The organism is Arthrobacter tecti (assembly GCF_054511355.1).
Window position 1 is genome coordinate 57,287 of record NZ_JBTNCT010000006.1, and the last position, 57,167, is coordinate 114,453.

Genomic DNA, 57,167 nt, shown 5'->3' on the forward strand with positions numbered 1-57,167 from the left:
CTGATTGTCCTCGACGAACCCACCAACGGCTTCGATCCGCAGGGCACCCGCGAAGTCCGCCACCTCATCCGCTCCCTCACCGAAGAGGGAACCACCGTCTTCGTCTCGAGCCACCTGCTCGCCGAGGTTGAACAGATCTGCTCACACGCTGCAGTCCTCAGCGCCGGAAGCCTCGTCGCCCAGGGCAGCCTCGACGACCTCCGCCGAACAGGTGAGCCCCGCGCCCGCGTCCTCACCCCCGATACCCGGGAGGCGTGCGCAGTGTTGCGTGGGCTTGGCTTGAAGCCCGACGACGACGGCGCCACCCCAACTACGCTGGCCGTCACCGCTCCGCTCCCCGCCGGTATGGCGCCCGATCGGATCGTGCGGGCTTTGGTCGAAGCAGACGTCCGGGTCAACGGATTCACGCTTGAGCATCCGGGCCTTGAGGACCTGTTCGTTGCGCTCACCGGGGAGGGATTCGACGTTGTCCAGTGAGAACGCACCCAACGAGTCCCCACGCGGACAAACCGCGCCGGCCCGCCAGGGATCCGGCTGGCGATTTATGGGCTCGGAACTCTCGGTGCTGTTCAGGCGCAGGCGCACCTGGGCACTCCTTGCCGCTCTCGCCGCGATCCCGGTCCTCATTGCAGTGGCGGTACGGCTGTCGTCCGGCCCGTCAAGAGGACGAGGTCCGGCGTTCCTGGACCAGGTCAGCCAGAACGGGTTGTTCGTCGCCGTGGTCGGGACAATCGTGGCCATTCCGCTGTTCCTGCCCTTGACCGTCGGCGTGGTTGCCGGTGACACGATCGCAGGCGAAGCCAGCACGGGCACGCTCCGGTACCTGTTGATGGCACCCGTGGCACGCGGCCGCCTCCTCGCAGTGAAGTACATTGCCGCCGTCGTCTTCTGCCTTGCAGCAACGTTGACGGTTGCCCTGGCCGGCGTCCTGATGGGCGCGCTGTTGTTTCCTGTGGGGCCGGTGACGCTGCTCTCTGGGACAACAATCGGCGTGCCGGAGGCGCTCCTGCGCGTTGCGCTGGTGTCGCTCTACGTAACCCTTTCGCTGACCGGACTCGCCGCCGTCGGGCTCTTCCTGTCCACTATGACCGACGTGCCGGTGGGGGCAATGGCTGCAACCGTGGTGGCCGCCGTCGTCAGTCAGGTGTTGGGACAACTTCCACAGCTGGAGTGGCTCCACCCATGGCTTCTCAGCCAATACTGGCTCGGTTTCGCGGACCTGCTGCGGGACCCGATCGTGTGGGACTCCTTCCTGGCCAACGGAGTGCTTCAGACCGGCTATGTACTGGTGTTCGGGGCCTTTGCGTACGGCAGGTTCTCGACGAAGGACGTGCTGGCATAACGCTGGATGTCGCCCGATCATACGCCACATCAACGCCTGATGAACGCTCAGTAATGATCGAAATATGTCTAGACAGATCAGGATCTCGCAAGTAACTTGAATCACACTGCCCCTTCGGCCAACGATGACGAATTCTAGATCCGGGCACGCCCGGTAGTCCCGGTTGGCCGTTTCCGTTCTTCAAGCGAAAGTGACTCAATGACAACCGACAAAGGAATTGGGCGCCGCGGGTTTATTGGCGTCAGCCTCGCCACCGCCGGCGCAACTGCCGCATCCGTAAGCTCAGCACAAGCAGCGCCCATCCGTGCCGCAATACTCGAGTTCCTGGACCCCTGGACGAAGGCAACCGGCCTGCGGCCGTTGCTCACCGAAGCAGGCGCCACAGTCGTCAACCTCGATCCCGCGAAACCTGCAACGGCGCAGGGCGTGGATCTGATCGTCTTCGGCACGTTCACCAACAACGCGCCAACCTACCTGGACTACGTCGCGGCCAACGAAGCCTCCCTGCAGGAGTTCGTCTCGCTGGGCGGCGTTGTGCTCGATCTGGCGCAGTCGGACCAGTTCGGCGCCGAAACCGCCTACCTGCCGGAACCCCTCAGTGCCGTACGGGCCAACCCCGATCACGATGCCATCTACTCGCTCGCGCCCGAGCACCCGTTGGTCAAGAACCTGCGCACGGACAGCGGGCGCGTGTTCACCGGCCGGTCCAGCGCCTTCCCCGTGAGCTACGAGACTCTTATCAGTTGGAAGTCCATGCGGGTACTACTCTCCTGCACATCTGGTGGCAGCCCGCAGCCCCCTGCCATGGTGGAGGGTGCCCACGGCAAGGGACGGTTCCTCGTCACCAGTCTGGCCATTGACAAGTGCTATGACTCGGCCGGAGCGGCAATGCAGCCGGACGTCGCACTCCAGGACAGCAAGACGTTCTTCGCGGCCCTCACCGAATACGTCGTCTCCGTGAAGGCGGGAACGGCTCCCGCCGTAGTGCCGACTCCCGTTCCCAAGGAACCCGCCGCAGGGCCGATGGTCGGCGACGTCTCCGTGCGCACCGCCCGCATCTGGGTGCGCCCGGGCCGCGACCACCACAACCTCGTGAATTGGGAATGTACGGTACGCGGGTACGGCCGGTCACAGCGGACGGTCAAGGCGACCCTCAGCTCGGCCAACGATTTCAGCATGATCTTCGACGTCAAACATCTGCAGCCGGACACGCGCCACACCTTCTCGATTGTCCCCGTCGATGATCCTGAATTCGAACCGTTGATCGGCTCTTTCACCACGTCACCGACCGACAGCATGCGGAAAAAGATCGTGATGGGCATGGGGTCGTGTGCGCCGTCGGCATCCGACGCCGTGTGGGACCGCATCGTTTCCGAGGGCTGCGACAGCTTTGTCATGATGGGCGATACCCCATACATCGACTCCACCAACCTCCAGTTCGCCCGACAGCGTCACCGAGAGTTCCTCCAGGTTCCGGAGTTGAAGCGGCTGGTGCGCTCCATGCCCGTATGGGGAACATGGGATGACCACGACTTCGGCGGCAACGACGTCCACGGCGACCTCGCCGGCAAGCGCAACAGCCGCACCGCCTTTGTGGATTACCGCGCCAACACCACCTACGGCCACACGGCCGACGGCGTCACCCAGACCGAGCGCGGCGACGGCGAAGGCATCTACTCATCCTTCCGCCGCGGGCCGATCGAAGGTTTCATGCTGGATCCCCGTTGGTTCAGCCGCACTGAACCGAGCTGGGCGGACCCCACGAAGACAACCTGCCTGGGCAACGTGCAGTGGGAGTGGTTCAAGAAGGAACTGCTGGAGAGCACGGCAACGTTCAAGCTGATCTTCAGCGGAATGATCTGGGACGACAAGCAGAACTCGGAAAGCGATGACTGGGGAACCTACTCCTACGAACGTGAAGCCATCTTCGACTTCATCAAGGAGAACAAGATCCCCGGAGTGATCCTGATGAGCGGCGACATCCACGTCTCACGCGCACTCAATTACGGTCCGCGCGTGGGCTACGATCTGTGGCAGTTCATTGTGAGCCCGCTGCACGACCGCACCATCCCCAGCCTGAACGTGCCGCACCCGGCCCTGGTGCATAGCGCCGTGGAACCCAACGTGTTCATGAAGATGGTTGCGGACACCACCGTGGAGCCTGCAACGCTCACTGCGACGTGGATCAACCGGGCCGGCGAGCGCATCTTCGAGGTGGCGACTGACTCGAAGAAGCTGGGCCACCGCTCCTAACCACACCGGAATCGACTCTCCCCAAATGGGGCTTTTCAGGGCATTTCAAAGCCCCGGAAGGCCCATTTGGGGAGAGTCGATAGTGTCAGACCAGCATGCCATCCAGCGCGGAAACTGCGACGTCGTGGGAGGTATGGTCGTAGCGGAAGGTGACCACACCGCCGTCGTGCCTTAGCTCGTGGTTAGCCCCATCCCGAACGCCGAACGCTCCGTAGTTCTCCGCCCAGGACCGATTCAGCGCCACCTTGTACAGATAAAAGCCCGCAGGGAGTTCAACCGTCAACTCCCACTGCTGCGACACCGGACTATAGGCCATCTGCGTCTCGGACGCCGACGGATCCCAATCCTTGCTGCCTAACAGCTGCCCGAAGTCCCCCGCGACGGCAACGGCCGACAACGCTGCGGCCACCCGCGCTCCCTCGGCTGTGATCGCCCAGCCTCCGCGGCCCTTGACGATCAGGCCGTCCTTCACCAACTTTGCGGTTGCCGCCGAGAGCCGTTTGATACCGCGGGACACCCCGCCGCTCAACGGTTCACTTTCCCATTCACTCAGGGGCACGCGCACGACGGCGGCGGCCAGGACCTGCGGGCCGCTCACGACGGCGCCGGGCCGCTCAGCGAGCTCCTCCAGTACTGCCTTCAAACGGCCGGCGGTGTTGTCTTGGTTGTTCTGCGGATTCATGGTGAAACCTCCCGGTAGGCTGCGACACCAGAATTCTGACAGCGGAAGCGGCCGATCCCGTGAAGCGGCGCGACGACGTCGTGCAATGTGTCGGACCGTTACTCGGGATTTCTCATCCGCTCCTCATAATCCTGGACTACGCTGACCCGGGACGCAGCTCAGGGAGGGTGTACGTTGCAGCAGGAAATTACCGATTCGCCACCAGCGGGCGCCGTACCGGATTCGAGCTGGGAGCGCATCCGCTTCGGCCGGACCGCACTGCTGCTTGGCATTCCCGTGGTGGTGCTGAGCCTGGCAAGCGGCTTGCTCTTCCTCGCCCTCGAGAAGTCCACGGCCGAGACATTCGACGACATCCACTTCTGGTTCTACTTCTTCGACGTCGGCCGTGAAATCAACGTCCCGACCTGGTTCAGTTCGGGACTCTGGATTGTCGCCGGCGTCATAGCTGGGTTTTTCTCCCGCCGCGCCACAGCGCACCGGCGCTCCTGGCTGCTGTTCGCCGTCGTCTGCGTGATCTTTTCGATCGACGAGATGCTTGAACTGCACGAACGCCTCGATGTCATCGGCTACGAATTGGCGGCTTTCCTTCCGTTCGACCTCGGTTTCGTGTGGGTTATTCCGGGCGGGCTGATCGCGCTGGTCATCGTGCTCGCGCTGACGCGGCTGGTGTTCTCCCTGCCGAAGGGTGTGCGTAACGGGCTGATCCTGGCGGGCGTGGTGTTCGTGGTTGGTGGCATGGGGGTCGAGACACTCGCCGGCCTGACCGTCGCGGCCAACGGCCTCACTCCGCAGTTCTTCGTCCTCACGCTCATTGAGGAGACCTGCGAGATGGCCGGGATTGTGCTGTGCGTTGCCGCCCTGGCGCACCTCGTCGAGTACAAGAAGCACGACGGCGGGACCGTGTACCGCCTGGCGTCACGGCACTAACACGGCGACCGCGCCCGCACAATCCCCCGCGAAGAAATTGACCGCCTTGTGACCTAAATTACAAGGTGCTATTGCACATATCACGCTCCACCGCCTACGGTGACCGCATGACGTTTCCTAAACGTAGTCCCCACCGGTCCCTCGGAGGCCTTCGGCTCTCCGGTACAGTTCTGGCCACAGCACTCGCACTGACTGTCGCCCCTATCACCGCATCGGCCATCGAAGCCCACGCACCTGCTGTCGACTCGCTTCCCCCGGCAGTCACCACCCCACCCGTCACCGGAGGGTCCGGGTGCACACTCGCACCGCCCGCCAACGAACTCTCCGAAGCGCCGGTCAGCTGCATCAAAGCGGATGTGGTCCTGGACAAGGTGCCCACCGCCGGCGAAACCACTGACGTAACGGTCACGATCGAATCCGAAATCGCGATCGAAGAAGCCCAGCTTCAGATTCGCCTGCCGCAGGGTCTGAGCATCGTCTCTGACGGCTTCTCCGCCCCGGCCGAACGTGGACTCGACACCGTCGCCACGCAGAACTTCGCCCTCAATGAAGACGGCCGCACGGTGACCTTCACGGTCAAGGCCGAAGAAGCCGGTGCGTTCCAGGTGCAGGCGGACGTGATTGATGTGAAGGCGCCTGCGGACGAGCGCTTTGCACACTCCACCGAGGAGATCACCGTGGGGAAGACCGCGGACACCTCGAAGAAGGGCGTCTCGGGAACCAAGTCCCAGGGCCACAACAAGGAAGGCGATGTCGTTGCCAAGCGCAATGCCGTCATCCCGCAGAAGGACGGCACCGCCAAGGTCGACGTCAAGGCGGCAGCCGGTGAAGTCTGCGCAACCGGAAACCTCACCTATCACACGTTCGACGGCGCCTGGCACCCCGGCAAGCGCTTCTCAGTAAGCCTTATGGCACAGAAGACTGCGGATGCTCCGGCGACCACCCTCGCCACTGGCCTCACCGGCGCCGAAGACGGTACCTACGAACTGTGCGGCGCGGCCTCCGGCGCTCCGCTGGCTGCTATGTGGGTTCAGTTCTCCACCCAGAACGCATCGTGGGAGATCGTCGACATGACCGGCGAGAACCCGTATGTCGTGGCCTCCACCACACTGACGAACGTTCCCACCGGAACCACTCAGGCGATCGGAACCACCTCCCCGAGTGCGCTCCATATGCCTGCTTTCGACGCATACGACGTGCACAACAAGATCTACGACGTCCGCGGATCCGGAACCGACTGCTGGACCGCTGAGGAAGACACAAACTGCTCCAAGATCAAAGCCCGCTGGGCACCAGGGAACACCAACGGCGGCTACTACAGCACCGATCCGCAGGTTCGCTCAGTCTTCCTCACCGATGCCATGCCTGACGCACGGCACCCCGTAGTGCACGAGGCCGGTCACAACTTCCAGCACCTGATCTACAACTGGTACTGGCCGTCGGGTGACTGCCCCTCCCCACACTCACTGCACCGCGTTACCGGTCCGGTGTGCGCGTGGACCGAAGGGTTCCCCAACGCTATCGCCGGTTATGTCATGGGTGACGAGCGCTACTACTACAACACCGACACCTGGATCGACCTGACTCAACCAGGATTCCAGGACAACACCATCGAACCCGCCCGCCCCAACATGGATAATGGCGATTCCGTCGAGGGTCGCGTTGCCGGGGCGATGATCGAACTCTGGAAAGAACTTGACGGCGGGCCGGAGTCTACGTTCCGCAATATGGATCAGTACGTCTCTGACACCTTCGACGAGTGGTTCAACGTGGACCGCCCGAAGTCCGGTCTGGATTCCGGGAAGAAAGCCAGGGACATTCTTTACAACCATTCCATCGATTACCGCGACGTGAAGCGCAAGGAGCTCGTTACAAACGGCAGCCTTGAGGATCAGGGCGCTGGCTGGGCGATTGAAGGCGGCGTCGTCGGCAGTTGGGGAAGTTTCCCGGCATTTGATGGCCGGTCCTACGCGTGGATGGGCGGCAACGGAGTTCCAAACGTGGATTCGCTGAGCCAGACCGTCACGATTCCAAAGCGTGGCACCAGCCTGCTGCACTTCATGATGAGGATTCAGACCACCGAACCTCGTACCGAGAAGGCGGACAAGCTTGAGCTGCAGGTGATTGCCGGAGGCGTCACCAACACGGTCTACACCTGGTGGAACTCAGATTTCGCCAGCGCCTACTCGGACAGGGTGCTCGACCTGAGCCAGTTCGCCGGCCAGGAGGTTGAGTTGCGCCTCGTCAGCACGGAGGATGACGGTCAGCAGACAAACTTTGTCCTGGACAGCATCTCGCTGTACAACACCAAGTAATTCCAGCAGGACGCCCCTTCCCGTTGCACGGGGAGGGGCGTTTTGGTTTATAACGTTTCCGCAAAACGGAAAACAAATTTCACGAAACCTATGGTCTGAGTCACAAAGCACTGCTACTCTCGAAGCCTGAAGCCAACGGCGGGCTCTCCGGAAGGTGAGCTATCTACCAGGTGGACCTGCAAATTACTACATACCTGTAAATCAGCAGCAGTCTGGTCGTGAAACACCGCACTACCGTTTGGCGCCTGTAGCTCGAACGGCTGCTGCCCCCACTTTGGGAGTACCTTCCTTGACTACCACCACCAAAGAAGAGCAGTTCCTCGCACAGGCTATTTCCCTGGCAACTGAAAACGTCCACAATTCGGGTGGGCCGTTCGGCGCCCTGATTGTCGCTCCGGACGGCCGCTCCTTCGACGGCGTAAACCGCGTCACCGCCAACAATGATCCGACGGCGCACGCCGAGGTCATGGCGATCCGTAACGCCTGCGCTTCCCTGGAGACTTTCGACCTCTCCGGCTGCACGCTCTACACGAGCTGCGAACCCTGTCCCCTCTGCCTTTCCGCTGCGCTATGGGCGCGGGTTGGTTCTGTTGTCTTCGCTGCGGACCGGCACGACGCCGCGCAAGCAGGCTTCGACGACGCCGTGTTCTACAACTTCTTCGCCACCCCTGTGGAGGAGCGGGCAATGCCGGTCCGCCAGTACGTGCTGACGGCCGCCGCACCCACAACCTCCACCGCCCCCTTCGATGCGTGGAGCACCCTCACCGCGCGCGTGGATTACTAAAGGAAACGCACATGTCTACCCTCACGCAGACCGGCGGCCAGCCCGATGGGCCGGCATCACCGCCGCGTAGAGATAAATCCCAGCAGCTCAGTGCGCTGGACAAGTTCTTCAAGATCACCGAGCGTGGTTCGACCCGGGGGCGCGAACTCCGCGGCGGGCTCGTCACGTTCTTCACCATGGCGTACATCGTTATCCTCAACCCGCTGATCCTGGGCGGGTTCAGTCCGGACGCTGCGGCGCTCGACGTCGAAGGCGGATGGCTGCAGGCCTCGCAGGTTGCAGCCGTCACCGGCCTGACCGCCGGCGTCATGACCATCATCTTCGGCCTGGTGGCGAACCTGCCTTTCGGCTTCGCTGCCGGACTGGGCATCAACTCGTTCCTCGCGGTGTCAGTCGTAGGCGACGTGACCTGGCCCGAGGCCATGGGGCTGGTGGTCATCAACGGCCTGCTCATTGTCTTCCTCGCTGTGACCGGCGCCCGAACCGCCATCTTCAATGCCGTCCCACGCCAGCTAAAGGCCGCGATCACCGTCGGCATCGGACTGTTCATCGCCTTTATCGGATTCGTTGACTCCGGCTTTGTCACCGCCACCGCGGGCGGCCCTCCCGTTCAGATGGGCGACGGCGGTTCCATCACCACTGTGCCGACGCTCGTGTTCATCATCGGCCTGATCACCATGGGCATCCTCATGGCGCGCAGGGTGCAGGGTGGGCTACTGATCGGGATTGTGGTGACAACCATCATCGCGATCGTCATCGAGCTTTCGCTGAAGCTCGGCCCGGGCGGCCCGAACAACCCGACCGGCTGGCACCTGAACGCACCGGTCATCCCGAGCAACATTGTCTCGCTCCCGGATTTCAGCCTGGTGGGGGCATTCGATCTCTTCGGAGCCTTTGACCGCATCGGCGCCCTGGCTGCGACCATGCTGGTCTTCACCCTGGTGTTCACGAACTTCTTCGACGCGATGGGGACAATGACGGGGCTGGCCAAGCAGGCGAGCCTCGCCGACAAGCGTGGAAACTTCCCGCGGCTGAAGTCCGCACTGATCATCGAAGGTGCCGGAGCTGTGGCGGGAGGCGCGACGTCGGCGTCCTCCAACACTGTCTTCATCGACTCCGCGGCCGGCATCGGTGAGGGTGCCCGTACCGGGCTCGCGTCAGTGGTGACGGGCTCGCTCTTCCTCTTGGCGATGTTTTTCACTCCGCTCACCGCAGTGGTACCGCTTGAGGTGGCGGCGGCTGCCCTCGTCGTCGTCGGTGCCATGATGGTTGCGCAGATCCGGGAGATCAACTTCCGTAACTTCTCGGTGGCGCTGCCGGTGTTCCTCACGATCGTGACCATGCCGCTGACCTACTCGATCGCTAACGGCATCGGGGCCGGGTTCATCAGCTGGGTCATCATCCGGGCATCCTCGGGCAAGGCACGCAAGATCCACCCGCTGCTGTGGGTGGTTGCGGCCGGCTTCCTGGTCTACTTCGCCCGCGGGCCGATCACCATCTGGATGGGCGGCTGACCGCTTCACCCCTGCTTGGCATCGAGTCAGCAGAAATGGCTAGGTTTCCTTTCGATTCCTAGCCATTTCTGCTGACTCGATGTGTGTGCGGAGGATGACCAGTTGCCGGGTAGTCCGGGTCATGGCGACGTAACGGTCCACGGCGCCCTCGACGCCCTCACCGAAACGCTCCGGGTCAATCAGGACCACGAGATCGAACTCGAGCCCCTTCGAGAGCTCCGGCGTCAGGGCCTGAACACGGTCCCGCGCCGAGAAGGTCGACGAGCCGATAACGCACGCAACGCCCACCGGATGGGCTGCGAGCCACTCCTCAAGAACAGCGCCCAACTCCGCGACATGACCCTGCAACACCGCAATGCCGCTGGAGCGCACGGAAGTTGGCACGTTGGCGTCCGGCACCGCAGCCCGGATCACGGGTTCGGCCTCCGCCATCACCTCCGCCGGCGTGCGGTAATTGACGGTCAACGATGAGACCGCAACCTCCCCGAGCCCCACCCGCCCGAGCCGTTCCTGCCACGACTCCGTGAACCCGTGCCGGGCCTGCGCCCTGTCCCCTACGATCGTGAAGCTCCGCGACGGACACCGGGCCAGGAGCATCTGCCACTGGGCGTCGGTCAATTCCTGCGCCTCATCCACTACGACATGCGCAAACGGCCCGGCCAACCCATCCTGATCCACGCCAGGCAGCGCCGCCTCATCCACCAGGTTCTTCTGCAGGTCAGGGTGACGCAGCATGGTGACCAGCCCCTCGCCGTCGTCGGCCTGAATGAGGTCCTCCACAACCCGGGTGAGGTGCGCCTGCTCGGCGGCAGCAGCCTTCTCATAACGACGACGGCGCCGGGCCGCCTCCGCATCCCCCAGCCTCCGCCGTGCCGCGTCAAGGAGCGGCAGGTCAGACACCGTCCAGGCGGCGGGATCCTTCCGCTGCAGTTGCCGAACCTCATCGCGGTTCAACCAGGGCGCGCACAGGCGCAGGTACGCCGGCACGGACCACAGATCGCCAACGAGGTCAGTCGCCTCGATCATGGGCCAGGCCCTGTTCAGGGTCGACCGCAAGTCCCGGTTCCGCGCCAGTGCGGTGCGGAGGGTGTCGGCGGGGACGCCGTCGTCGTGCTTGTCCGTCAGGATGGCGAGAAGCGCCTCGGCGACCTGTTCGCGCGCCTCGTTGTGCGGGGTGCCGGCCTCCACGGCGCTGAACGCCTCGGCCCAGTCGGCGGCGCTGAGTTCCAGATCAGACCACGGCGTCTCAACCGTCATGGCTTCGGTCGGCGGCTCCTCGTAGAACCTCACCGCGGCCTCAACCGCTTCCACCATCCTCGCGGAGGACTTCAGGCGCGCGACATCGGATTTTGGCTCTGGTACCGCCGTTCGCCCTTCCGGAATGAGGTCGCTCAGGGTGCAGGTTTGCACACCTTCCTCCCCCAGGCTGGGCAGGACGTCTGCAACATAGGCGAGGTACGGCTGATGCGGGCCGACGAACAGCACATTGCTTCCGCTGTGGGCGCCACGATGCCCGAGGCGCGGATCCGAGTACAGCAGGTACGCGGTCCGGTGCAGTGCGACGACGGTCTTGCCCGTGCCCGGACCGCCGTCGACCACCAGCGGGCCCCGGGAACCGGCACGGATGATGGCATCCTGGTCTGACTGGATAGTGCCGAGGACATCCCGCATGCGGGAAGATCGGCTTCCGGCGAGGCTGGCGATGAAGGCGGACTGGTCGTCGAGGGCGGCGCTGTTTTCGAACCCTTCCGGCGTGAAGACCTCGTCCCAGTAGTCGGTGATGCGGCCACGAGTCCAGCGGTAGCGGCGGCGGCTGGCGAGCCCCATCGGGTATCCGTGCGTCGCGCCGAAGAACGGCTCGGCCGCCGGGGAGCGCCAGTCGATCAACAAGCGCTGCCCGTCACTGTCGGTGAGGCCGAGGCGCCCGAGGTAGACGGGCTCGTCGTCGTCCGCTGCCACCATGCGCCCGAGGCACAGGTCCAGGCCGAACCTTCGCAGCGTCCGCAGCCGGGCGCTCAGCCGGTGAATCTCCTGATCCCGTTCAAGCGCGGCCTGACCCTTGTGGCCCGGAGCCTTGCGCTCGGCGTTGAGGCGTTCGGACAAGTCGGCGAGGGTTCGTTCGAGGGAATCGGCGATGAGGGCGAAGTGCTGTTCGTCGTCGTCAATCAGGGCAGGTGCCTTCTTGGCGGCGAGGTTATCTGGGAGTTCGAAGGCACTGGTGGCGAGGGGTTTCATGGCGTGGGCTCCGATCGGATGGTGGACCGATCGACAATTCTGCGCCACGAGGGGGGCCTTGCCACAAGCCCCCACCTGAGCTATAGATTGAGAATGGAGGGGAAACATTCCCCTCCATTCTCGTGTCTGGCTCAGCGCCGAGGCTCAGCCTCCGGTCAGCTTCCGCAACAGGTCCGCCGCTGCGCTCACCGCAATGACCGCCGGTGCCTTCCCGACGACGTCGGGCAACCCTATCGGGCACTGGATGCCTTCGATCTCGGGCTCCGAGTAACCCTCCGCCAGCAGCTTCTGCCGGAACCGGGACCACTTGGCCGAGGATCCGATCAGCCCCACCGAACCAAGATCCCCGCGGCGCAGGGCCGCGTCGCAGAGCAGAAAGTCCTCGGAGTGGTCGTGGCTCATGATGAAGACATGCGCGCCGGCGGGCAGTTCGCGCAGGAACGAGTCCGGCACCGGCGTGTGCACAGCCTGCACGTCAGCGACACCCGCACTCACCTCGGCCAGCCGGTCCGGCACAAGCTGCTCACCCCGGCTGTCCACCAGGAACAGGCGCAGCGGCAGCCTGGACAGGATCCGTCCGAGTTCCAACCCGACATGCCCGACGCCGAACACCGCCACGGAGGGCATCGAGAGGAATGGTTCGAGCAGCACCCGCACCTTTCCTCCACAACACTGCCTGCCATGCTGCGTCACTGCGTGCTCGCTCAGCGAGAACTCGGCGTTCTCCGCCGCGGCATTCCCGGCGGCCATCATCTCCCGCGCCCGGTCCACGACGGTCGCCTCAAGGTTGCCGCCACCGACGCTCCCCCAGGTAGCGTCGGTGCCGACCACCATCTTGGCTCCGGCCTCCCGCGGCGCATGACCGCGCACCTCGGACACCGTGGCCAGAACACCCGGCAGGCCCTCCGACCTCAGGTGCTGCAGGGCCTCCAGCCAGTCCATGTCAACGCACTGAAGTGGTGACGGGGGCGCGCCGCGCGCTGTCCTGCTGCGCGTCGTCGTCGTCCTTGGGAAGATCCGACGGCGCGTCACTGACAGATGCCCGCTCGATCGCCCAGAACACGGCTTCCGGCGTGGCCGGGCTGCCGAGTTCCACGGCGCGGTCGCCCGGCCCGAAGGCAGCAACCGCTTCACGGAGGGCTTCCCGAACACTGAACGCCAGCATCAACGGGGGTTCACCGACGGCCTTGGACCCGTAGACAACGCCGCTCTCAGTGGCCCGCTCGAACAGGTGCACGTTGAACTCTTCCGGCATTTCGGAGAAACTCGGCAGCTTGTAGGTGCTGGCGGACTGGGTGGTCAGACGGCCGCGGTTGGCGCCGTCGGACACGTCCCAGCGCAGCTCTTCCAGCGTGAGCCAGCCAGCGCCCTGCACGAAGCCGCCTTCAATCTGTCCGACGTCGATCAGGGGCGAAAGGGTGTCGCCGACATCGTGCACGATGTCCGCCCGGAGCTGCCGGTACGCGCCGGTGAAGCGGTCAACCTCAACCTCCGTGAGAGCGGCGCCGTAGCTGAAGTACTTGAACGGTTCGCCCTGCATGCGGGAGCTGTCCCAGTGCAGGCCCTCCGTCCGGTAGTACCCGGCAGCCCAGAGGGAGACGCGCTGGAAGTACGCGTCGCGGGCCAGCTGTTCGAAGGTCAGCTCGGAATCATGAAAGCCGATCCCGGTGACCTTGCCCGCGTCGAAACGCACGTCGTCGGGGTGGATGTTCAGTTTCCGGGCCGCCACTTCTGCCAACCGGGAGCTGATCTGTTCGCATGCGTTCTTGATGGCGCCGCCGTTGAGGTCAGCACCGGAGCTGGCCGCCGTTGCAGAGGTGTTGGGCACCTTGTCGGTCCGCGTTGGGGCCAGCCGGACGAATGACAGCGGAACCCCGAGCGCGGTCGCCGCAACCTGGCGCATCTTCGTGTGCAGGCCCTGACCCATTTCGGTTCCGCCGTGGTTGATGAGCACGGAGCCGTCCTTATAGACGTGCACCAGAGCACCGGCCTGGTTGAACGCCGTCAAGTTGAACGAGATGCCGAACTTGACCGGGGTCATGCCGAGCGCGCGCTTCTGGTTCGGGTGCGATGCGTTGAACCGGGCGATCTCCTCCCGCCTCCGCGCGATGTCCGAGTGGTCCTCCAGCGACTGCCAGATCGCCGCCAACCTCTCGGCATGCCGCACGGGCTGGCCGTACGGTGTGCTCTGGCCGGGTTCGTAAAAATTACGACGCCGGAGCTCGCTCGGATCCAGCCCCAGCAACGGCGCGCAACGGCCGAGCAGGTCCTCGATCACGAGCATCCCCTGGGGGCCACCGAAACCGCGGAACGCAGTCTGCGAAGTCTTGTTGGTTTTCGCGATGCGCCCATGGACCCGGATGTTCGGGATGAAGTACGCGTTGTCGATGTGGCACAAAGCGCGCTGCAGCACCGGCTCCGAGAGGTCGAGGCTCCAGCCGCCGTCGCTGGTGAGGGTGGCAGTGAGTGCCTGGAGGCGGCCGTCGTCGTCGAACCCTACTTCCCACTTCGCGTGGAACGGGTGGCGCTTGCCGGACATGGTGATGTCCTGTGTGCGGTTCAGGCGCAGGCGGACCGGGCGGCCCGTGAGGGTTGCCCCGAGGGCCGCAATCGCAGCGAAGCCGTGCGGCTGCATCTCCTTGCCGCCGAACCCGCCGCCCATCCGCAGGCACTGCACCGTCACTTCATGGCTGTGCAGGCCAAGGACGTGCGCCACGATTTCCTGGGTCTCGGAGGGGTGCTGGGTGCTGCACTGGACGAACACCTGCCCGCCCTCGTCGATGTGCGCGAAGGATGCGTGCGTCTCAAGGTAGAAGTGCTCCTGGCCGCCGAACTCGAACTCGCCGCTGAACCGGTGCGCAGCATTTTGAAGCGCCGCATCCGGCTCTCCGCGCTCGACGGTGGGCTGGTTGCCCTGGAAGCTCTCAGCGTTGATCGCTTCGGCCACTGTCAGCAGCGACGGCAGCGGCTCGTATTCGACCTCGACCGCCTCGGCACCCAGCCGGGCGGCCTCCAGGGACTCACCCAGAACCCAGCACACTGCATGGCCGTAGAACATGACCTCGTCAGGGAAGAGCGGTTCGTCGTGCTTGATGCCGGCGTCATTGACACCTGGAACATCCGCAGACGTCAGCACCCTCACCACACCGGGAACCTCCAGCGCGGGTTCGGTGCGCAGGCTCAAAATCCGTGCGCGGGCATGCGTCGCCTGAAGTGGCCAGGCATGGAGGACGTTCTGGCTGCGGACAATGAGGTCGTCGGTGTAGAGGGCGGTTCCGGTCACGTGGGCGGACGCGCTCTCGTGGGAGACCGAAACGCCGACCACAGGGTTCACGGGACGTTCTGCGAGGGATTTCACTTGGCCACCTCCAGTGCCGGTGCGTTCTCTGCGTGGAACCGCAGCAAGGCTTGTCTCAGCATGGCCGAGCGGTAAAGCGCGCTGGCCCGCATGTCATCGATTGGTGTTCCTTCGCCGGCCATGACCACTGCGGCCGCGGCGGCGGTGTCGGGCGTCCACGGTTGTCCCACGAGCGCCGCTTCAGCCTTCAATGCCCGGATTGGCGTCGCCGCGACACCGCCGAGCCCGATCCTGACGGAACTCACGACGCCGGCGCTCAGCTGCATTGCGATGCCCACCGACACGCTGGAGATATCATCGAAGCGCCGCTTGGCAATCTTGTAGAACGCTGTGCTCTCGGCAAGCGGCAGCGGGATCCTCATGGCTTTGAGTAACTCGTTGGGCTTTCGGACGGACTGCCGGTAGCCGGTGTAGTACTCCGACAGCGGGACTTCGCGCTCTCCTTCCACTGAGGCCAGGACAACTCTCGTGTCCAGCGCGAGGAAGACCGGCGCGGAGTCACCGATGGGTGAACCGGTGGACAGGTTCCCGCCGAAGGTTGCGGCGTTGCGGATCAGGCGGGATGCAAACTGCGGGAAGAGGTGGCTGAGCAGGGGAACGCGGCCCGCGAGCGCACGCTCCACTTCCGACAGGGTGAGGGCGGCGCCGATCTCGATGGAGTCCGCGCTCTGGCGAAGCGTCCTGAGCTCTTCGAGCCGGTCGATGGCGATTGTCGTCGTCGGGCGCGAGTGCCGGAGGTTCACTTCGACGCCGAGGTCGGTTGCACCGGCAACCAGCTTGGTGTCCGGGTTGTCCTGGAGCGCCTGCAGTACCTCTGTGAGGGTTTCCGGGCGGCTGAACTGTTCCGTCTTGGTGTGCTGCGGTGCGGGTGCCGGACGATTCTGCCGGTCCAGCAGCGGATCGGCGTCCGGCGGCGTCTCAAGTGCGTAGGCGGCATCGCGGATTGGCCGGTAGCCGGTGCAGCGGCAGAGGTTTCCGCTGAGGGCATGAAGGTCGAAGCCATTGGGGCCGCACTCGTGGTCTGTGGCGTGGTCTTCGCCTACGGCGTCGGTGCCGGTTTCCTTGTCACTGTCAGCCGGCGTCCGCTCAGGGCGGTAGTACTCGGCGGCCATTGAGCAGATGAATCCGGGGGTGCAGTAGCCGCACTGTGAGCCGCCGCGTTCCGCCATCTCACGCTGGACGGGGTGCAACTCTTCGGGCGTGCACGCGTTGGAGACGTTTCCGAGTCCCTCGGCCGTGATGATTTCCTGCCCGTCGAAGGCGAGGGCGGGTGGTAGGCAGGCGTTCACAGAGGTCCAGCGGCTGCGATCCGGTCCGTCCGGCCTGGCGACGAGGACGGCGCATGCGCCGCATTCCCCTTCGGCGCAGCCTTCCTTTGAACCGGTGAGTCCTTCGTCCCGCAGCCAGTCGAGTAGCCGAGTGTGCGGGTTTGTCCCACTGCAGTCACGGACTTCGCCGTTGACGGTTACCCTGATTCCTTCCATTTTTTCACGCTCCCGTACGAACCGGACCGACGCGCCAACCGAACTGCCTGAACTTGCGTCAGACTATTCGTTACGTAGTTTCGGTGTGATTAAGCGTACACCCATTTGATGGAAACTTGTTTCCACGATGTGGAGATAGTTATGGCGAAGCGAAAGACCCCCGATAACTGCCCGGTAACCGTGCGGGTTGCCTGCTATCTGTGGTTGGTGGCGGCTGTTGCCGTGCCTGTTGCTTTGACGTCTGCAATTGTCTGGGCAACGTTCTCTGGCGCTGCTGATACGCAGCTCGGCGTACTCATTCTGCTCGCTTTCGTCGTAGTGATCCTGAGCATGGTCGCGATCGGTTTCATTCTTTCAATGCGCGACGGCGACGATACGTCTCGGATCTACATCGCTTCCAGTACAGCGATCAGCCTGGGCAGCTTCATCGATACGCCGTTACCGATTGCGCTCGGGATAGTCGGGTACTTCCTTCTTGCTTCCGCGCTGATGTTCGTGCCGCCGTCGCAGGCTTACTTCCGTCGGAACGCCGAAGTCAAGGTGAGCCAGGATGATGGGCACTCGCAGGATTAGAAACCTCTCTCAGAATCGAGGGAGCTATATGCCTTTGGCGAGAACGCCTGCTCTGCTGCAGTCATTGGGCGGGTAATGCCTGCAGTGCAGGCATTCGCCGGGAACAGACCTGTCCAACTCCGGCGTTCAACTTCCAGGTCCGGCGACACGAAGCGCATGCCAGCATGGCCGAGCCCGTTGGCACCCTCAGGAGAGCAGTTCTAGGCTGACTTGATGGAGAGCTTCCCTTACGGCCTCGTCGTCTTCGTCATTTGCCTGGTCGTCGGGCTCGTGTTCAACATCCGAGCTCTCCCAGGACTAAGCGGAAAAGACACAGAGCTCGCGCGTGGAAGGAAGCTGATGTTCATGGCTTCCTTCTTCTACATGGCAGGCACCTTAGTCGGCATTTCGGTCATGTTCAGGTGAGTCCGGGGAAAACGGGCCTGGCTGGCGTGAACCCGTAGACGCGCACGGCCGCTCTGGATAGGCTTCACGCTAGGTCTCCTGAGCAGATGGGTCATGCCACATGGCTGATTACAGGGACCGCCGGTCATGACTAAACCGAACATCCTTACCGTTGATGACGATCCGCAGGTTTCAGCGGCCGTTGCCCGTGATCTCCGCAGCAGGTACGGACCCGAGTTCCGGATCCTCCGCGCCTCCTCAGGCGCCGAGGCACTGGATGTCCTGGACAAGCTCGCTCTGCGGGACCAGGCGGTTGCGTTGATCGCCGCGGACCAGCGGATGCCCCGAATGACCGGGATCGAACTGCTGGAGCGCGCACGGCCGCAGGCGCCCGGTGCGAAATTCCTCCTCCTCACTGCCTACGCGGATACGGACGTCGCCATCCGGGCGATCAACGACATTGGGCTCGACTATTATCTGCTCAAACCGCGGGATCCACCCGCCGAGCGACTGTATCCAGTAGTCGATGACCTGCTCGACGACTGGCGAAGGGCGAACCCGGATCACACCTCGGACCTGCGCGTGGTCGGCGCCAGATGGTCCGACCGCAGCCACGAAATCAAGAGCTTCCTTGCCCGCAACTACGTTCCCTACCGCTGGTACGACATCGAGCGCGACGCCGAAGCTTCACGCTTGCGGGACCTTGCGGGAGCAGCCCCGGAAGACATGCCCATAGTGCTGCTTCCCGACGGCGCAGTACTCAAGTCGCCTTCGACGCTCGAACTTGCATCCGCTCTGGGTTTGCGGACCCGTGCCGAACAGCCGCTCTACGACGTCTGCATCGTCGGGGGCGGACCGGCCGGCCTGGCCGCCGCCGTCTACGCGGCATCGGAAGGACTCAGCACCGTCATCGTCGAGCGCGAGGCACCCGGCGGCCAGGCGGGCCAAAGCGCCGCCATCGAGAACTACCTCGGGTTCCCGAAAGGTCTGAGCGGCTCCGACCTGACTCAGCGGGCAATGGCGCAGGTCTCCCGGTTCGGGGCGGAAGTAGTGCTGGCGAACGACGTCGTCGGCTTTGAGTCCCGCGGTCAGGTACGGGCCGTACTCTTCGGGTCGAAAGACATCGAGGCGCGGGCACTCATCATTGCCACAGGGGTGTCCTACCGGCGCCTCGAAGCGGAAGGGATGGAGGCGCTCAGCGGCCGCGGCGTCTACTACGGCGCGAATGCAAGCGAAGCCAGTCAGTGCGAGGGTGAGGATGTGTACGTTGTCGGCGCCGCGAACTCCGCCGGGCAGGCCGCGCTGAATCTCGCACGTTTCGCGAAGCGTGTGGTGCTCGTGGTCCGGTCCGGCACCCTCGAGGCAACAATGTCCCACTACCTCATTCAGCGCATCACCTCATCGCCGGCGATCGAGGTCCGCTACCGCAGTGAGGTTGTGGCGGTTCATGGGAACGGCCATCTTGAATCCCTAACCATTGCGGACAGGGACACCGGCGGCACCGAAGAAGTCCCCTCCAGTTGGCTCTACATCTTCATCGGTGCGTCTCCGCGAACAAGCTGGCTTGGCGACGACGTCGTTCGGGATGAAAGAGGGTTCGTCGTCACGGGACACGACCTGCTGAATCCGGGCTACCCTGCGCGTTGGCCGCTGACCCGTGCGCCGTTTGCACTGGAGACCAGCGTCCCTGGCGTCTTCGCTGCCGGGGACGTCCGGCTGGACTCGATGAAGCGGGTGGCCTCGGCAGTAGGCGAAGGCGCCATGTCCGTCTACCTGGTGCACCGCTATTTGGGAACCGTCTAATGGAGCCGCGCGAGCTGCGGGAGATCGACCTCTTCACCGGGCTCAGTGACGAACAACTGGCCGAACTCATCGAAGCAGGCGACGAGGTTCCCTTGAAACCCGCCGTCAACCTCTTCGAGGAAGGCGAACCGGCGGACTACTGGTGGGTACTCATCGCCGGTAGCCTCCAGCTGGTCCGGCAGGTGGGACGCGAGGATAGCGTCGTCGGGACCATGGATGTGCCGGGGCGTTGGGCTGGAGGCTTCCGCGCCTGGGATCCGGCCAGCGTGTACCTCGCCACCGGCCGGGGAAGGACGACGGGCCGGGTGCTGCGGGTCCCCGCCGCAGCCCTGCGAGAGCTGTTCGGGAAGTGGTTTCCGTTCGGCGTGCATTTCATCGAAGGCCTGTACGGGACGGCCCGGCGCATCGAATCCACCGTGCGGCAGCGGGAGGCCCTGGCAACGCTCGGCACACTTTCGGCGGGTCTCGCCCACGAGATCAATAATCCCGCAGCCGCAGCAAGCCGGGCCGTCGACGCCCTCGAGGACGCATCAGGATCTCTGCTCGCCTCCGTGGGCCGCCTCACCCGCACCGGCATCACTCCGGTCCAGTTTGCTGATCTGGAAGCCCTACGGCAGGAAATAACGACGACGACGGCCGTTCCTGACGCCCTCACGCTCGCCGATCAGGAGGATCTCCTCATTGACTGGCTGTCGGAGCGGCAGGTCGAGCGTGACTGGCTCATCGGTCCAACGCTGGCCGCAGCGGGTGTCGGCCTGGACTGGTGCAGCCGGGCCGAGGCCTTGTTCGAAGGGCCGGCGTTGGACCCTGCATTGGAGTGGGTAGCCGCCACCGTGTCGATGGAAAGGTTGCTCGCTGAGGTGCGGGAGTCCACCAGGAGGGTCTCGGAACTTGTTGCGGCCGTGAAGTCCTACTCCCAGATGGACCGGGGATCCCGCCAGACCATCGACGTGGTTGAGGGACTCGAAAGCACGCTGGTGATGCTTGGGCACAAGCTTCGCGGCGGCGTGGAAATCGTGCGGGAGTACAGTGACGACGTTCCCCGCATCGACGCCTACCCGGGCGAACTGAATCAGGTATGGACCAACCTGATCGACAACGCTGTGGACGCGATGGACGGCGTCGGCACCCTGCGCGTGGCCACCCGAGCCGAGGGGGCGGAAGTGAGGGTCGAAATAGGTGACACCGGACCGGGGTTAGCGCCCCCGGTGGCGAAGCGGGCCTTCGAGGCGTTTTATACAACCAAGGACGTCGGCAAGGGAACCGGGTTGGGACTCGACATTGCCCGGCGAATTGTTGTCGAAAGGCACGGTGGGACCATCGACTTCGAATCCGTCCCAGGCAACACTGTTTTCCGTGTGCGACTCCCGCTCGTCCAGTCCTGAGGCGGGGCGCGCGTCACTTGCGCGACAAGCGCGACCTGGGGAGGTACTCTGCCGCCGCCCTATTTAACCCGCGGCCGAGCAGTTTCTCAGGCGGGGGACCTGTGTCTCTCAGAAAATCGGCTGCAGCGCTCTCAATGCATGCAATGCCTGCAGCGCAGGCGTTCGCTCAAACAGCTATGGGACCACCCGAAGCCTCATCGAGGGGCAAGTAGGCTGAAACGGTGACTACTGCCGATGTGAGCCGTGCATACGCACAGCGCGCGGATGAGTACGTTGCCGCCGTCGGGCACATCGGGGCGGTCCATCCCGCTGATCTGGAACTTGTCCGCGAATGGGCAGCCGGCCTGAAAGGCGAACTGGTCGACGCCGGATGCGGTCCTGGACACTGGACGAGCTTCCTTCAGGATCATGGCGCGTCGGTTGAGGGTGTCGACCTGGTACCGACTTTCATCTCGCGGGCGAAAGCGCGCTACCCGTGCGTTCCGTTCAGGGTAGGCACGCTCGATGACCTACAAGTTCCCGACGCGTCACTTGGCGGCATCCTTGCCTGGTACTCGATCATCCACATGAGTTCTCCGGAAGTAGACGCAGCACTACGCGAATTCGCGCGATGCGCGCGGCTGGGCGGTGGACTGCTCCTGGGTTTCTTCGAAGGGCCGCAGCTGGAGAGCTTTCCCCACGCGGTCGTCCCGGCGTACTTCTGGCCTGCCGAGGCGTTATCCTGTCGCCTGAGTGCCGCCGGATTTGAGACTGTCGAAATTCATTCGCGGGTAGATCCTGGGCACCGCCCACACGGAGCAATTGTTGCCCGACGTACGCATTACCCGACAGAAGGATGAAAACGCCCATGCCAGTTGACCGCTACGACGCCGCGCCTGCCAAAACCCCATACAAATTGGGACTGCATCACGTTCAACTCGCAATACCGGCGGGGAGTGAGGACGAGTGCCGGGCGTTTTACATCAACGTCCTCGGACTCGCCGAAGTGCAGAAGCCGCCGGCGCTCGCCGCACGAGGCGGCCTGTGGGTTCGGGGCGACGACCTTGAAATTCATCTCGGCGTCGAGGAAGACTTCACGCCGCAGAAGAAGGCCCATCCGGGCATCCTTGTCCAGAACCTTGATGACCTGGCCGCGAGAGTAGAAGCTCACGGTCTGATGCCCACGTGGGACCGCGACTTCCCCGGGATGCGACGCTTCTACCTGAACGACAACAACGGCAACCGGTTGGAGTTCCTCTCGCCGCGGTGAGTGTCCTGCGAGGGGGTACGCCTCGAGCGTTTAGTGAAGCCGCAACTACGTCCGCAGCGGGAAGCGCTCCGCCTCCTGGACGGTGAGCAAGTCAAGCAGAAATTCCTGTTGACCATGCAGGTCCCACTCAGCCCCCTCAGTCAGGTGCCAGGTGCCCCATTCAAGCCGCATGTACTTCAGGGCTGCCGGCCACAGATCAGTCTCATCCGCGGTAAGAGGGGGCGCCTCCGCCACGTAGCCGGCCAGGAATGCCTTCCATTCTTCGCTCGAGAATAGGCGGCCGGGGTTATTCTTCGCCTCGCTGGCGAACAGCAGGACGGAGAGCGCAAGGTCCAGCAGCCTTGGTGCTACTTCACCGTTCTCGAAATCAATGAAAGTTGGAACCTGGCTCTGGTCAGCGTAGATAAGGTTCGATGCACGGTAGTCCAGGCTCACTGCGCAGCTGGGAAGCCCTGCGTCCCGAATGGCCGGAAGTGTTTCGGAGTGAAACGCTTCCAGCCCTCCGACCCAACGCGAAGCGGCCTCGGCAGCGCCGAGTGGATAATCCCCGCTCTCCAACGAGTGGGCGTGCTCCCTGCAGACCTTCTGAATCGTCTCCACGTCCTCGCTCACCGATTCCGCGCTGAACTCCGGCCACTCGAACCGGGGTAAGCCGGCGTCGTCGAAAGTGAACGACTCGCGATGGATCATCCCCAGACCACGCCCTGCTGCCATGATGGATCCCGTAGTGTCCGGCCAGGCGCACCCTTCAATCCAGGGGTACGCCATCCAGGCTGCTTCGGCGGCGTACACCGGCAGCTCCGTTGCAGCCAGTGTCAGCGGCCAAACGCACGGAACGCCGACATTGTGCAGGTGCGTCTGCCACCTCCCCAGAGCGGTCGCCTGACCCGGATCAGACAAGGTGGGTTTGACGACGGCGTCAACTTTCCTTCCGTCGGCGGTCGTAAGCCGCGCTCGGTAGACAGGACCCCATTCGTAGATCGAGGCGGGATTGAACTCGACGACGTCGCGCTCCAAACCTGCGCGGACCGCTTCCGCTCGGCTAGTGTCCTGATCACCGCTCACTAATGGCTTCACCTTTCAGCTACGTTCTGTGCATCGCAGGCTATCAGAGTGGTTGAACAATCCCAATCACTAAAGTTGTGAGGAAGTCGCTCAGCGCGTACCCGGAGCAGGAAGCGCTCCGTACAGTTCCAATGCCGCTCCGCCGACCTGGACGGCCGCCGTCGTCGTCGTTCTGCTTACAACATCGCACACGATCAGTGTGATGTTGTCCCGGCTGTCGTATTGCCCGGCCAGGGCAATGAGGACCTCGGCGGTTGCGTCGGGTTCCAGCCCGGCCGAAAGCGTCTCTTCCACCAGTTCAATCGGCACGTAGTCCGTCAACCCGTCGCTGCACAGAAGCCAACGGTCGCCGTTCAGTGCATCATGGCGGGACAACCCCACGGAGGAGGTAGGACTGCTGTTGTCACCGGAGAGCACCTTCAGAACCACTGACCGCATCGGGTGCCTGCGCGAGTCCGCGGCGGTGATCTTCTGGGCATCAAGAAGGTCCTGGACGTATGAATCATCCCGGGAAACCTGGCGGAGTTGCGTCCCGCGCAGCAGGTACGCCCGTGAGTCACCGATATGCGCCAGGAGCAGGCCGTCGTCGCCACGGAACAGTGCCGACAAGGTGGTCGACATGCCTGTCAGCGCCTCGTCATGCCTCACCCGCCGGGATACCCCGAAGTTCGCCGTCGCGATCGTCTCCCGAACCTGGTTCTCATTGAGGGCGCCGCCGCGCATCGACTGGATGACCGCGGCCAGATTCTGGATCACCATCGCCGACGCGACCTCGCCGCCGGCATGCCCGCCCACACCATCCGCTACGGCGATCGCGGACTCTGACGCAAGAAAGGAGTCCTCGTTATTGTCCCGGTGTGCTCCTTGCCAGGATCGGCCAGCCGCTTGAAATGCGAGTGTCATTGGTACTCCGTTCTGTGAACCCCAACCCGGACCATCTGGAGACCGAGCCTACTAAAGGCTTGGGCTGACAGATTTCTCAGAAGGATTCGAGCGAGCGGGATTCTCCGGTCGCCAGCGTAACCAGATTCACGCCGGCATACCGACCGCTGAGCGGCAGATGGGCCTTGGCTACGTCGATCGCGTGTCCGATTGCACCAGTCGGAACATCCAGCGCAAGGGTGCAATGCGGCGTGAGGCGGCCCGGCAGGTAATACTCCCAGAGTCCGTCGACTACAGCCGTCGGAAATGACCGAAATACACTCTGGTGGTACTCCAGGAAGTCCATCGACGGGCGGACTGACAGGAAGACGACACCGCCGGGTCCCGCGAAGGTAGCAACGGCGTCGAAATCTACGCGGCGAGGCGGCCGGAATCCAGCGAGAGCTGCAGAATCAAGCTCATTCAGATGCGGCCCAACGGCCAGGCTAACGTGAGGCACATGACGGCGATGCGACCGCGTTTCGAGCGAGCTAAGCTCTTGTTCGTTCAGTTCGCGCCAGATGCTTCGGACACCAGCATCGAGTTCCGGATCGAAAAAGAGCTCGAGCGAGTACATCAACCCAGTGTGCCATGGGCACACCGATGACTTTCCGACACGTCCCGCGTCTACTCAGGGGTAGCGATCAACCTGAAAGGCGCATTCGACATGACCGATATCTGGCCCACCGTGCACGCAGAACGCATCGCGCTTGCAGACGATCTCGAACTGCTGACACCCGAGCAGTGGACCACGCCGTCGTTGTGTCCCGGCTGGGACGTTCACGACGTCGTCGCGCACCTGGTTGCCACCGCCAAGACCACACCCTGGATCTTCATCAAGCACTTCGCGGCGGCCGGTTTCGACTTCGACAAGGCGAACGCCAACGAAGTAGCGGATGAGCGAAAGGGAAGCCAGGCAGAGACGCTCGCCGCATTTCGCGCCGTACAGTTCCGCACCTCATCTCCGCCGGCACCCAAGGACACACGGCTCGTCGAGGCGTTCGTGCATGGTGAAGACATCCGCCGGCCCCTTGGTATCGTGCGCGACTACCCGGTTGCCGCCGTCGTTCGTGCCCTTGCGCTGCAAGCGCGCACCAGCGTTGCGATGGGCGGCGGGAAAGACCTGATCGCCGGTCTCACAGTCACCGCGACCGATGCTGAGTTCACCTCCGGTACCGGGCCAACCGTTGAGGGGTCGGCGATCTCACTGTTGATGGCGGTATCGGGCCGCAGGACCGCTTTGGCCGATCTCAACGGTCCGGGGAAGGCCGTTCTGGAAGCTCGCTATCCAGCGAGCGCAGGCGACTGAGCCGCAACGGTTCGAAGGACGCCATCAAGGCGCTGCGAGGTCTCCCGGTACTCGGCGGTTTCCGGGTTCAAAGCGCCGTGAGCCCTGGGAACAGCGAACTCGACGGGACTGACATCAGCGCCGATCCGTTCCAGAACGCTGCGCAGGTGCGCGGCAGAGCGACGCCCGCCACCCGGTGTGGGTGATGCGCTGATCACAAGGACCGGCTTCAGCGTAAGGGCACTGCTGCGGTGCGGCCTGGACACCCACTCGACAGCATTCATGAGTACGCCGGGTGTTGTGCCGTTGTATTCGGGAGTTGCTATGACCAACATGTCGCTTTGGGCTGTCAGCTGCCGCAGGTTTTCAACGGCATCCGGTATTTCGCGCGCTTCGTCGTCCGCGTTGTAATAGGGCAGCGCAGCCAGGTTCGCCACCACCTCGACGTCATGCTCCGGGAGGGCGGTTGCGACCATGCGGATCAGCGCACTGTTGAACGAATCCGCCCTGGTGGAACCCGAGATACCCAAGATCTTCATCCTGTGCTCCTTCCTTGATATAGTTAGTTGACTAACTATATCAATTAAAGTTAGGTGACTAACTAATAGATGTCAAGGGTTCCAATGACTGAAGACGAAGTGCGATCACTCAATGCGGCCATCCGAACCATTGGAATGCGGCATCGCGCCTTGGCGGGTGCCGCGCTGGCTCGCATCGGTCTGGCGGTTGGGCAGGAGACGGTGATTATGGAGCTAGCCCGTCATGGCCCGCGCAGTCAGGCCCAGCTTGCCGTCGCCGCGGGATGTGAGCCCCCCACGATGACCGCGGCGGTTCGCCGGATGGAAGCCAATGGCATCATTCGGCGGGAACCATCCGCAGAGGATCGCCGCGCCGTCGTCGTAAATCTCACTGAGCAGGGAAGGGAAGTAGCCGAGCAACTCTCGTCGGTTTGGCGTGACATCGCCGAAGAAACCACCGCCGGGTTGGCCAGAACAGAGGTCTCCGATCTTATCGATGCGCTCGGTGACCTCGCCCAGAGCCTGAAGGGCCGCCCCGTACCCGCGGAATAGTTGGGCCTCAGCGCTCCTGCAGGGCCAGCCGTCCGGCAAGGGCAACATACGTTGCGGCGAATGTGCGTCGCATCCACGTCACTACTCTCGGCCGGGTGATCACGTACTTCCTCATCGCGGCTGCGAACAATCCATAGGCCGCGAAAATCACCAGAGTGACGCCCATGAACACGAGGCTGAGACCGGCCATATGAAGCCAGGCGTCAGGTTCGGCCGGGCGGACAAACTGCGGGAGGAACGCAAAAAAGAAGACCGTAAGCTTCGGGTTCAGCACGTTGATCAGGATCGCTGAGCGGATGACGTTCCAGTCGGACGCAGGTGCCGAACGCGCATCCACCTCAAGAGAGCTTTTGTCGCACCAGGTCTGCCAGGCGAGATAGAGCAGGTAGGCCACGCCAAGGTATTTGATGGTCTGGAACGCGATGGCGCTGGCATTAAGGAGCGCAGCGAGCCCGGTGATCGCAGCAACCATATGCGGAACGACGCCGAGAGTGCAGCCGAACGCCGCGACCAGGCTTGCCCGGGTTCCGCGGGCCATGCCGGCGGCAATCGTGTACAGGGCTCCCGTGCCCGGCGTCGCCACAATGACGAGCGTTGTCAGTAGAAATGCGATGCTCACTCGCGGTCCTCGTTTCGGATGTGCGCGTTGTACTCGAGGGCCACGCCGACCCAGAAGGAGAGCCCCTCCCCTGTGGCCGTCGCTTCCGGACCCACCGAAATCCAGCCATCACCCATCGGCCGATCGGCACCCATAACAGCTGGCCGCGCGCCGCTGAGAGCAAGTAATTCGGCACTGCGGCGAGGATCTACGCGAACCAGCAAGTCGCCGTCGCGCCTTACGCTCACCACCATCTTCCCGTTCACCATGAAGGAGAGCCCGCCGAACATCTTCTTCTCGCGCACCACGCCCTGAGTTGCCAACGCATCGCGGATACGATCCGCCAATTCCCAATCAGGCACGGCAATCTCCATCTCTCCAGAAGGTGCACGCTACATCCCCGAAGCCACGCGGGGAAGACTTCCAGCCAAGGGAGGCACCCTGCGCTGAATCGCGCCTGTGTGGTCCAAGCCCGATGACCAAGTTCTAAACCGCTGCGTTACACGGAAATAACGATCCCCGTTTCTAGATAGTAATCCGGCCCAAAAGCCGATCCACCCTTGATCCCCGCGAGTCAGGGGATCAGGCGTCTGCGCCGATACAGACGACGTCCAGCAGTCTGCATAACGAGAAAATATCGCTCATTGAAGGAGAAAAGTAAGCGTGCTTACGGTGAGTGGGAACGGCGCAGCAGTACATCAATCTGGTTGAAAGCGCCGCCAACCAACCCATCGAAGGAGGAATGCGAGATGACTACGCACACGCATATGAGCCGGACCCGGAAACTTGCCATGGCCGGCATCCTGCCGATCGCCGCGCTGAGCCTTGCCGGGTGCAACAGCACTTCCGGAACTGAGACGGGAGCCGACGTCGAAGACATAGCCGAGGAAGATGACGCCGTAGATGCGGAATCGGGACCCTACGACGGCGTTTACGACACCGACTTCTACGAGAACTATGACAGCTACGTCAACGAGGAAGTGACCTTGTCGGCGGATGTGAACGAGATTGTGTCCGACACATCCTTCACCATCGCGGGCACCGATGACACGACGGTGGAAGCCCTCCTGGTGGTCGCTCAGGGTGAGATGGAGGAAGTAACTCCAGGACTGACTGTTTCCGTAACGGGTACGGTCTATGAGTCATTCGATCTCCCGACGGTTGAGGAGGAGACCGGCTTGGATCTCGAGGACGAAGCATTTGCTGACTGGGACGGTGAGAACTACATCGTTGCCCAGAATGTCGACACTTCTGTGGACGCCGACAGCTAGGCCAGGCTCCCGACCGGACGGCCTTCCACGGCTGGTAGCCCAAAGCCGGGCATAGTGATCTCCCGGAATCACTGTGCCCGGCCGGGTCAGCGGCGGCGGGCTTGCGGGAAGAGAACCCTCGCAAGAGTAACTTTGGACCTATGAGCATCGAGGTGAGGCCAGCAACCGAGTTCGACGACGTCGCCACCACGCTCGGCCCGAAGAATCCGGACTCGTCCGTGTGCTGGTGCCTCAGCCATCGGTTGGACGCCAAGACCAACCGCTCCCTAACCGGACGCGAACGCGGCGAGTTCGTGCGGGAACTGTGTGGCCGCGAGGCCGCGCCGGGTGTGTTGGCATACGACGACGGCGTCGTCGTCGGCTGGGCAGCAGTGGCACCACGTGCGGAAATTCAGTTCGCGCGGTCCCGGAAAATCCCGCACGTGGATGATCAAGCGGTGTGGTCCGTGTGGTGCGTTCGCGTACGTCCGGGTCACCGTGGCAAAGGGATTTCCCACGCGCTTCTTGAAGGAGCGGTGGAGTACGCGCGGTCCGAGGGTGCGCCGGCGATCGAGGGTTACCCCGTGGACAACCAAGGCAAGAGGGTTGACCTCACGATGGCCTACGTGGGAACCCGCACGCTGTTTGAACAAGCAGGTTTCACGAAGGCCGCCGATACGGATTCGGTTTCCGGCGGCTTCCCGCGAGTGGTGATGCGACTGGCGCTGCGATAGCGAGGTGCATCGTCAGCGCACTTCCGGCGGAGATGGAGCAGCGCATGACGGATCCCGAATTCGTCCGCGCCACGGAGTACATCTCGCGGGCGCAGTTGATGGCGGACGCAGAGCCAAGCTGAGTACTGAGCGAGCCCTTCAAACCACAATGCGTGTGATCCGCATCCCATCCGGAATAGTTGCCCCGGCAACAATCGTTTCCGAGTGAAACGCTTGTAGTGAAAGGACTTCCCTATGCTCTTCTCCCCGATGACCCTTGGTGAACTGGAATTGCCCAACCGACTGGTGATGGCTCCGCTCACAAGGTGCCGCTCCGGCGAGGACGGCGTGCCCGGCCCGATCGTCGTCGAGCATTACCGCCAACGCGCCACACTGGGGCTCATCGTTAGTGAAGGCACCTATCCCAGCCATGCCGGGCAGGGCTTTCCCGGACAGCCCGGCCTCGCGACTGATGAGCAGATCGAGGGCTGGTCCAGGGTCACCGAAGCCGTCCACGCTGAGGGCGGCCGGATCTTCGCCCAGGTGATGCATGCCGGCCGGGTCACGCATGAGGACACCAACGGCGGTCATACCGTGGTCGGTCCCAGCGCCATCGCGATCGACGGCATGACCCGCACCTACAAGGGCAAACAACCGTATCCGGTCCCTCACGCACTCACCACGGACGAACTCCCCGGCGTGCTTCAGGAGTTTGTGCAGGGCTCGCTCAAAGCGATCGAGGCCGGGTTCGACGGCGTTGAGCTGCACGCTGCCAACGGTTACCTGCTGCACGAATTCCTCTCCCCGGCTGCCAACCAGCGCGACGACGAGTACGGCGGCTCACCTGCGAACCGTGCCCGCTTCGTGATTGAAGTGACCGAAGCCGTCGTTGCCGCGATCGGTGCCGAACGAGTGGGGATCAGGATCTCGCCCGAGCACAACGTCCAGGGAGCCACCGAACTCGATCACGAAGACTCCCGACAGACCTACGCGTTGCTCGCCGAGGCCCTGTCGCCCCTTAGCCTCGCCTACCTGAGCGTGCTCCACCGTGAGCCTGCCGGTGAACTCGTGCAGGAACTGCGCCGGCGCTTCAACGGCACGTTTCTCCTGAACACCGGTTTCAGCGTAATGACCACCCGGGATGAGGCGATCTCACTGGTCGCGGATGGGCTGGCGGACGCCGTCGTCGTCGGTCGCCCGGCGATTGCCAACCCGGATCTGGCGCGCCGCTGGAAGGAAGGCCTGCCGGTCAATGAACCGAACCAGGCCACCTTCTACAGTTCCGGCGCCGAGGGCTACACGGATTACCCCGCCTACCAGCCGTCCTAGCGACGGAGCGATGTCGGGTTTCTTGCGGACTGCAACGTCGGCACTTAGGGAATTCCGACGGCAGGCTGTACGTTATTCCCCGTACTCGATCTCTGAAGAAGTGAGGCTTTGAAAAGTGGCAGCTGATTACGACGAACTTCGCTCGGACGTGAAGGAGTCGCAGGAGCAATCCCTGCAGGCATTGCAGTCGGCCAGCGCGCCGACTGCCAAGAGCGTTGTGAGGGAACTGGATGAGACCGAGGGTCTCGACGCCGAGGGGCCCGGCGGTGAAATCGTCGCGGAGGAACTCGTTGTTCACGTCGTTCCGCAGGGCAACGACGAATTCATGTGCAACTCCTGCTTCCTGGTACGTCACCGTTCCCAGATCGCCAGGACGAAAGACGAGCTCTCCTACTGCGTGGACTGCGAAGGCTGACACTGCTCGAACGCGCTAAACGAGGAAACTGAACACCAGCGTCGCGATGCAGATCACCAGCATTCCAGTCGCGTTGACGAACAGGTTGCGGCCAAAATCCCGAGCGCTCGGGCCACACCGGGTCCGGCAGCGCTGTCATCTCAACCACCGCGGTACCGCAGTGACCAGTTGCGCAAGGTCGGTGCCCGGTGCCGTGAGCCGGTCCACGGCGCGGAAGACGAACTGCTGCATGGCGGCCGCAGCGGCAGACGGACCGACGTCATTGCGTCGCGCCAGATTAACGGTCCGCGTCAGGGAGGGCTTCACCAGACGTGCGCTGCGCAAGCCGGGCCGATCGATAACCACCATCGCAGGCACCACCGCCACGCCCAGCCCGCGTTCGACAAAGCGCAGCACAGCGTCCATTTCCGCTCCCTCCACCGCGATCAAAGGTTCGAGGCCACTGGCGGAGAACGCTGCATCGGTGGCCACACGAAGATCGTAGCTGCGGTTGAATGCCACTTGAGGAATCTGGGCCAAATCCCGCAGCGAAATCTCCTCCACCGCCCGGGAACCGGCGGAGAATACGACCACCAGTTCCTCGGAAAGCAGCGGGATCAGCTCGGTGCCCGGTACAGCCGAGCCCTCTCCGCGGGTGACAACCAGGGCCAGATCCAATGCGCCTTCATTGAGAGCGTCCATCAAAAAGCGGGAACCGGCCTCCATTACGTGCAACGCCACTGAAGGATGCGCGGCGCGGAAGGCAGCCAGCACTTCGGTAACCAGCGAGACGCAGAGGGTAGGCGGGGCGCCCAGCCGAACACGGCCACGGTGCAGCCCCGCCAGTTCATCCATCTGCTCGCGGACGGTCCGGGCGTCGCCGAGCATCCGCCGGGCGAGAGGGAGCAGCAACTCACCGGCATCGGTCAGCGCCGCCCCGGAGGGCCCGCGATGGAATAGCTCAGTACCCAGATCCGCCTCGAGCGCGGCGATCTGGCGGCTCAGGGACGGTTGAGCGAGATAGAGCTCCTCCGCGGCGCGAGTGAAATGCCCCACTCGTGCCACCGCTTCGAAGGAGCGCAGTTGGTCTAGTTTCACTGTCATAGCATAAACGCATCAGGTCAACTCAACCAATGCATTGGATACATTGAGCGCAAGTCCATAACGTGGGGAACATGAACCTTCCCGAACGGCTTCTGTCCACCTCCGTACTGGTCATCGGCACGGGCGGTGCCGGGCTACGCGCCTCCATAGAACTCGCCGAACGCGGGGTCCAGGTGCTCGCGGTCGGCAAGCGCCGAAAGCATGATGCCCACACCACCCTGGCGGCCGGAGGGATCAATGCCGCCCTCGGCACCATGGACCCGGAGGACAGTTGGCAGCAGCACGCGGCAGACACTCTGCGCGAGTCCTACTTCCTGGCGGACCCAGCAATCGTCGAGACCGTGGCACGCAACGCGGCCCGCGGCATCGAGGACCTGGAGAAGTGGGGGATGCCGTTCGCGCGGGAGGAGGACGGGCGCATCTCACAGCGCTTCTTCGGCGCTCACAAGCATCGCCGCACTGCCTATGCCGGTGACTACACAGGCCTGGAGATCCAGCGCACCCTGATGCGCCGGGCAGCTGAGTTGAACGTGCCGGTCATCGACACTGTCTACATCACCCGCTTGCTCGTCTCCGACGGCACGGTCTTTGGCGCTTACGGGTTCGACATCGTGGACGGCACTCCCGTGCGAATCCATGCCGATGCGGTCATTCTGGCCGCAGGCGGGCACACGCGCATCTGGCGCCATACCTCCTCCAGGCGCGATGAGAACACGGGCGACTCCTTCCGGCTGGCCGCCTTGGCAGGGGCGCGCATCCGCGACGCTGAATTGGTCCAGTTTCACCCTTCAGGGCTTCTGGAGCCCGACGACGCCGCCGGCACCCTGGTCTCCGAGGCGGCCCGCGGAGAGGGCGGCATCCTCACCAACGCGCTCGGCGAGCGCTTCATGGAACGCTACGATCCCGAGCGTATGGAGCTTTCCACCCGGGACCGGGTTGCCCTGGCCGCATTCACCGAGGCTGCCGAGGGCCGGGGGACTGAAAAGGGCGGGGTCTATCTGGACGTTTCCCACCTGCCGCGCGAGACCATTCTCGAGAAACTGCCGCGGGTGTACCGCACCCTGATCGACCTGCAAATGCTGGATATCACCACCACGAAGATGGAGATCGCCCCCACCGCCCACTACTCGATGGGCGGGGTCCGGGTTGCGCCGGAGGACCACGGAACGGGGGTGGACGGGCTTTATGCCATCGGCGAGGCATCCTCCGGCCTGCACGGCGCCAATCGTCTGGGTGGCAACTCACTGATTGAGCTGCTCGTCTACGGGCGGATCACCGGTGAGCACGTCGCCGGATACGTGTTGTCACGCACCAGTGTGCGGCGGGATCCCGCCGCCGTCGGGCTGGCCCGGAATGAGATGCAGTCCTTGCTGAGCGGAAACGGAACCGAGTCTGTGCGGCGCCTGCAACGCGAGTTGCGCAACGTGATGACTCAGCACGCCGGCGTGGTGCGCACCGAGGAAGGCCTGCAGGAGGGATTGAGCAAGCTCTCCATGCTGGAGGAACGCGCCCGGAACGTCACCGCCCATCCGGACATTGCCGGGTTCGATGACCTGGCGCACGCCTACGACCTCCTCGGATCCCTGCTGGCCGCACGAGCCACCCTGGAGTGTGCCCTCGAGCGTCGCGAGACCCGCGGCGCTCACAACCGTGCGGACTTCCCGGCGATGGACCCCTCCCTCAAGGGGAATTTTGTCTGGTCCCCAGCGGACGGAGTCAGCTTCGAGGCGTTACCCCCGGCGCCCGGCTCCTTCCGGGCGCTAGCCGAGGCTGACGCCGATGACTCGGTGGCCGGCAAGCTCGTCGAATAGTGGCTATTGAATATCATTCGCATTAAGTTATCCTCGAAGTTGTCAGCGTCATCGGGCGCATCAGTCACGACAACAGGAAGAGGTATCTGATGAAGAACACATCCGCACGCAAGGCAGCCTTCAGCAAGGTGGGAATCCGCGCCGCAGGAGTCGCACTGCACTCCTCCAACCACCCCACCGTGGTTGCACTCCGCGCCTGGAAGTAACCAGCCGCTCAATCCGACGGTCAAAAGCTGTCTGAGGTGTGGAGCCCACCATCATGGGCTCCACACCCGAGCGGCACAACCAGAAAGCTCCCGTGACAACCGCCACCACCACCCGCGCCGTGCGCACCCACACCTTCGCCGCAGGAACCGCCGTGTACGGCGACGCGCCCGAAAATTCACTTGCCGACGCCACCGCGACCTTCGTCAATGCCGACGAGGAATTCGCCGAAATCTGCCTCGCCGGCCACGACCTGTCCCTGCTCCTCCAAGGCATCCAGGACGGCGCGCTCGAGCCCGAGAGGCTTGCCGACGTCGTCATCGCCCTCACCGAAAACGGTTACCTGACCAGCGAAACCCATACGCTTCCACCCTTCTCCACGATCGCAATCCTCGGCGACGGTCAACTGGCAGAACACCTGGCCGAACTGCTGAGCGCCAGCCCCTGCGGCTGGGACGTCCAGCGAAACCAGGCGAATGCCTCCCTCACCATCGCCGCAGCCGACAACTTTGCCGACAGCTGGCTCACCGACGTCGACAATCAAACCCAGCGGCAGAACAGCGCCCTGCTCACCGCCTTCTGCGAGCAGGGAACCGTCGCGTTCGGACCCCTGAGACTCGCGCGCCAGAGCTCGCCCGGTTACACCGACCTGCGCTTCCGCCGCCTTACCGCGCACGTCGCCCCCGAGGCGCTGGCCGGCCTGTGGAACGCGTACGACGACGACGCGCGTCTCCTCGGCGCCGGCCCACCCGCCGTCCGTCCCGCCATGATCGCCCTCGCCTCACACATCATCGCCGAAGCGTTGGCGACGCCGGAGGGCAGGGACAGGCTGGTGGGAACCCAGCACGTGGTGCACCGGGACCTGCAGATCACCCGGCACCCCGTCCTCATTCAGCCGCAGGCGATGGCCCAATGAGCGAAACCGTGCTGCCGAACTTCGACCTGCTGGTCGATCCCCGCACCGGCATCCTCACTGAACTCGAAACCTACGGAAATCCGCCGGAGTGGCCGCATGCAATCACCATGGTCTCGGGGCATGTGGCAAATCCGTCGGTTCTGATGGAATGGCCGGCGGACCGCATGTCCACCGGAACCTCGTTCACCGGATTGCACACCGCCATGGCCTCCGCCGTGGGGGAAGCGGTGGAACGGTACTGCGGAAACCTGGTGCCGGACATCCTCACGCGCTCCAGCTGGAATGAGCTGAACGCAGCGCGAAGCACCGCACTCGACCCGCAGGCCGTGCTGCTTTATTCGGACGCCCAGTACGCGGACCCTGGGTTCCCGTTCACGCCGATGACCCGGGATTTGAACCAACTGTGGACCGAGGGCACGGACATCCCCACAGGCGAAGCCATCCTGGTTCCCGGTGCCCTCGCATGGGCTAACTTCTTCACCGGCCCGCGCGCTGACGACACGCGGACCAACCATCTCATCTACGCGGGAATCGCAGCAGGATCCTCCCTCAGGCATGCCACGTTAAGCGCCATGGAAGAGGTGATCGAGCGCGACGCCGTCGAAATCTGGTGGCGCGCGGGAGCACCCGCCACCGAAATCAACGTGCCGTCAAGCCACCCGCTGCGCATTGCACTTGCTTCGGGGCTGGAGCTCGACGGCCTGACCAGCCCCATCAGCTACACCATCCTGGGTATCCCCAACCGGTACGGGGTTCCGGTTGTCGCCGTCGTGCTCCGTGACAGCGAACTGGACCTCGTCACTCTGGGCACGGCCGCACGGCCGGATGTTGAAAGCGCGATTCTCAAGGCCGCCGGTGAAGCGCTCAGTCTCCGCTCCTACGCGAAAGGTCTTCTGGACCCCGACGGCGGTCCCTGGCGGGCCATCGAACTGGGCCTTGTGGACGGAAGTCCCATGAAACCGTTCCGTAGCGACCGGGCCTACGCCCGGAGCTACCGTTCGGACTATGGCGACATCGTGGACCTCACCTGCCAGACCCAGTTCTACCTGGATCCAGCCACCCGCCCGCTGACCGAGCACCTGTTCCACGCCTCCCGCGAGGTGGAACTGGGCGATGTGCCCGCCGTCGTCGGCGACCCCTACACGCACTACAGCAACGCGCTGAAAGGCCTCGGACTCGCACCGATCCGCGTCGATCTCACGACGGCCGACATCGCGAACGCCGGCATGGCAGTGGTCCGCGTCGTCGCGCCGGGGACCTACTCGAACGCGCCGGCGGCCTGCCCCTACCTCGCCGGGGAGAGGTGGCGGACGGAGCCGGTGGAGCTCGGCTTCGCAGCCGAACCGCTCACGGACTCCACCGCGAACTTCGCTCCCCTTCCGCACACATGAGCCCGAATCCCGTTCTGGTCCGGCCCGGGGGTACGGTCAGCTGGGACGCGCTCGCCGACTTCCGCACCGGAATTGTTGGCGCGCCGCAGCCCGGACCAGGCGCACAGGCTGAATTCGGCGTTCACAGGTACCACCTCTGCTTCCGTGGAATAGTAGCCGCGGGCGCAAGCCTCGGCAGCGACGAGGAAGCTCGAATGCGTTGCCTGGCGGAAGCCGTCGAGCGGCACCCCGATCTGCGGCCCGCCCGGCAACAGGCCACTCCCCCGCCGGCGAGCGTCTTCCTCCATGACTCCCGGTTCGCTTGCCCGGCGACGGCGGCGGCTCCCCTTGGCCTCGACGGCGTGAGCCCGGTGGCACAACTGGAATCGCTCGACGACGTAACCTCGGCCCGCTGCGGCGTCTGGGTTCCGGCCGATGCCCTTACCCTCTACGGCCCGGGCTGGTTTCCGCACGGATCCGTTGGCCTCGCTGCTGGCGCGGACACTGCCGACGCGGTGCGCGCGGGCGGGTTCGAGCTGATTGAGCGGACCAACGTTGCGCATGCCTGGCGGCAGCGGCTCCGCCTGCACGAGGTTCCGCTGCCCGGTTACCTTCGTGTGCACGTGGAACAGAACGTCACCGCGCGGCTCTTCGCTGTCCCCGGGGGCGTTAGGGCTCCGGTCATGATGCTCGCCCTCAGGAACCCGGAGCGCGGGCTGCTCGGGATCGGCGCGGCATGCCGAAGCACGTGGCAGGCGGCCGCCCGCAAAGCCTGGGAAGAAGCTGCCGTTTCACTCGCGCAGTCAGCCGAGCTGGCCGATCCGGATACAGCACCGGAGATCACGGAAGCCGCGGGATTGCAGCCCTACCGGATTAGCCGTGACTATCTCGGAGCATACGGTCCCGGCCTCGAAGCCGCAGTTGATCACGCATCCACGCTTCAGCTGTACCTCGACCCCGCAGTACAGCAGGGCTTCCTCACGTGGCTGGACGAAGCCGCACCCTGCGACGCAATAAGCCCCGATCGCGCGGAACCGGCAACCTGCCCTGACCCCATCGCGGCCCTGCACACGGCCGGTCGGCCGGTGTACGCGGGCGCCCTCCATCACCCGGACGCCGCTGCTGTGGGCCTCTCGGTAGCGCGGGTGCTCTGCCCGGGTCTGGAGTCCCCGCAACCGGGCGCGCTGCTGAACCTCGGATTGCCGGAAGGTGCCGCCACCCGATTTCCGGTGCCGCTCGCATGAAAGGCGCAACGGCTCGCCAGAAAACGGGAACCAGCCGCAAGGAACTGCTACGGATTGCGCTGCCACTGATCGGCAGCGGGCTGGTCACGATGTTCGTCGCCAGCAACGACGCCGTGCTGCTCGGCGGCTTCTCTGCAATGACGGTGGCCGCCGCCGTCGTCTCGTCCTCGATCTTCGGGGTTGCGATCCTTTTCATCTCCGGGATGGGCATCCCCACGCAGGTGCTGGTTGCCCGGCATCTGGGTGCCGGTGAGGAGCGTGAGGCGGTGGCTGCGGCATCGGCAGGGTTCGCCGTCGCGCTCTGGATCGCTGTGCCGCTTGGCGCACTGCTGGCGCTCTCTGCTCCGCTGGCTACCCAGTGGCTCGGCGGATCGTCGGCGGATACCGAACTGGCATCCCTTCTGCTTCGCATCACCTCCTGCGCACTGCCGCTTGCCGCCGCGAGCGCGGTCCTCCGCGGCTTCGCGTCCGGCTCGGGGACCACGCGCGTGGTGCTGGCCGCCTCCCTCGCGAGCGCCGCCGTCGACGTCGTAGCCTCCATTCTCCTCAGCCAATGGATCGGCCCGCACGGCGTGGCCGTCGGAACCTATCTCGGCCTGGCCACCGGCACATCCGTGCTTCTGGGTTGGAATTCGGCCCGGCGCCTGCGCAACGAAGCCGCGGTGCGGGTGCGCGCCGTCGTCGTACGTGCCGGCGCTCTGCACCGGACGGTGCTTCAACTCGGCTGGCCCGAAGCGGTGCTCGGGGCCTGCAGTGCGGGAGCGGCGGTGGTGGTGACGTTCCTGCTCTCGGAATCGGGGGGCGCGGCGCTGAGTGCCGTCCGGTATCTGGAACTGGGAACCGGCTATGTGTGGGTGATCCTGGTTGGCCTCGGCTCGGCCGCTACCACGCTGATGGCGCGCAGCCTGGGGGCGGAAGACCTCCCCGCCATGCGGTGCGCGCTCAGGAACAGCATCCAGCTCTGCCTGGGCACCGCGGTGCTGCTGCTCGTGATCGGCGGACTGTGCCTGCCGCTGCTGATGCACTCGATAGCGCCGCCCGAAACGGCCCGCCTCGCAAACGCTTACGTGTGGCTCGCTTTCGCGCAGGCCGTCCCGATGGCCCTCGTGGTCTGCAACAACTCGGTGCTGCGATCCTTCAAGGACACACGGACCCCCCTGCGGGCCAGCCTGACCGCTGAGTACGCGGTCTTCCTGCCCCTCGGTTGGCTGCTGACGCGGGTCTGGGACCTCTCGCTGACCGGAATCTTCGTGTCCCACCTGGTGTTCTGGTCGGTTTTCCTGACCATCGGCCTCGCTTCAACCCGGAAGCACCTGCTCACAGCACGAGGAGCCGTTCCTGCCCCGCTACCCTGAGCCACTCGACGTCAACCCGGAACGCCGGCCGCACATTCTCGGGAACCAGCACGGTACGCGGATCGCCGGAGACCACAACACCGCCGTCGTTCATCAACACAATGTGGCCGCACCACCGTGCGGCCAGTGTCAGGTCGTGCAACGCCACCAGCACTGTGTGGCCCTCGGACGCGAGCCTATCCAGGAGTGCTAACAGCTCCAGTTGGTGATGGATGTCCAGGTGATTGGTGGGCTCGTCCATCACCAGGACCGGCGTCTGCTGCGCAAGGGCCCGCGCCACCTGGACGCGCTGCCGCTCCCCGCCGGAGAGGGTCGCAATGTCGCGCTCGGCCATTCCGGACACTTCCGCGGCTTCCATGGCACGCACGACGGCGGCGCGGTCCTCCGCGGTGAAACGGCCGAAATCGCCAAGCCGCGCCAGTCTTCCCAGGCTCACGACCTCACGCACCGTCGGCCCAGCGGCCTGCACCGGTTCCTGCACGACGGCGGAAACCTGCGCCGCTGCCTGCCTGCGGCTGAGGCGCAGGAGGTCTTCTTCACCGAGCCTGAGCTGGCCCGTGTCCGGTGCAACAGCCCGGATGACGCTCCTCAGGACGGTTGTCTTGCCGCTGCCGTTCGGCCCAATCAGTGCGGTCACTGTTCCCTTCGGCGCGGTGAACGTAGCACCGCGAACCACGGGCGTACGGCCCAGGCTGATGGTCACGCCCTCAACGCCGACGCTCAACTGTGTTTCCGCGTAGGCTGCCGGACCGCGTGCGTGCGTTGCCGCCGTCGTACTCATGTTTCTCCTTAGTCCTGCCTCATCCGGGTACGCATCAGCCAGGCGAAAACCGGAGCACCGACGAGTGCGGTGACCACGCCCAGCGGTGCTTCGTTGGGGAGAGCGATCACGCGCCCGACGACGTCGGCAAGCACCAGGAACGCCGCGCCCGCCGTGATGCTGCAGGGCAGGAGGGCGCGGTGGGACGGGCCGACGACCATGCGGACCACATGGGGGATCACCAGTCCCACGAAGCCCACTCCCCCTGCTAGGGCAACGCTGACGCCAGTGATCAGGGCGCTCGCTATGAGCAGTTCGATGCGCAGTGCCAGAGGGTTCACACCCAGTGAATGCGCGGTGGCATCGCCAAACACGAGCGCATCCAGCCGGCGGGCGCGAACCAGCAGATACCCCACCCCCACAGCCAGCATGATCAACGGAAGCAGGAGGCTGTCCCACGTAGCACTCGCCACCGAACCGAGTTGCCAAAACAGTGCGGAGCGAAGCCGTCGGTCATCTCCAGCCCGGAGGATCACGAGCGAAGTCAGCGCCGAGAACAGGAAGCTGACGGCGACGCCGGCCAGCACCAGTCGCAGCGGCGATAGGCCTGCCCGGCCAGCAGCCAGCGCCATCGCGGAGGCGAAACCTACTGCTGCCCCGAGGAACGCACCGCCTGCCACACCCAGCCCGAACAGGCCCGCACCCCCGGCCATGATCGCCCCGACCGCACCTAACGATGCGCCTGCGGTCCCGCCCAGGATGGACGGGTCCGCGAGCGGGTTCCGCACGATCGCCTGCAGGATGCAGCCCACCAGCGCCAGTGATGCCCCGACTGCCGCGGCGAGCAGGCCGCGCGGTAATCGGATCTCCGAGATGATGAGCTCACTGCCGGCGACGTATTCGAGGCCCCACAGCCGGCGGTAGGCGATGTCGAGCACCTGACCGGGTGACGCTGGTTCCCCGCCAACCATGCCCGAAGCCAGAAGACCGGCGGCGAGAATCACCAGCATGCCCATACTGAAGACCCACGGACGCATCCGGCGGACGTTCGCACGGGACGGACCGGGCGTCTGCTGTTGCCGGAAAGATCCAGACTGCGCCTCGGCCGGTGAGACAAATGTCCCGCGTCCGAATACCCGGGTGTCTCCCTTGTTCGGGGTGGCCATTACTGAATCAGATTCAGTTCGCGGCGAGGAATTCAGCGAGCGCGATGGTCCCCTCGACCGCCTGCGGGCCCGGAACGTTTTCGGCATACTTCATGCCGAAGTACCTGTCTTCCTTTGCTGCGTCGATCGCCGCGAGAGCCGGGTTGTCATTGATGTAGCCCTTGAGGCTCTCCATCGCCCCGGGCCCATCAGCGACGCCGTTCACGATCACTGAAGGGTTCTTCGCAGCGACGTCCTCCCACGACGGGGTCAGGTAGCCCTCATCACTGTCCGCATAAATGTTGGTTCCGCCCGCGAGTTCGATTTGGCTATTCGCGAAGCTGGTACCGCCCGAGGCAAAGACGCTCGCCGGATCCGGGCTGCCCTGAATGAACACGGTGTGGCCGGTCGGTTCATCCGCTGCGGCCTCGTCGATACGGTTGGTCCACTCCTCCACAAGTTGTTTCCCCTTGTCGGGGACGCCAAGCACCGTGGCTATGGTGACGACGTCGTCGAGATAGCCATCCATTGAGGTGTCGCCCTCCACGCAGGCCTCGTTGAGGACAAAGTGCGGAATATTCAGCTCATCGAGGCGCTCGGCAGTTACCCCGGCCTCCTCGTAGTAGCCGTACAGCAGGACGAGATCGGGAGCCTCGGCGATGATCGCCTCCAGGCTAGGCGCCGGGAACGTACCGCCGAGGTGCTCGGTCTTGGATGCCTCGCCCGCCAGGGCTTCGGGCAGGCTGTCCGCGGTTGCGCCGAAGTAGCCCTTGACCGCACCCCCTTGCCCTAGCGCGAAGACGGTTTCGGCCGCGCCATCCATTGCGACGACGGCTTCCGGCTGCTCCTCAACCGTCACCTCGCGGCCACAGTTCTGCACGGTCAGCGGGTAACTTGTGGCATCGGCTCCCGCTGAATCAGCAGCGTTGCTGGCTGACCCCGTGGCGGGCTGGTCCGGAGCGCATCCGGAGAGGAGCAACGCGGCTACGCCGAACGCGGCAAGCAGGCGAAGAGGGTGGCGTTTTGTAAGGTTCTGAGACGCAGGATACGAGTTCACATACTAATGATACTCATTCTTATCTATGACTGATGTCCAGGATCGATTCCATGCGGCTTTGAAACTCGGTGACGGCGACCGCGACCAGTTTCCCGGGGCTGCAAACCACAAAGCCCAGCACAAAGGCGCCAAAGCCGCACGAATTGGGTCGGACCGAGCAGCAGCAACAGCGACCCGAGGATCAGCGCAGCGAACGGGATGGCGGAACCGGTCGACGGGAGGTCATCGTCGTTACCCGGCTTGGTCGGGGGCGGGTCCGGTGTCGGGGTGCGGCGGGAACATCAGTGCCGTCGAGACCATTGCCGGTGGACTGTATCCGGATGCCTTTCACCTGCAGTCGGTGTCCATTCCATGCGGGTTTGAATCAGTCAGCTTCCACCGAGCACCAATAGTCCGCATTGGGAGCGCTACAAACAGCAGCACAAACCGCTCAAAGCCGCACCGAACGGATCGGTGCGGCTCTGAGGCGAGCAAATCCGGGCAGGCACAACGACGCCGGGCCGGCTTGCGCGGCGAATCTACGTCAGTTTGATCTGCCGGTTCACGTCCTTGTACAGCAGGTACCGGAAGTTCGACGGTCCGCCGGCGTAGCATGCCTGCGGGCAGAACGCGCGGAGGGACATGTAGTCACCCTCCTGGACCTCGACCCAGTCCTGGTTCAGCCGGTAGACGGCCTTGCCTTCCAGCACATACAGCCCGTGCTCCATGACGTGCGTCTCGGCGAACGGGATGACGGCGCCCGGTTCGAAGGTCACGACGTTGATGTGCATGTCGTACGCCATGTCATCGGTCGGCAGCATCCGCGTAGTGCGCCACTTGTTGTCGGTGCCCGGCATCGCCCCGGGCTCGATGTCCTTCTCGTTGCCGACCCGGGCCTTCGGTGTGTGACCCGCCAACGGCTGGTAAGCCTTACGGATCCACTGGAACTTGGCGGGCTCGGGATCTGAGTTGGAAACCTCCCACTCCGCGCCCGGCGGGATGAAGGCGAACCCGCCGGGAGTCAGGTCATGCAGTTCGCCCTCAAGCTTGATGGTCAGCGCACCCTCGAGCAGGAAAACGAAGGACTCAACGCCGGCTTCGGGCTCGGGGTTGGTGGAGCCACCGCCCTGTGACACCTCGATGAGGTACTGGGCGAAGGTGGTCGCGCCTCCGGCTACGGGACGGTTCAGTACCCAGGTGCGGGTGCCCGTCCACTCCGGGAGTTCACTCACCACGATGTCGCGCAGCACACCGCGCGGAATCACGGTGTAGGCCTCGGTCACAACGGCGCGGCCGGTCAGCAGATCCGTCTGCGGCGGCAGAACGGATTCGGGGGCGTAGTAGGTGCTCAACGTCAGTCCTTCGAGAGTGTTGTAGTGGGATGTTTCCGGGGATGCGCGAGCGCTTCCAGTTCGGAAAGGGAAATCTCGGCCAGCTCGCTGACCTCGGAGTCGGTGACTGCACCGCACAGCACGCCCCGGTGTACAAACCGGGCGAGTGCGCGGGCGGTAGCAGGCTCATCCAGGATGGTGCTTTCCAACTGGTGCACGTAGTTACGCAGACGCTGGGCCGCGGCCGGAAGTCCCTCGCGGTAAAAGGCATAGGTTGCGATGAACCTGCTCGGCAGCTGCGCCGCGTGCAGATCCCAGCCCTGGTAGTAGCCGCGCTCGAGGGAGCGCCGCACCAGCCGGCCGTGTAGTTGCCAGGCAGCAGAAACGTCCGACGGCGACCCAACGGGCAGGATGTTCGTCGATCCATCGGAGAGCCGGACTCCGGTCCCGGCGACCGCCACCTGCATGACCTGCTTCGCGTAATCTGCGGCGGGGTGTTCCATCGACTGGTATTCGGCGGCAATCTGCAGCGAGTCGCTGTAGTCATACGTACCGTAGTGCAGAGCTGATACCCGGCCTTCGTCGCGGTGCAGCAACTGGGCCACCGGCACGGTTCCGTCTGCGCCCAGTATCAATTGCGGCGTCTCCATCTGCACCTCGAACCGGAGCCGCCCGGCCTCCAGCCCATGCACAGCCTCAAGCCTTCGACAGGCAAACACCATTGCTTCGACCTGCGCCGCCGTGGAAACCTTGGGCAGCGTCAGCACCAGCCCGTCCGGCAGTGGTCCCTCCGCGAGCAGCCCGCCCACGAACAGGTCCAACGTGCGCAGTGCACGACGCCGGGTTGCCTCCTCGAAGCATTTGAAGCGGATGCCGATGAACGGCGGAGCGATGCCGTCCCGCACCGCACGCGCCACAGCGATTGCGGCGCGGGAGGCTTCGGCGTCCTCTTCGTCGTCGGGCCGGTTGCCGTACCCGTCCTCGAAGTCGAGGCGCAGGTCCTCGATCGGCTCAGTGGCGAGTTTCGCACGCACCAGGTGGGCGACGTCGTCGGACACTCCCAAGGTCGCGCACAGCGCGCCCATACCCCCGGCGCGCTCGACGGCGGCGGATGCCTCCCTCCCCCAGTCACCCGGGAGGGAGGGCTGGTAGCGATCAGCTGGCACATAGACAGTGTGGACCGGCTGCCGGGCGCCGCTGTCGCCGGGATAGTTGTTGGCCAGCAACGCGTCGGTGTCCGCGAGCTGCCGGTCAATGGCGGCGTGGTCATCGAAGCCGAGAGCGAATTCCACTCAGCTCACCAACTCGTAGGCGGGCAGGGTGAGGAAGTCGGTGTACTCCTCGGAGACGCAGATGTCGGCGATAAGCCGGCTGGCAGGCTCATAGAACTTCGTGAAGGCCTCATCCCCAACTTCGCCGCGCAGCTTCTCGGTCTCTTCAGCGAGGATGGTGTTCACCAGCTCGCGGGTAACCGTGTTGCCTGAGTCTGCAAGCACTGTCTTGTTCCGGAGCTGCTGCCACACCTGTGAGCGCGAGATCTCCGCCGTGGCGGCATCCTCCATGAGGTTGTGGATAGCGACCGCGCCGTTGCCGGACAGCCACACCGCAACGTAAGCCACAGCGACGTACAGGTTTGCGCGCAGGCCAACTTCGGTGACGTCGCCTTCGGCGGATTCGACGTCTAGCAGCTGCGCCGCCGTCACATCAACTTCGGGACGCTGCCGGTCGATCTGGTTGGGCTTCCGGCCAAGAACGGCGTCGAAGACCTCCCGGCATACGGGCACCAGGTCGGGGTGGGCAACCCAGGAGCCGTCGAATCCGTCATTGGCCTCGCGGGTCTTGTCCGCACGAACCTTCTCAATGGCCTGGGCGGTGATTTCCGGCTCGCGGCGGTTGGGGATGAATGCCGCCATGCCGCCCATCGCAAAGGCGCCGCGACGGTGACAGGTCTTGACGAGCAATTCGGTGTAGGCGCGCATGAACGGCGCCGTCATGGCGACGGAGGCGCGGTCCGGCAGAACAAAGGTCTCTCCGCCGTCGCGGAAGTACTTGATAATGCTGAAGAGGTAGTCCCAGCGCCCGGCGTTCAGTCCCGAGGCGTGGTCGCGCAGCTCGTACAGGATCTCGTCCATTTCGAACGCGGCCGGAATGGTTTCGATGAGCACCGTGGCGCGAATGGATCCCTGTGGAACGCCCACGTAGTCCTGGGCGAAGACGAACACCTCGTTCCAGAGGCGCGCCTCAAGGTGGCTCTCCAGCTTGGGGAGGTAGTAGTAGGGGCCGCTGCCGAGGTTCAGCAGCTGCTTGGCGTTGTGGAAGAAGTGCAGCCCGAAGTCGACCAGGGCGCCGATGGCAGGCTTCCCATCGATAATGATGTTCTTCTCCGGGAGGTGCCAGCCGCGAGGACGGGCGACGACGACGGCGAGCGGCGCGTCCGTGCGCAGCGCGTATTCCTTGCCCTCGGGCGAGGTATAGCTCAGCGAGCCCCGTGCCGCTCCGTACAGATTCACCTGGGAGTCGACGACGTTGAACCAGGTCGGCGAGCTGGCATCCTCAAGGTCCGCAAGCCAAACCTTCGCGCCCGAGTTCAAGGCGTTGATGGCCATTTTCGCGGGCGAGGCAGGTCCGGTCATTTCGACGCGGCGGTCCTGCAGCTGTGGAGGAGCAGACGCAACGGTCCACTCGCCGTTGCGCACATCGGCTGTTTCAGCCAGGAAGTCCAGGCGGCCGGTGCCGGCCACTTCCTCTCGCCGCGCTGCGCGGGCCGTCAGCCGCTCATCCCTGCTGTCCCTGAATCTCTGGTGCAGTTTCTCAATGAACTGGAGCGCCTCGGGGGTGAGGATGGTCTCTGCGCCCTCAATCGGCGTCGTACGGATAAGTTCGATAGCCATGTCCTGCTCCTACTCTGCTGATACTGAAGCTGAATGTTCCGCAGCCGGTGCCGCTGCCGCTGCGACGGCTGCGGCGACATCGCCAGCGACGTGCGGGTCGAAAACGCTCGGGATGATGAAGCTGGCGTTAAGTTCATCATCGTCCACCCGCGCAGCGATTGCATCAGCTGCGGCAACCAGCATGTCCGGCGTGATGTCGGAGGCACCGGCGTCGAGCAGTCCACGGAAGAAGCCGGGGAAGGCGAGGACGTTGTTGATCTGGTTGGGGAAGTCGCTGCGTCCGGTGGCGACGACGGCCGCGTGACGGGCGGCGATGACCGGGTCGATTTCCGGGTCCGGGTTAGCCATGGCGAAGACGATCGCGTTCTCCGCCATGGACGCCACCTGGTCCTCGCCGAGGATATTCGGTCCGCTTACGCCGATGAAGACGTCCGCACCGGCCAACGCCTCGTGCAGCGATCCGGCGAAGGCACCCTGATTGGTGTTCTCGGCAATCCACCGCCGGTGCTCATCGGTGTGGTTCTGGCCGCTGTGGATTGCGCCCTTGCGGTCACACGCGACGATGTTCTTGGCACCCTGCGCCTGCAGCAGCTGGATGATTGCAGAGCCGGCGGCACCCACACCCGAGACGACGATCCGCACGTTCTCGATCTGCTTGTCCACTACGCGCAGCGCATTGTTGAGCGCCGCGAGGGTCACGATCGCAGTGCCGTGCTGATCATCATGGAATACCGGAATATCGAGCTCTTCGCGCAGCCTGTTCTCGATCTCGAAGCAGCGCGGAGCTGCGATGTCCTCAAGGTTCACGCCACCGTAAACCGGCGCGAGCGCCTTGACGATGCTGATGATCTCCTCGGTGTCCTGGGTATCCAGGCAGACCGGCCAGGCGTCCACATTGGCGAACTGCTTGAACAACGCGGCCTTGCCCTCCATGACCGGAAGCGCTGCGGCCGGGCCGATGTTGCCGAGGCCGAGCACGGCCGAGCCGTCGGTGACCACGGCGATGGTGTTGCGCTTGACCGTGAGGCGGCGGGCGTCGTCGGGGTTCTCCGCAATGGCAAGACAGACGCGGGCGACGCCGGGAGTGTAGGCGCGGGAGAGATCGTCGCGGTTGCGGAGGGCAACTTTGGGGACGATTTCGAGCTTACCGCCGAGGTGCATGAGGAACGTGCGGTCGCTCAGGTTCTTGACGTGAACGCCGTCGAGCGCGTTCAGTGCATCCCGAACCTGCTCACCGTGGGCGGCGTCGGTGGTATTGCAGCTTACGTCCACGACGATGCTGTCGTGGTGTGATTCGGTGACGTCCAGCGCGGTAATAGAGGCTCCCGTAGAGCCAACCGCGGCAGCGAGCTCGGCGGTAGCGGTGAAGCTCGACGGCGCCTGGACGCGGAGGGTGATTGAGTAGCCGGGGCTGGGACTCGCCATTGATGATCCTCACTGATTGGGCCTTGCGCGGCCATCCTGCTTCTTCCGTATTATGGATATTATTATCTGTCAGATGGAATTACAAGCTCGGTTGGTCGATAGTTTCCGTCTGATGGAATTGCGGTATCGTTAAGAGACCGCTACGGCTGCACTGGCGCCGCGCGAACACACACAACGTAAAAAGGGGATCCAGATGGCCGAGAAAGTCGCAGCAGGCGGCGTCCAGTCCGTTGAGCGCGTGTTCGAGCTGTTGGAACTCATCACCGACGCCGGCGGAGAAGTGACGCTCAGCGAGCTCTCCTCCTCCACGGATCTCCCGCTGCCTACCATCCACCGGCTGCTGCGGACGCTGGTTATGAAGGGCTATGCCCGACAGTTGCCCAACCGCCGTTATGCGCTTGGCCCCCGCCTGATCCGCCTGGGTGAAGGCGCCAACAAGCAGCTCGGCGCGCTGGCGCGGCCTCAACTCAAGATGCTGGTGGACCGGCTGGGCGAGACCTCCAACATGGCGGTGCTGGACTCGGACATGGTGGTCTACATCGCGCAGGTGCCCTCACCGCACTCAATGCGGATGTTCACGGAGGTGGGCCGTCGCGCACACACCCATGACACCGGCGTCGGGAAGGCCATCCTTGCGCAACTGGATAACGACGCCGTGCGCACCATCGTGACCCGGGCCGGCATGCCGACCCCCACGGAAAAGAGCATCAGCTCCGTCGATCAGCTGCTGGAAGAGCTGGAACGCATCCGCGAGCGCGGTTACTCAATTGACGAGCAGGAGCAGGAACTCGGCGTCCGCTGCTTCGCCATGGCCGTGCCGAATGCTCCGACGCCAACGGCGATCTCAGTCTCCGGGCCGGTATCGCGTGTCGATGAGGGGTTCGCGGACAAGGCCGTGCCGTTGCTGCGTTCCGCGGCACAGGCAATTTCGGATGACCTCAACCTGGCGAGCTAGCCTTCTTTGCCTGGCGTTGTCCTTTTTAGGAAACGCCCGGTGAGAACGAAGCGGCGCAGTTCCCAGCTGATGACGGCAAGAAGAACGACGATAAGCGCAGCGAACATCCACACCCAGAACGGCTCGGTGGGCCGCAGTGAGCCAATGACGATCAGCATGGTAAATCCCGAGAAGATGAGCTGTTCCGCGAGTTTCTTACGCAGCTGAACTGCTACCGCTCGGGCGACTCGCGACTGCTCGGGGTGAAGCGGCATCCTGCCGAAGATTTGGCGCCGCACGGACCTGCGCTGGGGGCGGTCCAAAAGCGTAAGCACGTCCGGATCATAGGGCGTCACGACTGTATAGACGCGTTTCACGAGGTAGATCCAGGACACGACCGCGACGGCCATAGCCGTGATCAGCAGCGCAGAATGAAATGTGTCAGTCATCCCCTGAGCAGGTACAAGCATCGAGGTGAACAAGATAGTCAAAGGAAGCAGGACAGCTACACTGATCGGCCACCAGATCAGGTAATAGTTTCGCAGGGCCCGGCCCAAGCCCAGATCCTTCACGTCCGCACTGTAATGCTCAGCAGCAGGCCACCGGTTCCACGGATCCGCAACGGCACTATTATCGGCTCTCATACAAAACCCCTCTTGTGCTGGAGGCAGTTCGCTCCAGGAAACGTCCGGACAGGATGAATCGGCGAAGGTGGAAACCTTCGCCGATGAGAAGGGCCAGCACCACCACCACGGCCGTCCATAGCCAGAACGTGGTGGTGAGCTGTTGCGTCCCCAGGAAGAGCAACAACAAGGGCGCCAGGAAAACGAGTTGCTCGGCAGACCTCACGCGCTGTTGAGCCGCCCCCGCCCGGGCAACGCAAAGCTGCTCGCGCATCATCGGTTCCCTGCCAGAAATCTGGCGCCTCAGGCTCCGTCGTTGAGGACGCTCAAGGAGTGCGAGCACATAGGGCTCGTACAGGTTGACCGAGGTCCTGACCCGCTTCACCTGATAGACCATCGTCCCGATCATCAGAGCGAGCGTCGCCAGGTAGATGCCAGGGCGCAACGAAGCATGTCCGGGCGGATCAGGAAAGACCAGGAAGTCAAGCAGAATGCCGAGCGGTAGCAGGACTGCAAAACCAATTGGGAACCACAGCAGATAGTAGCTTCGCAGCGCCCGTCCCAGTCCGAGATCTTTCACCTCTGCGCTGTAGTGGGCCGCCATCACCCACCGGTTGTGCGGGTCGGTCAAGGCTTCGTCGTTCCCCATGCTCCGCTACCCCCACAATTAGCTGACTGGTTCGCCTATCCATCCTAACGCCGTCGAATAAGGCGAAAAGTGATCGAATGTGATTATAAGCGTCTTTTATCGATCGAGTCTTGACATTCTCGGCCTAGTCGGGTGGGGTTGTGAGGTACCTAACAGTGCGATGAGGCGTCGTTCCCTCAAAGTGCTGACGCTTCTGAAAGGGAAATGAACATGGTTGAACTACCCGACGCTTCTCGACGAATGGTGCTTGGGGGAGCACTCGCGGGTGGTGTCATCGCCGCCACCGCGCAGTCCGCCTTCGCAAGGGGCCCCGGAAAGCGGCCCAAGTCGCAGAAATCAATGGCTAACGTGCCGTTCGAAGTGCACGAGACGGTTCGAATCGGTCTGATCGGCCTCGGCAACCGTGGCGGAGGCATGGCGTCCGGCTGGAGCGCCGTCCCGGGCGCAGTGGTAACCGTTGTGTGTGATATCCGGGCTGATCGCGCAAAGCGCACTGCAGACCGGTTGGAGGCCGATGGCAAACCCCGCCCGGTAGAGGTTGGCGGCTCGGCTGACTCCTATAAGGAAGTACTCAACCGGGACGATGTCGACCTTGTCTACATTGCCACCCCCTGGGAGTTCCACTACGAGCAGGGCAAGGCTGCTCTGGAAGCCGGCAAGCATGTATCCGTTGAGCTTCCCATCGCCACGGAGCTGGATGAGCTGTGGGACCTGGTGGACACCTCGGAGCGCACGGGCAAGCACCTCATGCTCGCGGAGAACTGCAGCTACGGCCGCAATGAACTGGCCATGCTGAAGATGGCCCACGAAGGCATGTTCGGTGAGATCACCAACGGCCATGGCGGGTACCTGCATGACCTGCGTTCCCTACTGTTCTCCGATACGTATTACACGGACGCGTGGCGCCGCAAGTGGCACACCCGCAGCACGGCAAGCTTCTATCCCATGCATGGCCTGGCACCCATCGCGGCGGCCATGGACATCAACCGTGGCGACCGGCTCACCACGCTGCAGGCAACAGCTACCGAGGCGAAGGGCCTGGCTGACTACCGTGCCCGGTACGTGCCCAAGGACCACCCTTCCTGGCAGGAGGAATACATCAACGGTGACCTTGTCACCTGCCTGATCAACACCGACCGCGGACGCGTGATCCGTGCCGAACACGACGTGAGCTCGCCGCGCCCGTACTCCCGGATCAACTCGATCGCTGGAAGCCGCGGTATCTTCGAGGACTACAACGCCCGCGTCTATCTGGAACCGGACCACAGCGGGCACTCCTGGGCACAATGGGGCCCGTACCGTGACGAGTTCGACCACTGGATCTGGAAGAAGGTGGGCGAGGACGCCGCCAACTCGGGACATGGCGGCATCGATTACCTTCTGCAGTGGCGAACCGTGCAGACCATGCGCGCCGGACTGGTTCCCGACATCGACGTCTACGACTCGGCAGCGTGGTGCGCACCCGTTCCGCTGAGCGTCATGTCGCTGGCCAAGGGCGGCGCACCTGTTGAGGTGCCTGACTTCACACGCGGTGAATGGGCCAAGCTTCGGCTCGGCCTCGATTCCCGCGAATCTGACATGCCACCCGTGGCCTAAACCGGAAAGGACAACAGATCTTCATGAAAAAAATCACTCGCACCCTTCTGGCGGTTCTCTTCGCCTTCACCCTCGCGCTCGTTCCTTTCACGGCGAACGCCCAGACCGACGTACAGGCAGAGGCCGACGGCGTCGAACTCACCATCTCCGAGGTGAACCTGGACGGCCCGTCCATCGAAGATGTCACCGTGACAATCACCAATGGAACCGGAGAACCGGTGAAGAAGGGCGACGTCACCTTCTCCGGTCCGATCAACTGGACTGTCTACCCCGACACCCAGAAGGTCAAGGCCATCCGGCCGGGCGGTTCCGCTGAGGTCACCTTCCAGATCCGAGTCCCTGAGCAGCGGGATGCTTTCCTTGAGCGTCTCTTCTCCGCAACCGTCACGTATGAGGGTGGCGACGGAGCCGGAACAGCAAGCGTAGAACGTACGCAGCAATCCGGAACGCCGCCTACGGTCCCGACCGGCACCGTCTTTGCCAGCGACTTTGACTGGCTCGAAGCGACCAACGGCTACGGCTCTATCGGGCAGGACATTTCGAACAGCGGGAGTGCCATCAAGCTGAATGGACAGACGTTCGAAAAGGGCCTGGGCGTACATGCCGCGAGCGACATCCGTTACTACACGGGCGGCAAGTGCACCTCCTTCACCGCCAAGGTGGGCGTGGACGATTACCAGGCCACGCTGGGGTCTGTTGTCTTCTCTGTCCTCGCCGATGACAAGGAACTCGTCAAGACTCCGGTGATGGGGGCAACTACCGAGACGGCAACAATCGACGTCGACATCTCCGGAGCCACCTACGTGACACTCTCGGTCGACGACGGCGGCGACGGCATCAACTACGACCACGCCGATTGGGCCGACGCGAAGTTCACCTGCGCCGGCTAGATTCACCCTTCTGTGCCCCTGTGGAGCCTCGCTCTGCAGGGGCGCAGTCGCGTTCAGGTCCAAACGGTGATTGATCGTCGCGATGCCCGTGTCAGAGCCACCCAGTAGAGTGCCCACATGGATGACAAAGAGGTTCTGCACCGCTACCTGCGCCGCCGCCGTGAGGATCTGCTCGCCAAACTTGACGGCCTGAGCGATTACGACGCCCGTCGCCCCCTCACACCCACCGGCACCAACCTGCTGGGGCTGGTCAAGCACGTCGCGAGCGTCGAGTTGGGGTATTTCGGCGAGGTATTCGGCCGTCCGAGTGGGCGAGACCTGCCCTGGTTCGACGACGACGCCGCCCCCGAGGCCGATCTCTGGCTCACCGCCGAGGAAACCCGTGAAGACATCATCGAACTGCACCACTTCTCGGCGGCCCACACGGATGCAACGATCCGAGCCTTACCACTCGACGCCGTCGGCGAGGTGCCGTGGTGGTCAGAAGAACGACGCCGGGTGACGCTTCAGCAAATTCTCGTTCATATGTGCGTGGAGACTGCCCAGCACCTTGGCCACGCGGACATTTTGCGTGAACTGCTCGACGGCGCTACCGGACGCGGCCCGGAAGATCTGAACATGCCCCAGCGCAGTGCCGCGGACTGGGCGGAGCACTGGGAACGCGTGGAGACTGCCGCCCGTCGGGCCACCTCCACTCCTCCTACCGGCTAAAGGACCACTGCACGCCGAACGCACGGTTGAGCGCATACTGGGCAACACCGAAGGCTTCCCGCGGCGGATGCGCATATACAACACTGGGTGTGCGCGCCGCCATCGCGGGATTGGCGTGCAGTTCCTTCTGCACGGCGGCGAGGAAGGCCGACCCCAATCGTGGAGCGTCTCCTCCCAGAACTACCTGCTGAATATCGAGCGCAGCGCATATCAAGCGCAGCGCCCTTGCCAGGGCAACAGCCCCGGATCCAAGACGCTCGGCTGCGGAAGGGTCCGCAGCCAACGCGGTAATCTCATCACTGGTCAGTTCCTCGGAGTAAGCGGGGCCGAGCATTGCGCGCATGGAGGCGACTGACTCAAGGCAACCGGCAACCCCGCACAGGCAGGCTGGTTCCGATGCTTCGTAATCGACTCTGACATGGCCAATCTCGCCCGCCCGGCCGGAGAGTCCGCTCAACAGCAAGCCGCGGGAGATGATTGCCGCACCCAGACCGCCCCCCATGTGCACGAAGTACAAGGTCGATGCGGCATTCGGGTGGTGAGCACCCTCAACCATCGCTTCAGCATCCGCATCGTTGACAACAAAAGTCGACACCCCGGTAGCGGTCTCGATCAGAGACGCCAATGGAACGTTGTGCCAGTCCAGCTGGACACTTTCCAGGACTGTCCCTTCATCCTGGGCGCCCGGGACCTGAAGACCGACCACACCGATCTTCCGGTCGGTGTTCGAAATGAAGGCTGACACAAAGTGCACGAGGTCTTCCGGAGCGACGTTTCGGTCGAATTCCCTGGCTTCGGTCGACTCAACTTCGCCACCGAGCGTGAACAGCGCCGCACGGAAGCGCCGCGGCCGGACCGAAACGGTGAGGATGCCGTGGACCGAACGATCGACCTTCAACGTAGTGGCCGGTTTGCCGCCGGTGCTTTCAGCCTGCTCACCGTCAAGTACCAAGCCGTCGTCAATCAGTTCCTTGAGGATTGTCGACACCGTGGAAGGATTGAGTCCTGTGTTCCGGGCAATCTTCGCGCGAGTTGCATAACCCTCCTGGTCCACGATCTGCTGAAACGCCATGACGCGATGGGCTTTGCGGATCTCCCGCTGGACGGCATAGGTGCGCTCGAGAAGCTGGGCACCTTCAGGTTGAAGGTCCGGAGATATCACGGACATAGCTCACACCTCCCGGATGATGGACCTTGCTGCCCTGGAGCCGATGTGCCGGCCGTCATGCTTCATTGGCTCACGGGACATAGTCAGGAATAGGACCACAGTACTCGTTCGTCCAGAATCGCGTGAGAACCCACCCGCACCTGCTCATACTTGCACTTAATTTTCCTGTTTACGTCACGAATAATCAGAAAAATGGTTGACTGTCCTCCGCACAATGGCCACTATGGAGTGACGAGTTAGTTGTGTCACAGGACAAAGGCCATCCACACGAGTCAATAATGGAGTTCACATGATCCATCCCATACCCATTCAGTCCGCACGCCCTTCAGCGGGCGGCATTCGGCGGTGGGTCACTACCGCAACCGCAGCGGCCGTTATGGTCGGAAGCCTCGGCTCCATTGCTCCGGCAAGCGCTAATGAACCCGCCGATTCAGTGAACGCGAAGCCCGTTGTAGTCCCCTCCCTCCACGAATGGACCGGCGGCACCGGAGACCTCAAGCTCTCTAACGAAAGCCGCATTGTCGTCGAGGCCGGCCTCGAGCAGATCGGTGAGGAGTTCGCCGGCGACCTGTCGGAGATGACCGGCCTGGATCTGGCCGTCGTGTCGGGCGAGAGCGCAGCCGGTGACATCTCACTCGACCTCACACCTGAGGACCTGCATTCACCTGGCGGTGAGCGGTACGCCGAAGAAGGCTACCGGTTAACCACCGACACCGATGTCACAATCAGCGCACCCACCGAAACCGGTGTCTACTACGGCACTCGCAGCCTCCTGCAGATCCTGGTGCAGTCAGAAGGTCGCAACGTTGTTCCCGTGGGCAACGCTGTGGACTGGCCGGATTATGAAGAGCGCGGTTTCATGCTCGACGTCGGACGCCGGTTCTTCACGCCGGAGTTTATTCGCGACTACATCAAGATGATGAGCTACTACAAGCTCAACCGGTTCCAGATCCACCTGAATGACAACGAGATCTTTCCCGAGAACGAGGACTTCACGAAGGCCTACACGGGCTTCCGGCTCAAAACCGACAATCCGGAGTTCGCAGGGCTGGCGTCAACGGACGGAGCCTACGATCGCGCTGACTGGGACAGCTTTGAGGAGACGGCGGCGACCCGCGGCATCAACATCGTCCCGGAGATTGACGTCCCCGCCCACTCCGCAGCCATCATCAACTGGAAGCCGGAGATCGGGCTCAATGGCGGCAACTCGGACATGCTGGACCTCAGCAAGCCTGAAACCATCGAAACCGTAAAGGACATCTTCAGCGAGTTCACGCCATGGTTCCGCGGTCCGGAAGTGCACTTTGGCGCGGACGAGTACACCCGCGAACACAGCGATGTCTACCGCAACTTCTACAACACGATGGCCGAGCACATCCGTGGGCTTGGCAAGCAGCCGGTGGCCTGGGGAAGCGCAAGTGTCATGAGCGGCGGCATCGAAGGCTACGACAAAGACGTGATCATCAACTCTTGGAACAACAGCTGGTACGGCTTGGATACCGCCGAAGCTGACGGCGTGAAGTTCATCAACACCAATGACGCCACTCTGTACGTGGTTCCCTTCGCCGATTACTACCACGGCAACGGCCTGAACAATCAGTCGCTGTACCAAACCTGGACGCCCAATGAAGGCGGTGGCCAGACCGTGGATCCCTCCTCCGTTCTCGGTGCGCAGTTCGCCGTCTGGAATGACCTCGTGCATGAGGACTACACACAGATGGACGTCCACGGGCTAGTCGAGTTGAGCTTCCCCACAATTGCTCAAAAGTCCTGGTCCGCGGTGGATCCCGAACGCACCTATGCTCAATTCACCGGCACGGTTGAGACGATCGGCATGGGACCAAGGCTGCACCTGATCAACAGCGAGGGGGGCTCCGCCGTTCCTGGCGAGATCTCAGGTGGTGCTGCTGTGAGCGCGACAGCTTCGGCTGCGGGCTACCCGGCGTCGAACCTTACCGATGGTAAGTCTCTGACCAGGTGGGAATCCGGCACACGGGGTGCAACGGACGTGACGATCGATCTGGGGGAAGTTGCCAAGATCGGCGGCGTGCACGGTGAATGGGCACAGAATGCTCCTGCCGGATACGGAGTCGAGACCTCGCTCGACGGCGCGATCTGGAACAAGGTGACACAGCACGACGTCGACGGCGCCGGCCCGGATCAGGTCACGTTCAACACCCGGGAAGCCCGCTACGTGAAGCTGACGGGTCTCACACCGGTCGATGCGGCCGGTACCGGCGTCGGAGCGTGGAGCGTCAGCGTTCTAGGCCCGGAGAACCTTGCTCTCGGCTCAACCGCGACGGCATCGGGTGTGGAAGCCGCCGGCTTCCCCGCTGCACTGGCTGTGGACGGCAGCTCCTCCACCCGGTGGTCCGCCAACTACAACGGTCAGCGATGGATCGCCACAGACCTCGGCACCGGGAAGGCGTTCAACCAGGTAACCCTGAAGTGGGAGGCTGCTTCAGCCAAGGACTACACGGTATCCGTCTCGGATGACGGCACCGACTGGACCGTCGTCTCCACCCAAACCGGTAAGGCTGCCGGAGCGCGCACCGACATCATCGAGTTTGACCCGGTGACCGCCCGCCACGTCCGCGTGGACGTACATGCCTCCACCCTTGGTATCTATCTCTCCCTGTATGAACTGGAAGTCCGGAACACTGCCCTGACCGTGCAGGAGCCAGGTTTCACCCCGCCGGCACCAGCGAAAGGCGCCCTGAACGGCGCCAACCGGGCTGACTTCGGTACCCCTCGCGGTCCCATGAGCGCTGGTGAGGACATTGCCTTCACCGCACCCACGACAGACGCCTGGCACTTCGTCTACGTTGACGAATCTCCGGTCGGCTGGCTCCTCTCGGACGCGGACGCTGGAATCACGTTCCAGTTGTCGGCCGATCTGAAACCGGGAGCCAAGAAGGTGTCGCTAACCGACGCCGGCGGGGAGCTCATCGGCTGGGACCATGTGGTCAAGAAGGGTGGACCCGCCAAGCCGTAACACCACAGCAAAAAACAATCAACGGCGGCGGAACCCCTCTACACAGGGGTTCCGCCGCCGCTCTTTTGGTCAGAGTTCAGTCACGGAACAGAC

52 protein-coding genes (2 of these 52 running past the window's edge) are annotated in these 57,167 nt (G+C 63.7%); 29 read left to right on the forward strand and 23 right to left on the reverse strand.

Annotated features, from left to right (window positions below; all coding sequences use genetic code 11):
* The 3 genes from ACX80C_RS09180 to ACX80C_RS09190 all read left to right on the forward strand — a co-directional run.
* Positions 1-477, forward strand: partial view of an ABC transporter ATP-binding protein gene (locus tag ACX80C_RS09180; protein WP_459326162.1) — the 3' portion only. It extends 480 nt beyond the left edge of the window; 477 of the gene's 957 nt are visible here — the last part of the coding sequence; the start codon falls outside the window, past its left edge; it ends in the stop codon at positions 475-477.
* A gap of 67 nt (positions 478-544) precedes the next feature.
* Positions 545-1,342, forward strand: coding sequence for an ABC transporter permease (locus ACX80C_RS09185; protein WP_459326289.1), 798 nt, complete (start codon positions 545-547; stop codon positions 1,340-1,342).
* A 198-nt stretch (positions 1,343-1,540) separates the two neighbouring features.
* A complete protein-coding gene (locus ACX80C_RS09190) occupies positions 1,541-3,595 on the forward strand; it encodes an alkaline phosphatase D family protein (protein ID WP_459326163.1) in 2,055 nt (684 codons plus the stop codon).
* Positions 3,596-3,680: 85 nt separating this feature from the next.
* Here the strand turns inward: ACX80C_RS09190 and ACX80C_RS09195 are convergent, their stop codons facing one another.
* Positions 3,681-4,277 (reverse strand): pullulanase X25 domain-containing protein, encoded by a 597-nt coding sequence (locus tag ACX80C_RS09195; RefSeq protein ID WP_459326164.1) that lies wholly within the window; start codon positions 4,275-4,277, stop codon positions 3,681-3,683.
* A 174-nt stretch (positions 4,278-4,451) separates the two neighbouring features.
* Between ACX80C_RS09195 and ACX80C_RS09200 the strand changes: the two genes are divergently transcribed.
* The 4 genes from ACX80C_RS09200 to ACX80C_RS09215 all read left to right on the forward strand — a co-directional run bounded on the left by ACX80C_RS09200 (position 4,452) and on the right by ACX80C_RS09215 (position 9,817).
* Complete coding sequence (locus ACX80C_RS09200) at positions 4,452-5,204, forward strand: hypothetical protein (protein WP_459326165.1); 753 nt, start codon at positions 4,452-4,454, stop codon at positions 5,202-5,204.
* 107 nt (positions 5,205-5,311) lie between these two features.
* Complete coding sequence (locus tag ACX80C_RS09205) at positions 5,312-7,519, forward strand: hypothetical protein (protein WP_459326166.1); 2,208 nt, start codon at positions 5,312-5,314, stop codon at positions 7,517-7,519.
* Between the two features lie 289 nt (positions 7,520-7,808).
* Positions 7,809-8,303, forward strand: coding sequence for a nucleoside deaminase (locus ACX80C_RS09210; RefSeq protein ID WP_459326167.1), 495 nt, complete (start codon positions 7,809-7,811; stop codon positions 8,301-8,303).
* Between the two features lie 11 nt (positions 8,304-8,314).
* The gene (locus ACX80C_RS09215; protein ID WP_459326168.1) at positions 8,315-9,817 is read left to right on the forward strand and encodes an NCS2 family permease; all 1,503 of its coding nucleotides are present in this window, start codon (positions 8,315-8,317) and stop codon (positions 9,815-9,817) included.
* 39 nt (positions 9,818-9,856) lie between these two features.
* On the opposite strand, the gene helR is transcribed toward ACX80C_RS09215, so the two are convergent.
* The 4 genes from helR to ACX80C_RS09235 all read right to left on the reverse strand — a co-directional run bounded on the left by helR (position 9,857) and on the right by ACX80C_RS09235 (position 16,894).
* On the reverse strand, positions 9,857-12,052 hold the full coding sequence (helR, locus tag ACX80C_RS09220; protein WP_459326169.1) for an RNA polymerase recycling motor ATPase HelR: 2,196 nt from the start codon (positions 12,050-12,052) through the stop codon (positions 9,857-9,859).
* Between the two features lie 144 nt (positions 12,053-12,196).
* Positions 12,197-12,994: a xanthine dehydrogenase accessory protein XdhC gene (gene xdhC / locus ACX80C_RS09225; RefSeq protein WP_459326170.1), complete on the reverse strand. Its 798-nt coding sequence runs from the start codon at positions 12,992-12,994 to the stop codon at positions 12,197-12,199.
* A 1-nt stretch (position 12,995) separates the two neighbouring features.
* Positions 12,996-15,410: a xanthine dehydrogenase molybdopterin binding subunit gene (xdhB, locus tag ACX80C_RS09230; protein WP_459326171.1), complete on the reverse strand. Its 2,415-nt coding sequence runs from the start codon at positions 15,408-15,410 to the stop codon at positions 12,996-12,998.
* On the reverse strand, positions 15,407-16,894 hold the full coding sequence (locus ACX80C_RS09235) for a xanthine dehydrogenase small subunit (RefSeq protein ID WP_459326172.1): 1,488 nt from the start codon (positions 16,892-16,894) through the stop codon (positions 15,407-15,409). The genes xdhB and ACX80C_RS09235 overlap by 4 nt, the downstream gene beginning before the upstream one ends.
* Positions 16,895-17,035: 141 nt before the next feature.
* On the opposite strand from ACX80C_RS09235, the gene ACX80C_RS09240 reads away from it, so the two are divergent.
* From ACX80C_RS09240 to ACX80C_RS09265, 6 genes are all read left to right on the forward strand, one after another.
* Positions 17,036-17,467 carry a hypothetical protein gene (locus ACX80C_RS09240; RefSeq protein ID WP_459326173.1) on the forward strand — a complete coding sequence of 144 codons (432 nt, stop codon included), beginning with the start codon at positions 17,036-17,038 and terminating at the stop codon, positions 17,465-17,467.
* A gap of 213 nt (positions 17,468-17,680) precedes the next feature.
* Positions 17,681-17,872: a hypothetical protein gene (locus ACX80C_RS09245; protein ID WP_459326174.1), complete on the forward strand. Its 192-nt coding sequence runs from the start codon at positions 17,681-17,683 to the stop codon at positions 17,870-17,872.
* Positions 17,873-17,998: 126 nt separating this feature from the next.
* Positions 17,999-19,654 carry an NAD(P)/FAD-dependent oxidoreductase gene (locus tag ACX80C_RS09250; RefSeq protein ID WP_459326175.1) on the forward strand — a complete coding sequence of 552 codons (1,656 nt, stop codon included), beginning with the start codon at positions 17,999-18,001 and terminating at the stop codon, positions 19,652-19,654.
* A complete protein-coding gene (locus ACX80C_RS09255) occupies positions 19,654-21,039 on the forward strand; it encodes an ATP-binding protein (protein ID WP_459326176.1) in 1,386 nt (461 codons plus the stop codon). Before ACX80C_RS09250 ends, ACX80C_RS09255 begins: the two co-directional genes overlap by 1 nt.
* Before the next feature lie 221 nt (positions 21,040-21,260).
* Complete coding sequence (locus ACX80C_RS09260; RefSeq protein ID WP_459326177.1) at positions 21,261-21,878, forward strand: class I SAM-dependent methyltransferase; 618 nt, start codon at positions 21,261-21,263, stop codon at positions 21,876-21,878.
* Positions 21,879-21,886: 8 nt separating this feature from the next.
* A complete protein-coding gene (locus ACX80C_RS09265; protein ID WP_459326178.1) occupies positions 21,887-22,288 on the forward strand; it encodes a VOC family protein in 402 nt (133 codons plus the stop codon).
* A 45-nt stretch (positions 22,289-22,333) separates the two neighbouring features.
* On the opposite strand, the gene ACX80C_RS09270 is transcribed toward ACX80C_RS09265, so the two are convergent.
* The 3 genes from ACX80C_RS09270 to ACX80C_RS09280 form a co-directional block, all read right to left on the reverse strand.
* Positions 22,334-23,353 carry a phosphotransferase gene (locus tag ACX80C_RS09270; protein WP_459326179.1) on the reverse strand — a complete coding sequence of 340 codons (1,020 nt, stop codon included), beginning with the start codon at positions 23,351-23,353 and terminating at the stop codon, positions 22,334-22,336.
* A gap of 90 nt (positions 23,354-23,443) precedes the next feature.
* Positions 23,444-24,256 (reverse strand): PP2C family protein-serine/threonine phosphatase, encoded by an 813-nt coding sequence (locus ACX80C_RS09275; RefSeq protein ID WP_459326180.1) that lies wholly within the window; start codon positions 24,254-24,256, stop codon positions 23,444-23,446.
* A gap of 76 nt (positions 24,257-24,332) precedes the next feature.
* Positions 24,333-24,851 carry a 2'-5' RNA ligase family protein gene (locus ACX80C_RS09280; protein WP_459326181.1) on the reverse strand — a complete coding sequence of 173 codons (519 nt, stop codon included), beginning with the start codon at positions 24,849-24,851 and terminating at the stop codon, positions 24,333-24,335.
* A 90-nt stretch (positions 24,852-24,941) separates the two neighbouring features.
* Here ACX80C_RS09280 and ACX80C_RS09285 point away from each other — a divergent pair, with 90 nt between their 5' ends.
* The gene (locus ACX80C_RS09285) at positions 24,942-25,583 is read left to right on the forward strand and encodes a maleylpyruvate isomerase family mycothiol-dependent enzyme (RefSeq protein ID WP_459326182.1); all 642 of its coding nucleotides are present in this window, start codon (positions 24,942-24,944) and stop codon (positions 25,581-25,583) included.
* Here the strand turns inward: ACX80C_RS09285 and ACX80C_RS09290 are convergent.
* A complete protein-coding gene (locus ACX80C_RS09290) occupies positions 25,559-26,101 on the reverse strand; it encodes an NADPH-dependent FMN reductase (protein ID WP_459326183.1) in 543 nt (180 codons plus the stop codon). The genes ACX80C_RS09285 and ACX80C_RS09290 overlap by 25 nt on opposite strands.
* Positions 26,102-26,185: 84 nt before the next feature.
* Here ACX80C_RS09290 and ACX80C_RS09295 point away from each other — a divergent pair, with 84 nt between their 5' ends.
* Positions 26,186-26,632 (forward strand): MarR family winged helix-turn-helix transcriptional regulator, encoded by a 447-nt coding sequence (locus tag ACX80C_RS09295; RefSeq protein WP_459326184.1) that lies wholly within the window; start codon positions 26,186-26,188, stop codon positions 26,630-26,632.
* Between the two features lie 7 nt (positions 26,633-26,639).
* Here the strand turns inward: ACX80C_RS09295 and ACX80C_RS09300 are convergent, their stop codons facing one another.
* Together ACX80C_RS09300 and ACX80C_RS09305 are read right to left on the reverse strand one after the other, a co-directional pair.
* Positions 26,640-27,251, reverse strand: a complete 612-nt coding sequence (locus ACX80C_RS09300) for a LysE family translocator (RefSeq protein WP_459326185.1) — start codon at positions 27,249-27,251, stop codon at positions 26,640-26,642.
* Complete coding sequence (locus tag ACX80C_RS09305) at positions 27,248-27,592, reverse strand: TfoX/Sxy family protein (protein ID WP_459326186.1); 345 nt, start codon at positions 27,590-27,592, stop codon at positions 27,248-27,250. Before ACX80C_RS09305 ends, ACX80C_RS09300 begins: the two co-directional genes overlap by 4 nt.
* Positions 27,593-27,979: 387 nt before the next feature.
* On the opposite strand from ACX80C_RS09305, the gene ACX80C_RS09310 reads away from it, so the two are divergent.
* The 4 genes from ACX80C_RS09310 to ACX80C_RS09325 all read left to right on the forward strand — a co-directional run bounded on the left by ACX80C_RS09310 (position 27,980) and on the right by ACX80C_RS09325 (position 30,937).
* The gene (locus ACX80C_RS09310; protein WP_459326187.1) at positions 27,980-28,501 is read left to right on the forward strand and encodes a hypothetical protein; all 522 of its coding nucleotides are present in this window, start codon (positions 27,980-27,982) and stop codon (positions 28,499-28,501) included.
* 140 nt (positions 28,502-28,641) lie between these two features.
* Positions 28,642-29,214 carry a GNAT family N-acetyltransferase gene (locus ACX80C_RS09315; RefSeq protein WP_459326188.1) on the forward strand — a complete coding sequence of 191 codons (573 nt, stop codon included), beginning with the start codon at positions 28,642-28,644 and terminating at the stop codon, positions 29,212-29,214.
* 234 nt (positions 29,215-29,448) lie between these two features.
* A complete protein-coding gene (locus tag ACX80C_RS09320) occupies positions 29,449-30,522 on the forward strand; it encodes an alkene reductase (protein ID WP_459326189.1) in 1,074 nt (357 codons plus the stop codon).
* Between the two features lie 115 nt (positions 30,523-30,637).
* A complete protein-coding gene (locus ACX80C_RS09325) occupies positions 30,638-30,937 on the forward strand; it encodes a DUF4193 family protein (RefSeq protein WP_459326190.1) in 300 nt (99 codons plus the stop codon).
* Between the two features lie 135 nt (positions 30,938-31,072).
* Here ACX80C_RS09325 and ACX80C_RS09330 read toward each other — a convergent pair whose 3' ends face one another.
* Positions 31,073-32,020, reverse strand: coding sequence for a LysR family transcriptional regulator (locus tag ACX80C_RS09330; RefSeq protein ID WP_459326191.1), 948 nt, complete (start codon positions 32,018-32,020; stop codon positions 31,073-31,075).
* Between the two features lie 71 nt (positions 32,021-32,091).
* Here ACX80C_RS09330 and ACX80C_RS09335 point away from each other — a divergent pair, with 71 nt between their 5' ends.
* The 5 genes from ACX80C_RS09335 (at position 32,092) to ACX80C_RS09355 (ending at position 38,920) form a co-directional block, all read left to right on the forward strand.
* Positions 32,092-33,831 carry an L-aspartate oxidase gene (locus ACX80C_RS09335; RefSeq protein ID WP_459326192.1) on the forward strand — a complete coding sequence of 580 codons (1,740 nt, stop codon included), beginning with the start codon at positions 32,092-32,094 and terminating at the stop codon, positions 33,829-33,831.
* Positions 33,832-34,090: 259 nt separating this feature from the next.
* On the forward strand, positions 34,091-34,951 hold the full coding sequence (locus ACX80C_RS09340) for a hypothetical protein (protein WP_459326193.1): 861 nt from the start codon (positions 34,091-34,093) through the stop codon (positions 34,949-34,951).
* On the forward strand, positions 34,948-36,342 hold the full coding sequence (locus ACX80C_RS09345; protein ID WP_459326194.1) for a YcaO-like family protein: 1,395 nt from the start codon (positions 34,948-34,950) through the stop codon (positions 36,340-36,342). The genes ACX80C_RS09340 and ACX80C_RS09345 overlap by 4 nt, the downstream gene beginning before the upstream one ends.
* A complete protein-coding gene (locus ACX80C_RS09350) occupies positions 36,339-37,565 on the forward strand; it encodes a YcaO-like family protein (protein WP_459326195.1) in 1,227 nt (408 codons plus the stop codon). The genes ACX80C_RS09345 and ACX80C_RS09350 overlap by 4 nt, the downstream gene beginning before the upstream one ends.
* Entirely contained in the window at positions 37,562-38,920 is a 1,359-nt protein-coding gene (locus tag ACX80C_RS09355; RefSeq protein ID WP_459326196.1) for an MATE family efflux transporter, read from the forward strand. Before ACX80C_RS09350 ends, ACX80C_RS09355 begins: the two co-directional genes overlap by 4 nt.
* Here ACX80C_RS09355 and ACX80C_RS09360 read toward each other — a convergent pair.
* From ACX80C_RS09360 to ACX80C_RS09390, 7 genes are all read right to left on the reverse strand, one after another.
* Positions 38,883-39,701 carry an ABC transporter ATP-binding protein gene (locus ACX80C_RS09360; RefSeq protein ID WP_459326197.1) on the reverse strand — a complete coding sequence of 273 codons (819 nt, stop codon included), beginning with the start codon at positions 39,699-39,701 and terminating at the stop codon, positions 38,883-38,885. The genes ACX80C_RS09355 and ACX80C_RS09360 overlap by 38 nt on opposite strands.
* Before the next feature lie 8 nt (positions 39,702-39,709).
* Positions 39,710-40,846, reverse strand: coding sequence for a FecCD family ABC transporter permease (locus tag ACX80C_RS09365; protein WP_459326198.1), 1,137 nt, complete (start codon positions 40,844-40,846; stop codon positions 39,710-39,712).
* Positions 40,847-40,859: 13 nt separating this feature from the next.
* Positions 40,860-41,882, reverse strand: a complete 1,023-nt coding sequence (locus ACX80C_RS09370) for an ABC transporter substrate-binding protein (RefSeq protein ID WP_459326199.1) — start codon at positions 41,880-41,882, stop codon at positions 40,860-40,862.
* Between the two features lie 518 nt (positions 41,883-42,400).
* Complete coding sequence (locus tag ACX80C_RS09375) at positions 42,401-43,213, reverse strand: bifunctional allantoicase/(S)-ureidoglycine aminohydrolase (RefSeq protein WP_459326200.1); 813 nt, start codon at positions 43,211-43,213, stop codon at positions 42,401-42,403.
* 2 nt (positions 43,214-43,215) lie between these two features.
* The gene (locus ACX80C_RS09380) at positions 43,216-44,484 is read right to left on the reverse strand and encodes a DUF6986 family protein (RefSeq protein WP_459326201.1); all 1,269 of its coding nucleotides are present in this window, start codon (positions 44,482-44,484) and stop codon (positions 43,216-43,218) included.
* Positions 44,485-46,083 carry a malate synthase A gene (aceB, locus tag ACX80C_RS09385; RefSeq protein WP_459326202.1) on the reverse strand — a complete coding sequence of 533 codons (1,599 nt, stop codon included), beginning with the start codon at positions 46,081-46,083 and terminating at the stop codon, positions 44,485-44,487.
* Between the two features lie 9 nt (positions 46,084-46,092).
* Positions 46,093-47,508 (reverse strand): malic enzyme-like NAD(P)-binding protein, encoded by a 1,416-nt coding sequence (locus ACX80C_RS09390; protein WP_459326203.1) that lies wholly within the window; start codon positions 47,506-47,508, stop codon positions 46,093-46,095.
* A gap of 193 nt (positions 47,509-47,701) precedes the next feature.
* Between ACX80C_RS09390 and ACX80C_RS09395 the strand changes: the two genes are divergently transcribed.
* A complete protein-coding gene (locus ACX80C_RS09395) occupies positions 47,702-48,463 on the forward strand; it encodes an IclR family transcriptional regulator (RefSeq protein ID WP_459326204.1) in 762 nt (253 codons plus the stop codon).
* Here ACX80C_RS09395 and ACX80C_RS09400 read toward each other — a convergent pair.
* A complete protein-coding gene (locus tag ACX80C_RS09400; RefSeq protein WP_459326205.1) occupies positions 48,460-49,014 on the reverse strand; it encodes a hypothetical protein in 555 nt (184 codons plus the stop codon). The two genes, ACX80C_RS09395 and ACX80C_RS09400, sit on opposite strands and share 4 nt — an antisense overlap.
* Positions 49,015-49,072: 58 nt before the next feature.
* Entirely contained in the window at positions 49,073-49,714 is a 642-nt protein-coding gene (locus ACX80C_RS09405) for a hypothetical protein (RefSeq protein WP_459326206.1), read from the reverse strand.
* A gap of 210 nt (positions 49,715-49,924) precedes the next feature.
* Here ACX80C_RS09405 and ACX80C_RS09410 point away from each other — a divergent pair, with 210 nt between their 5' ends.
* The 3 genes from ACX80C_RS09410 to ACX80C_RS09420 all read left to right on the forward strand — a co-directional run bounded on the left by ACX80C_RS09410 (position 49,925) and on the right by ACX80C_RS09420 (position 52,911).
* Entirely contained in the window at positions 49,925-51,310 is a 1,386-nt protein-coding gene (locus ACX80C_RS09410; protein ID WP_459326207.1) for a Gfo/Idh/MocA family protein, read from the forward strand.
* Between the two features lie 23 nt (positions 51,311-51,333).
* Positions 51,334-52,200 (forward strand): NPCBM/NEW2 domain-containing protein, encoded by an 867-nt coding sequence (locus tag ACX80C_RS09415; protein ID WP_459326208.1) that lies wholly within the window; start codon positions 51,334-51,336, stop codon positions 52,198-52,200.
* A 117-nt stretch (positions 52,201-52,317) separates the two neighbouring features.
* The gene (locus tag ACX80C_RS09420) at positions 52,318-52,911 is read left to right on the forward strand and encodes a DinB family protein (protein WP_459326209.1); all 594 of its coding nucleotides are present in this window, start codon (positions 52,318-52,320) and stop codon (positions 52,909-52,911) included.
* Here the strand turns inward: ACX80C_RS09420 and ACX80C_RS09425 are convergent.
* Positions 52,901-54,079 carry an ROK family transcriptional regulator gene (locus ACX80C_RS09425; RefSeq protein ID WP_459326210.1) on the reverse strand — a complete coding sequence of 393 codons (1,179 nt, stop codon included), beginning with the start codon at positions 54,077-54,079 and terminating at the stop codon, positions 52,901-52,903. The two genes, ACX80C_RS09420 and ACX80C_RS09425, sit on opposite strands and share 11 nt — an antisense overlap.
* Positions 54,080-54,368: 289 nt before the next feature.
* On the opposite strand from ACX80C_RS09425, the gene ACX80C_RS09430 reads away from it, so the two are divergent.
* Positions 54,369-57,074: a discoidin domain-containing protein gene (locus ACX80C_RS09430; protein WP_459326211.1), complete on the forward strand. Its 2,706-nt coding sequence runs from the start codon at positions 54,369-54,371 to the stop codon at positions 57,072-57,074.
* Between the two features lie 76 nt (positions 57,075-57,150).
* Here the strand turns inward: ACX80C_RS09430 and ACX80C_RS09435 are convergent, their stop codons facing one another.
* Positions 57,151-57,167 carry the 3' portion of a VOC family protein gene (locus tag ACX80C_RS09435; RefSeq protein WP_459326212.1) on the reverse strand. The gene runs 349 nt beyond the window's last position, so only the last 17 of its 366 coding nucleotides appear in the window; its start codon lies off the right edge, out of view — the gene reads right to left on this strand; it ends in the stop codon at positions 57,151-57,153.

What these genes read in the sequence shown, in the direction of transcription:
- ACX80C_RS09355 (WP_459326196.1), top strand. Translation starts at nt 37,562, where the DNA reads ATGAAAGGCGCAACGGCTCGCCAGAAAACGGGAACCAGCCGCAAGGAA.
- ACX80C_RS09345 (WP_459326194.1), top strand. Translation starts at nt 34,948, where the DNA reads ATGAGCGAAACCGTGCTGCCGAACTTCGACCTGCTGGTCGATCCCCGC.
- ACX80C_RS09365 (WP_459326198.1), bottom strand. Translation starts at nt 40,846, where the DNA reads ATGGCCACCCCGAACAAGGGAGACACCCGGGTATTCGGACGCGGGACA.
- ACX80C_RS09315 (WP_459326188.1), top strand. Translation starts at nt 28,642, where the DNA reads ATGAGCATCGAGGTGAGGCCAGCAACCGAGTTCGACGACGTCGCCACC.
- ACX80C_RS09245 (WP_459326174.1), top strand. Translation starts at nt 17,681, where the DNA reads ATGGAGAGCTTCCCTTACGGCCTCGTCGTCTTCGTCATTTGCCTGGTC.
- ACX80C_RS09240 (WP_459326173.1), top strand. Translation starts at nt 17,036, where the DNA reads ATGGCGAAGCGAAAGACCCCCGATAACTGCCCGGTAACCGTGCGGGTT.
- ACX80C_RS09425 (WP_459326210.1), bottom strand. Translation starts at nt 54,079, where the DNA reads ATGTCCGTGATATCTCCGGACCTTCAACCTGAAGGTGCCCAGCTTCTC.
- ACX80C_RS09310 (WP_459326187.1), top strand. Translation starts at nt 27,980, where the DNA reads ATGACTACGCACACGCATATGAGCCGGACCCGGAAACTTGCCATGGCC.
- ACX80C_RS09185 (WP_459326289.1), top strand. Translation starts at nt 545, where the DNA reads ATGGGCTCGGAACTCTCGGTGCTGTTCAGGCGCAGGCGCACCTGGGCA.
- ACX80C_RS09415 (WP_459326208.1), top strand. Translation starts at nt 51,334, where the DNA reads ATGAAAAAAATCACTCGCACCCTTCTGGCGGTTCTCTTCGCCTTCACC.
- ACX80C_RS09420 (WP_459326209.1), top strand. Translation starts at nt 52,318, where the DNA reads ATGGATGACAAAGAGGTTCTGCACCGCTACCTGCGCCGCCGCCGTGAG.
- ACX80C_RS09295 (WP_459326184.1), top strand. Translation starts at nt 26,186, where the DNA reads ATGACTGAAGACGAAGTGCGATCACTCAATGCGGCCATCCGAACCATT.
- ACX80C_RS09335 (WP_459326192.1), top strand. Translation starts at nt 32,092, where the DNA reads ATGAACCTTCCCGAACGGCTTCTGTCCACCTCCGTACTGGTCATCGGC.
- ACX80C_RS09215 (WP_459326168.1), top strand. Translation starts at nt 8,315, where the DNA reads ATGTCTACCCTCACGCAGACCGGCGGCCAGCCCGATGGGCCGGCATCA.
- ACX80C_RS09250 (WP_459326175.1), top strand. Translation starts at nt 17,999, where the DNA reads ATGACTAAACCGAACATCCTTACCGTTGATGACGATCCGCAGGTTTCA.
- ACX80C_RS09190 (WP_459326163.1), top strand. Translation starts at nt 1,541, where the DNA reads ATGACAACCGACAAAGGAATTGGGCGCCGCGGGTTTATTGGCGTCAGC.
- ACX80C_RS09265 (WP_459326178.1), top strand. Translation starts at nt 21,887, where the DNA reads ATGCCAGTTGACCGCTACGACGCCGCGCCTGCCAAAACCCCATACAAA.
- ACX80C_RS09195 (WP_459326164.1), bottom strand. Translation starts at nt 4,277, where the DNA reads ATGAATCCGCAGAACAACCAAGACAACACCGCCGGCCGTTTGAAGGCA.
- ACX80C_RS09285 (WP_459326182.1), top strand. Translation starts at nt 24,942, where the DNA reads ATGACCGATATCTGGCCCACCGTGCACGCAGAACGCATCGCGCTTGCA.
- xdhC (WP_459326170.1), bottom strand. Translation starts at nt 12,994, where the DNA reads ATGGACTGGCTGGAGGCCCTGCAGCACCTGAGGTCGGAGGGCCTGCCG.
- ACX80C_RS09275 (WP_459326180.1), bottom strand. Translation starts at nt 24,256, where the DNA reads ATGACACTCGCATTTCAAGCGGCTGGCCGATCCTGGCAAGGAGCACAC.
- ACX80C_RS09430 (WP_459326211.1), top strand. Translation starts at nt 54,369, where the DNA reads ATGATCCATCCCATACCCATTCAGTCCGCACGCCCTTCAGCGGGCGGC.
- ACX80C_RS09390 (WP_459326203.1), bottom strand. Translation starts at nt 47,508, where the DNA reads ATGGCGAGTCCCAGCCCCGGCTACTCAATCACCCTCCGCGTCCAGGCG.
- ACX80C_RS09290 (WP_459326183.1), bottom strand. Translation starts at nt 26,101, where the DNA reads ATGAAGATCTTGGGTATCTCGGGTTCCACCAGGGCGGATTCGTTCAAC.
- ACX80C_RS09320 (WP_459326189.1), top strand. Translation starts at nt 29,449, where the DNA reads ATGCTCTTCTCCCCGATGACCCTTGGTGAACTGGAATTGCCCAACCGA.
- aceB (WP_459326202.1), bottom strand. Translation starts at nt 46,083, where the DNA reads ATGGCTATCGAACTTATCCGTACGACGCCGATTGAGGGCGCAGAGACC.
- ACX80C_RS09205 (WP_459326166.1), top strand. Translation starts at nt 5,312, where the DNA reads ATGACGTTTCCTAAACGTAGTCCCCACCGGTCCCTCGGAGGCCTTCGG.
- ACX80C_RS09330 (WP_459326191.1), bottom strand. Translation starts at nt 32,020, where the DNA reads ATGACAGTGAAACTAGACCAACTGCGCTCCTTCGAAGCGGTGGCACGA.
- ACX80C_RS09280 (WP_459326181.1), bottom strand. Translation starts at nt 24,851, where the DNA reads ATGTACTCGCTCGAGCTCTTTTTCGATCCGGAACTCGATGCTGGTGTC.
- ACX80C_RS09340 (WP_459326193.1), top strand. Translation starts at nt 34,091, where the DNA reads ATGGGCTCCACACCCGAGCGGCACAACCAGAAAGCTCCCGTGACAACC.
- ACX80C_RS09405 (WP_459326206.1), bottom strand. Translation starts at nt 49,714, where the DNA reads ATGGGGAACGACGAAGCCTTGACCGACCCGCACAACCGGTGGGTGATG.
- ACX80C_RS09350 (WP_459326195.1), top strand. Translation starts at nt 36,339, where the DNA reads ATGAGCCCGAATCCCGTTCTGGTCCGGCCCGGGGGTACGGTCAGCTGG.
- ACX80C_RS09410 (WP_459326207.1), top strand. Translation starts at nt 49,925, where the DNA reads ATGGTTGAACTACCCGACGCTTCTCGACGAATGGTGCTTGGGGGAGCA.
- helR (WP_459326169.1), bottom strand. Translation starts at nt 12,052, where the DNA reads ATGAAACCCCTCGCCACCAGTGCCTTCGAACTCCCAGATAACCTCGCC.
- ACX80C_RS09395 (WP_459326204.1), top strand. Translation starts at nt 47,702, where the DNA reads ATGGCCGAGAAAGTCGCAGCAGGCGGCGTCCAGTCCGTTGAGCGCGTG.
- ACX80C_RS09235 (WP_459326172.1), bottom strand. Translation starts at nt 16,894, where the DNA reads ATGGAAGGAATCAGGGTAACCGTCAACGGCGAAGTCCGTGACTGCAGT.
- ACX80C_RS09255 (WP_459326176.1), top strand. Translation starts at nt 19,654, where the DNA reads ATGGAGCCGCGCGAGCTGCGGGAGATCGACCTCTTCACCGGGCTCAGT.
- ACX80C_RS09360 (WP_459326197.1), bottom strand. Translation starts at nt 39,701, where the DNA reads ATGAGTACGACGGCGGCAACGCACGCACGCGGTCCGGCAGCCTACGCG.